This is a genomic window from Sphingobacterium detergens (assembly GCF_003610355.1).
GTDB classification, from domain to species: domain Bacteria; phylum Bacteroidota; class Bacteroidia; order Sphingobacteriales; family Sphingobacteriaceae; genus Sphingobacterium; species Sphingobacterium detergens.
This window is the reverse complement of sequence record NZ_RAPY01000006.1, coordinates 173,014-230,684: the sequence shown is the minus strand read 5'-3', so window position 1 is coordinate 230,684 and position 57,671 is coordinate 173,014. Positions and strand designations below refer to the sequence as shown.

Annotated in this window: 50 protein-coding genes and 1 other RNA gene (2 of these 51 only partly in view); 16 read left to right on the top strand and 35 right to left on the bottom strand. The window is 39.7% G+C overall.

Features of this window, described 5'->3' with window-relative positions; genetic code table 11:
- The 6 genes from DFQ12_RS23670 to tilS form a co-directional block, all read right to left on the bottom strand.
- Positions 1-428, bottom strand: partial view of a Crp/Fnr family transcriptional regulator gene (locus DFQ12_RS23670; RefSeq protein WP_120261527.1) — the 5' portion only. It extends 136 nt beyond the left edge of the window; only the first 428 of its 564 coding nucleotides appear in the window; its start codon is at positions 426-428; its stop codon lies beyond the left edge, outside the window.
- 15 nt (positions 429-443) lie between these two features.
- Positions 444-773, bottom strand: a complete 330-nt coding sequence (locus DFQ12_RS23665) for a DciA family protein (RefSeq protein ID WP_077437878.1) — start codon at positions 771-773, stop codon at positions 444-446.
- Complete coding sequence (gene recF, locus DFQ12_RS23660) at positions 766-1,869, bottom strand: DNA replication/repair protein RecF (protein ID WP_120261526.1); 1,104 nt, start codon at positions 1,867-1,869, stop codon at positions 766-768. Before recF ends, DFQ12_RS23665 begins: the two co-directional genes overlap by 8 nt.
- Before the next feature lie 34 nt (positions 1,870-1,903).
- The gene (locus DFQ12_RS23655; RefSeq protein WP_120261525.1) at positions 1,904-2,224 is read right to left on the bottom strand and encodes a DUF4834 family protein; all 321 of its coding nucleotides are present in this window, start codon (positions 2,222-2,224) and stop codon (positions 1,904-1,906) included.
- Positions 2,225-2,312: 88 nt separating this feature from the next.
- Positions 2,313-2,807 (bottom strand): hypothetical protein, encoded by a 495-nt coding sequence (locus DFQ12_RS23650; RefSeq protein WP_120261524.1) that lies wholly within the window; start codon positions 2,805-2,807, stop codon positions 2,313-2,315.
- A 35-nt stretch (positions 2,808-2,842) separates the two neighbouring features.
- Positions 2,843-4,174 carry a tRNA lysidine(34) synthetase TilS gene (tilS, locus tag DFQ12_RS23645; RefSeq protein ID WP_120261523.1) on the bottom strand — a complete coding sequence of 444 codons (1,332 nt, stop codon included), beginning with the start codon at positions 4,172-4,174 and terminating at the stop codon, positions 2,843-2,845.
- Between the two features lie 99 nt (positions 4,175-4,273).
- On the opposite strand from tilS, the gene DFQ12_RS23640 reads away from it, so the two are divergent.
- Positions 4,274-6,766 carry an OstA-like protein gene (locus tag DFQ12_RS23640; RefSeq protein WP_167457344.1) on the top strand — a complete coding sequence of 831 codons (2,493 nt, stop codon included), beginning with the start codon at positions 4,274-4,276 and terminating at the stop codon, positions 6,764-6,766.
- A gap of 100 nt (positions 6,767-6,866) precedes the next feature.
- Here DFQ12_RS23640 and DFQ12_RS23635 read toward each other — a convergent pair whose 3' ends face one another.
- The 4 genes from DFQ12_RS23635 to DFQ12_RS23620 form a co-directional block, all read right to left on the bottom strand.
- Positions 6,867-7,442 (bottom strand): non-canonical purine NTP diphosphatase, encoded by a 576-nt coding sequence (locus DFQ12_RS23635; RefSeq protein WP_120261521.1) that lies wholly within the window; start codon positions 7,440-7,442, stop codon positions 6,867-6,869.
- Positions 7,443-7,526: 84 nt separating this feature from the next.
- Entirely contained in the window at positions 7,527-8,162 is a 636-nt protein-coding gene (locus tag DFQ12_RS23630) for a hypothetical protein (RefSeq protein ID WP_120261520.1), read from the bottom strand.
- A gap of 128 nt (positions 8,163-8,290) precedes the next feature.
- Complete coding sequence (locus DFQ12_RS23625) at positions 8,291-9,271, bottom strand: deoxyhypusine synthase family protein (protein WP_120261519.1); 981 nt, start codon at positions 9,269-9,271, stop codon at positions 8,291-8,293.
- A 258-nt stretch (positions 9,272-9,529) separates the two neighbouring features.
- A complete protein-coding gene (locus DFQ12_RS23620) occupies positions 9,530-10,627 on the bottom strand; it encodes a mandelate racemase/muconate lactonizing enzyme family protein (RefSeq protein WP_120261518.1) in 1,098 nt (365 codons plus the stop codon).
- A gap of 305 nt (positions 10,628-10,932) precedes the next feature.
- Here DFQ12_RS23620 and gltB point away from each other — a divergent pair, with 305 nt between their 5' ends.
- Both gltB and DFQ12_RS23610 read left to right on the top strand, forming a co-directional pair.
- Positions 10,933-15,447, top strand: a complete 4,515-nt coding sequence (gene gltB, locus DFQ12_RS23615; RefSeq protein ID WP_120261517.1) for a glutamate synthase large subunit — start codon at positions 10,933-10,935, stop codon at positions 15,445-15,447.
- Positions 15,448-15,464: 17 nt separating this feature from the next.
- A complete protein-coding gene (locus tag DFQ12_RS23610) occupies positions 15,465-16,925 on the top strand; it encodes a glutamate synthase subunit beta (RefSeq protein WP_120261516.1) in 1,461 nt (486 codons plus the stop codon).
- A 142-nt stretch (positions 16,926-17,067) separates the two neighbouring features.
- Here the strand turns inward: DFQ12_RS23610 and DFQ12_RS23605 are convergent, their stop codons facing one another.
- Positions 17,068-18,366, bottom strand: a complete 1,299-nt coding sequence (locus DFQ12_RS23605) for an esterase-like activity of phytase family protein (RefSeq protein WP_120261515.1) — start codon at positions 18,364-18,366, stop codon at positions 17,068-17,070.
- A gap of 462 nt (positions 18,367-18,828) precedes the next feature.
- On the opposite strand from DFQ12_RS23605, the gene DFQ12_RS23600 reads away from it, so the two are divergent.
- Positions 18,829-21,876 carry a VIT domain-containing protein gene (locus DFQ12_RS23600; protein WP_120261514.1) on the top strand — a complete coding sequence of 1,016 codons (3,048 nt, stop codon included), beginning with the start codon at positions 18,829-18,831 and terminating at the stop codon, positions 21,874-21,876.
- A 141-nt stretch (positions 21,877-22,017) separates the two neighbouring features.
- Here the strand turns inward: DFQ12_RS23600 and DFQ12_RS23595 are convergent, their stop codons facing one another.
- The 3 genes from DFQ12_RS23595 to tgt form a co-directional block, all read right to left on the bottom strand.
- Positions 22,018-22,929 carry a DMT family transporter gene (locus DFQ12_RS23595; RefSeq protein WP_120261513.1) on the bottom strand — a complete coding sequence of 304 codons (912 nt, stop codon included), beginning with the start codon at positions 22,927-22,929 and terminating at the stop codon, positions 22,018-22,020.
- Between the two features lie 110 nt (positions 22,930-23,039).
- Positions 23,040-24,137 carry an LptF/LptG family permease gene (locus DFQ12_RS23590; protein ID WP_120261512.1) on the bottom strand — a complete coding sequence of 366 codons (1,098 nt, stop codon included), beginning with the start codon at positions 24,135-24,137 and terminating at the stop codon, positions 23,040-23,042.
- Between the two features lie 79 nt (positions 24,138-24,216).
- Positions 24,217-25,347, bottom strand: a complete 1,131-nt coding sequence (gene tgt, locus DFQ12_RS23585; protein WP_120261511.1) for a tRNA guanosine(34) transglycosylase Tgt — start codon at positions 25,345-25,347, stop codon at positions 24,217-24,219.
- Positions 25,348-25,570: 223 nt separating this feature from the next.
- On the opposite strand from tgt, the gene DFQ12_RS23580 reads away from it, so the two are divergent.
- Both DFQ12_RS23580 and rsmG read left to right on the top strand, forming a co-directional pair.
- A complete protein-coding gene (locus DFQ12_RS23580) occupies positions 25,571-26,734 on the top strand; it encodes a glycosyltransferase (protein ID WP_244211833.1) in 1,164 nt (387 codons plus the stop codon).
- Positions 26,735-26,756: 22 nt separating this feature from the next.
- Entirely contained in the window at positions 26,757-27,392 is a 636-nt protein-coding gene (rsmG, locus tag DFQ12_RS23575; protein ID WP_120261509.1) for a 16S rRNA (guanine(527)-N(7))-methyltransferase RsmG, read from the top strand.
- Here the strand turns inward: rsmG and DFQ12_RS23570 are convergent, their stop codons facing one another.
- Positions 27,393-27,983 (bottom strand): hypothetical protein, encoded by a 591-nt coding sequence (locus tag DFQ12_RS23570; protein ID WP_120261508.1) that lies wholly within the window; start codon positions 27,981-27,983, stop codon positions 27,393-27,395.
- A gap of 77 nt (positions 27,984-28,060) precedes the next feature.
- Positions 28,061-28,294: a hypothetical protein gene (locus DFQ12_RS23565; protein ID WP_120261507.1), complete on the bottom strand. Its 234-nt coding sequence runs from the start codon at positions 28,292-28,294 to the stop codon at positions 28,061-28,063.
- 379 nt (positions 28,295-28,673) lie between these two features.
- Here DFQ12_RS23565 and dprA point away from each other — a divergent pair, with 379 nt between their 5' ends.
- From dprA to accD, 5 genes are all read left to right on the top strand, one after another.
- Positions 28,674-29,795: a DNA-processing protein DprA gene (gene dprA, locus DFQ12_RS23560; protein WP_120261506.1), complete on the top strand. Its 1,122-nt coding sequence runs from the start codon at positions 28,674-28,676 to the stop codon at positions 29,793-29,795.
- An 85-nt stretch (positions 29,796-29,880) separates the two neighbouring features.
- The gene (locus DFQ12_RS23555) at positions 29,881-31,383 is read left to right on the top strand and encodes an MFS transporter (protein ID WP_120261505.1); all 1,503 of its coding nucleotides are present in this window, start codon (positions 29,881-29,883) and stop codon (positions 31,381-31,383) included.
- Positions 31,376-31,603, top strand: coding sequence for a DUF6814 family protein (locus DFQ12_RS23550; RefSeq protein WP_104384975.1), 228 nt, complete (start codon positions 31,376-31,378; stop codon positions 31,601-31,603). Before DFQ12_RS23555 ends, DFQ12_RS23550 begins: the two co-directional genes overlap by 8 nt.
- 150 nt (positions 31,604-31,753) lie before the next feature.
- Positions 31,754-31,851, top strand: an RNA gene (gene ffs / locus DFQ12_RS23545) — signal recognition particle sRNA small type.
- Positions 31,852-32,076: 225 nt separating this feature from the next.
- Positions 32,077-32,919, top strand: coding sequence for an acetyl-CoA carboxylase, carboxyltransferase subunit beta (accD, locus tag DFQ12_RS23540; protein ID WP_120261504.1), 843 nt, complete (start codon positions 32,077-32,079; stop codon positions 32,917-32,919).
- 91 nt (positions 32,920-33,010) lie between these two features.
- On the opposite strand, the gene DFQ12_RS23535 is transcribed toward accD, so the two are convergent.
- Positions 33,011-33,346, bottom strand: a complete 336-nt coding sequence (locus DFQ12_RS23535) for a hypothetical protein (RefSeq protein ID WP_120261503.1) — start codon at positions 33,344-33,346, stop codon at positions 33,011-33,013.
- A gap of 296 nt (positions 33,347-33,642) precedes the next feature.
- Between DFQ12_RS23535 and DFQ12_RS23530 the strand changes: the two genes are divergently transcribed.
- Positions 33,643-33,978 (top strand): MerR family transcriptional regulator, encoded by a 336-nt coding sequence (locus DFQ12_RS23530; protein ID WP_077437903.1) that lies wholly within the window; start codon positions 33,643-33,645, stop codon positions 33,976-33,978.
- 160 nt (positions 33,979-34,138) lie between these two features.
- Positions 34,139-34,498, top strand: coding sequence for a DUF488 domain-containing protein (locus DFQ12_RS23525; protein ID WP_120261502.1), 360 nt, complete (start codon positions 34,139-34,141; stop codon positions 34,496-34,498).
- Between the two features lie 98 nt (positions 34,499-34,596).
- Here the strand turns inward: DFQ12_RS23525 and DFQ12_RS23520 are convergent, their stop codons facing one another.
- A complete protein-coding gene (locus DFQ12_RS23520; RefSeq protein ID WP_120261501.1) occupies positions 34,597-35,091 on the bottom strand; it encodes a metallophosphoesterase family protein in 495 nt (164 codons plus the stop codon).
- Between the two features lie 3 nt (positions 35,092-35,094).
- Positions 35,095-35,802: a tRNA1(Val) (adenine(37)-N6)-methyltransferase gene (locus DFQ12_RS23515; protein WP_120261500.1), complete on the bottom strand. Its 708-nt coding sequence runs from the start codon at positions 35,800-35,802 to the stop codon at positions 35,095-35,097.
- Positions 35,803-35,897: 95 nt separating this feature from the next.
- Between DFQ12_RS23515 and DFQ12_RS23510 the strand changes: the two genes are divergently transcribed.
- Entirely contained in the window at positions 35,898-37,055 is a 1,158-nt protein-coding gene (locus tag DFQ12_RS23510; RefSeq protein WP_120261499.1) for a hypothetical protein, read from the top strand.
- Between the two features lie 220 nt (positions 37,056-37,275).
- Here DFQ12_RS23510 and mutS read toward each other — a convergent pair whose 3' ends face one another.
- A complete protein-coding gene (gene mutS / locus DFQ12_RS23505) occupies positions 37,276-39,882 on the bottom strand; it encodes a DNA mismatch repair protein MutS (RefSeq protein WP_120261498.1) in 2,607 nt (868 codons plus the stop codon).
- Positions 39,883-40,026: 144 nt separating this feature from the next.
- On the opposite strand from mutS, the gene DFQ12_RS23500 reads away from it, so the two are divergent.
- Together DFQ12_RS23500 and mtgA are read left to right on the top strand one after the other, a co-directional pair.
- On the top strand, positions 40,027-41,553 hold the full coding sequence (locus tag DFQ12_RS23500; protein WP_120261497.1) for a thioredoxin-like domain-containing protein: 1,527 nt from the start codon (positions 40,027-40,029) through the stop codon (positions 41,551-41,553).
- 52 nt (positions 41,554-41,605) lie between these two features.
- Complete coding sequence (mtgA, locus tag DFQ12_RS23495) at positions 41,606-42,370, top strand: monofunctional biosynthetic peptidoglycan transglycosylase (RefSeq protein WP_120261496.1); 765 nt, start codon at positions 41,606-41,608, stop codon at positions 42,368-42,370.
- Between the two features lie 170 nt (positions 42,371-42,540).
- Here mtgA and DFQ12_RS23490 read toward each other — a convergent pair whose 3' ends face one another.
- The 15 genes from DFQ12_RS23490 to DFQ12_RS23420 all read right to left on the bottom strand — a co-directional run.
- The gene (locus DFQ12_RS23490; protein ID WP_120261495.1) at positions 42,541-42,996 is read right to left on the bottom strand and encodes an ABC transporter ATPase; all 456 of its coding nucleotides are present in this window, start codon (positions 42,994-42,996) and stop codon (positions 42,541-42,543) included.
- Positions 42,997-43,021: 25 nt separating this feature from the next.
- Positions 43,022-43,567: a DUF420 domain-containing protein gene (locus tag DFQ12_RS23485; protein ID WP_120261494.1), complete on the bottom strand. Its 546-nt coding sequence runs from the start codon at positions 43,565-43,567 to the stop codon at positions 43,022-43,024.
- A gap of 8 nt (positions 43,568-43,575) precedes the next feature.
- Entirely contained in the window at positions 43,576-44,304 is a 729-nt protein-coding gene (locus DFQ12_RS23480) for an SCO family protein (protein WP_120261493.1), read from the bottom strand.
- Between the two features lie 12 nt (positions 44,305-44,316).
- The gene (locus DFQ12_RS23475; RefSeq protein ID WP_120261492.1) at positions 44,317-44,694 is read right to left on the bottom strand and encodes a cytochrome C oxidase subunit IV family protein; all 378 of its coding nucleotides are present in this window, start codon (positions 44,692-44,694) and stop codon (positions 44,317-44,319) included.
- A gap of 27 nt (positions 44,695-44,721) precedes the next feature.
- Entirely contained in the window at positions 44,722-45,456 is a 735-nt protein-coding gene (locus DFQ12_RS23470) for a cytochrome c oxidase subunit 3 (protein WP_120261491.1), read from the bottom strand.
- Positions 45,457-45,465: 9 nt separating this feature from the next.
- Positions 45,466-46,047: a cytochrome c oxidase subunit 3 gene (locus DFQ12_RS23465; RefSeq protein WP_120261490.1), complete on the bottom strand. Its 582-nt coding sequence runs from the start codon at positions 46,045-46,047 to the stop codon at positions 45,466-45,468.
- Positions 46,047-46,952: a heme o synthase gene (gene cyoE, locus DFQ12_RS23460; protein WP_120261489.1), complete on the bottom strand. Its 906-nt coding sequence runs from the start codon at positions 46,950-46,952 to the stop codon at positions 46,047-46,049. The genes DFQ12_RS23465 and cyoE overlap by 1 nt, the downstream gene beginning before the upstream one ends.
- A 73-nt stretch (positions 46,953-47,025) precedes the next feature.
- The gene (locus tag DFQ12_RS23455) at positions 47,026-48,069 is read right to left on the bottom strand and encodes a COX15/CtaA family protein (protein WP_120261488.1); all 1,044 of its coding nucleotides are present in this window, start codon (positions 48,067-48,069) and stop codon (positions 47,026-47,028) included.
- Between the two features lie 80 nt (positions 48,070-48,149).
- Positions 48,150-50,021 carry a cytochrome c oxidase subunit I gene (locus tag DFQ12_RS23450; RefSeq protein WP_208642614.1) on the bottom strand — a complete coding sequence of 624 codons (1,872 nt, stop codon included), beginning with the start codon at positions 50,019-50,021 and terminating at the stop codon, positions 48,150-48,152.
- A 28-nt stretch (positions 50,022-50,049) separates the two neighbouring features.
- Positions 50,050-51,387 carry a cytochrome c oxidase subunit II gene (locus tag DFQ12_RS23445; RefSeq protein WP_120261487.1) on the bottom strand — a complete coding sequence of 446 codons (1,338 nt, stop codon included), beginning with the start codon at positions 51,385-51,387 and terminating at the stop codon, positions 50,050-50,052.
- A 43-nt stretch (positions 51,388-51,430) separates the two neighbouring features.
- Entirely contained in the window at positions 51,431-52,666 is a 1,236-nt protein-coding gene (locus DFQ12_RS23440; RefSeq protein ID WP_120261486.1) for a quinol:cytochrome C oxidoreductase, read from the bottom strand.
- A 19-nt stretch (positions 52,667-52,685) separates the two neighbouring features.
- Positions 52,686-53,324, bottom strand: a complete 639-nt coding sequence (locus DFQ12_RS23435) for a c-type cytochrome (protein ID WP_404479136.1) — start codon at positions 53,322-53,324, stop codon at positions 52,686-52,688.
- Positions 53,308-53,844: a DUF3341 domain-containing protein gene (locus DFQ12_RS23430; protein WP_120261484.1), complete on the bottom strand. Its 537-nt coding sequence runs from the start codon at positions 53,842-53,844 to the stop codon at positions 53,308-53,310. The genes DFQ12_RS23435 and DFQ12_RS23430 overlap by 17 nt, the downstream gene beginning before the upstream one ends.
- A 6-nt stretch (positions 53,845-53,850) precedes the next feature.
- Positions 53,851-55,335 carry an NrfD/PsrC family molybdoenzyme membrane anchor subunit gene (gene nrfD, locus DFQ12_RS23425; protein WP_077437920.1) on the bottom strand — a complete coding sequence of 495 codons (1,485 nt, stop codon included), beginning with the start codon at positions 55,333-55,335 and terminating at the stop codon, positions 53,851-53,853.
- Positions 55,336-55,364: 29 nt separating this feature from the next.
- A protein-coding gene (locus DFQ12_RS23420; RefSeq protein WP_120261483.1) for a TAT-variant-translocated molybdopterin oxidoreductase crosses the window boundary here: on the bottom strand, positions 55,365-57,671 show its 3' portion. Its footprint extends 708 nt past the window's final position; the window shows 2,307 of its 3,015 coding nt (coding positions 709-3,015); the start codon falls outside the window, past its right edge; its stop codon occupies positions 55,365-55,367.

The window sequence follows — 57,671 nt, the reverse complement described above, 5'->3', positions numbered from 1 at the left end:
GTCAAACAAATAAAATCAGAAATTCGTTGCTCCATCGCTCCGAAACATTTTGCTAAAAATGCCTTTTCAAATTTATTCCATTCAATAACCTCAGATTCCATGTTTTGGTAATCTGATTTTGACAAACGGTACAAATGACAGTCACTGATGCATTGAAAATTCCATTTAGAAGGGGTATCAAAAATAAAAGAAGAGAGATCTGTAACGAAATGATTGGCTGTACCAATCCACTGTGTAAATTCTCCTTTTTTACTCCATGCGAATTGGCGAATCAGTCCGGATTCGATAACAAATAAATTGGAAGAATAGTCCCCTTCTTTGATCAGATAATCTCCTCTTTTGAGTTTAATTTGTTCGAAACTTGCGAACAATTTTTCCTGAGTGGCTTCGGGAAAAGGAAATAGGTTTTCAAACAATTGATTAAACATACTTACGTAAGCAAACTACAAGATCACGACTTCTTCGATGATGACGTGTCCTACATACTCGTTTACCCTTCCAAGGATTTGCCGACGCATTAATGCCAATTCGTTTTTAATAACAGCAGACTCCACTCGCACAAACAACTTTTTGTCTCGTACATAAAGCTGTTGCGTACGATTGGCAATTGCTTTACCAATTAATTGAGGCCATACCGAAGCGATTGAGGTCTCATCAAATTTTCGACGCAGTTTGTAAGCTTCAAGGAGACGTTCTACCCCCTGCTTAATGGTCATATCATCACTTGACCGAATAAATTCTAGGCTCTTTTTCGTTGGTTGCTTCTTATACATTCACTTGTCCTCCTTCGATACCAAATATACGAACAGGGCGGTTGATTTCGTCAAAGATTCGTTGAATTCTTTTCGAATCTGTATCCGTTAGAAAAATCTGCCCAAAACCATCCTCAGAGACCATCTGCATTAATTTATGGGTACGACGATCGTCGAGCTTATCAAAAATATCATCCAAAAGCAACAAAGGTTTGAATCCCTTTTTCTGTTGTAGATAAGAATATTGAGCAAGTTTCAAAGCAATGAGAAATGATTTCTGTTGGCCTTGCGAACCAAACTTTTTCAGTGGCATTCCACCATGAATGGTAAATATCAGATCATCCTTATGAATTCCCTGACTGGTGCGTTCCAGAATACGATCACGCTCCAGGTTTTTCTCCAGAATATTCAAGAAAGAATCTAACATCAGCGGAGATTCATACTGTAATTGGACAGATTCAGCATCCTCGGTCAGGAATTGATAATGTCGATCAAATTCAGGTTGGAACTCCGCCATAAATGATCTTCTCTTTTCAAAGATAATATTGCCTACATCCTCGAGTTGAAAGTTAAGAATTTCGATTAAGCCCAGATCCAAGACATTGGTCTGGCGAGCTTGCTTCAGCACGCTATTTCGTTGGATCAGAAACTTGTTGTAGATGATTAAAGTATCTAGGTATTTATTGTCAGTTTGTGAAATCACGTTATCCACAAACTTTCGGCGTTCCTCACTACCGTCTGTGACGATTACACTATCATTGGGAGATATCATGACCAAAGGGAAAAGCCCAATATGATCAGCCAATCGAGGATAATCTTTTTTATTTTTTTTAAACTGCTTTTTTTGGTTCTTTTTTAGGCTACAGGAAATAACATCGCTATTCGATTCCTTATCAAATTCTCCCTGCACCATAAACCAATCATTACCGGATTTGATATGTTGCGAATCAATAGGATTAAAATAGCTTTTACAAAGTGATAAGTAGTGGATCGCATCCAATAGATTGGTTTTACCAACACCATTATTCCCTGTAAAAGCATTTACTTCAGGGAGAAATTCCAATGAAGATTCCGAGTAATTCTTGAAATTTAGAACAGAAAGTTGCTTGAGCCACATAGCTACAAAGATACGCTATTTGGACCGCTAAAAATTATTTTATTTCCTCAAAATCGACAAACTCACCAGCTGTTTCTGTCCCCTTACGCTCTGGAGTTTCCTTCGGTGGAATATAGTCAACCTGAATTTTACCCTCTGGTTGGGATCTTTTATTTTCTTGCTGTCCTTGACCAGTGAATTCGTAATAGAAAGCACCACCTTGTCCCTGTCCGCTATATGCTCCCCCCTGTTCCTGCGCTTTTTTCATCAACTTTTCAGCGGCCTTGCGCATCGCAAACGGTAAAAATAATTTGAATAAGAATCTTATTACAAAGTAAACAGCGACTGTAATAAGTATAAATTTTAAAAATGCCATAGTTAATTCGTTGCTATTTTCTCAAATTTAACCAATAACTCGATAAACTGTTGTCTTTAAATTGTCAGATAAGAAATATTAACAAATTTTAAGACTTTCCTAATTTCCCTTTTGTCTCCATGATCGTGCGGTATAGCTCTTCATGCCGTTGGGTTCCTAACACATAAGTTAGTCCATCTTTATCTGTTAGATATACAGCATTTTTTCCACCAGCAAAAAACTTAATCTTCCCTTTGGTATGTAGATTATAAACAGGATTATTAAAAAAGAATGTACTATAAGGAGCCTTTTCAACCTTCGAGATGGAGGCCAGATCAATTTTTACAACACGCGTTGACCAAAGGCCACTGATCAAAATGTGGTCCTGAAATACCTCAATTCGAAACAAGACCATATACATCATCACAATAGATGTAATAATAATCCCAACTCCGACAATGAAAAACAATTGACTGGAGATCAAATGATCCAAGTTTAGATAAAATGCCGTAAAGCAGAATAGCACAAGTACCAAACGCACGCTTATCCAAACACGGTCACGTCCTAAATATTGATTTTCCGAATAGAGTACACCTTCTTTCATTTCTTTTATTAGTATTGAGCTAGTAGACTTAAGCCTTAATCACATTTACAGACTAAAGTAAGGACTTTTTTTGTATTGCTGGTAATCTTATAACGATTATCCATACGATAATTGGCTAGCCAAAGGATATCGCCATTACCATTCACTACAATGGGAATATTTTCCTTTTCGAATAAGCTGATTTTTTTATTGATGAAAAAATCGCTCAGTTTTTTCCGACCTTCCATGCCTAAAGGATAAAAACTATCCCCGATCTTCCACGAACGAATCGTTAGGGGAAAGACAAGCAGATCGTAATCAAGTTTTGCGATCTCTTTATTGTTGGTGATGGTAAGTTCAGTAGATACACCCGCATGGAAACAATACTGCTTCCACTCCACGGTTGATGTTTCCGAGGTAATTATTGCTTCGTCCGAAGATATAAATTCCTTTTCTCTGATAAAAAGTTCATTCCTATCCAAAAGCATATTATAACAATCCGATTGAAAAATACGACCTGATTCCTTGGCCCAAGCCTGCTGCAAATCACTTAACACTGCTTTTGAAAAATTAAAACCAGAAAACAGTTCGTATAATAAAGGCAAATTATTCAAATATTCTTCCAGGTCCTCCTTACGCACAATCCAACCATCGCCCATTGTCTGAAAAAGTTTATTACGTATGGGTTCGACAAATTGTTGTAACAAAACATATGATTCCTTAAAGTGTGTAATATTCTGTTCAAAAATCTGTTCAAAATCAGGTTGTAGTTTTTTGAAATGAGGAATAATATCTATTCGTATCTTATTACGAGCATACTTGGTCGAAAAGTTAGATTGATCATCCCGATAAGCAATGGCATATTCCTGAACGTAATATTCAATTTCACTTGCTTTAAGAAATAAAAGTGGCCGAATGATACGATCTCTTAAGGGTAAAATTCCCTGAAGACCCTGTAGTCCAGTTCCACGTGAAAGATTTAACAGTACAGTTTCAATGTGATCATTGAGGTGTTGGGCCACAGCAATCCGGTCAAACTGAAGTTCCTCCCGAAGCTGCTCAAACCAGGTATAACGGAGTTCACGTGCAGCCATCTGGATAGAAATTTGATTTTCCTTGGCATAGGTCTTGGTATCAAATTGATTGACAAATATTGGAATTCCATTATCAGAAGCAAACTTTCTAACCAAGGCCTCATCCAATTCAGAATCCTCCCCACGCAACTGAAAGTTACAGTGTGCAATAGCGATTCTAAAGCCCGCTTTTGCGAATAAATGTGCCATCAACATCGAATCTTTCCCACCACTTACTGTAAGCAATATTTTGTCATGAGGCATCATTAAATGCTCCTTTTCAATATATCCCTTTAATCTTTCCAGCACATTCATATAACAAAGTTACGGTATATTTTGTCCGAATGACAAATTCACATCTTAAAATTTGTGAAATCCAATAAAGTAGCAATTAAAATCCATATTTTTGCCCTTGTGAGACAATACATTTTTACCCTTATTGTATTAATTTTAACTGCCTTGACGGTCCAAGCGCAGAAACAGGACGAATTAAAGTTACTTTCTTCGTCGCATATTATTACTGGAAAAAACGGTAACGTTGTTTTCTACCGTCCGGTTTATGAGCATGTTGGTTCGACGCTATCCTCTGACAGTGGGTATTTACATAATGATAAATTGGGTCGTCAATTCTTTGAAGCCTATGGAAATGTAATCATCACCCAGCCTGATGGCACACAGATATTTTCCAATAAACTGCATTATGAAGCGGCCATGCAGTTAGCCACATTGACCGGAGCTGTCCGTATGGTCAGTACCAGTGGATCAATATTGACCACCGACCATCTGGTGTATAACATGCGTAGTAAAATTGGAAACTATTATAGCGGTGGACGTATTCTCTCCGGAAGTGACACTATCACCAGTCAACGCGCGACTTATTTCGAAAATACTGGTGAATCCTATTTTAATCAAAAAGTTGTTGTCCGATCAACCAATGTTAAAGTCTATACAGACTCAATGAAATACAATGGCAACACCCGCATAACGGATTTCTACGGCCCTACGAATATGAAAGGAAACAAGGGCGAAAATCTATATACTGAAAAAGGCCGTTATCATATGGCTACTGGTCAGGCTTATTTTTCAAAAAACAACCTATATACAGAAGGCACTAAATTCCTTAAGGGGGACAGCCTTTTCTATGACAGACAAGTTGGCATCGGCAAAGCCGTGAAAAACGTTGTCTTTGTAGATACCCTGGATAAATTCTATGCTTATGGTGGATATGGACTCTATAATGGAAAAAACGAATCCATCACCATGACCGATAAACCTCTGGTTGTTTCGGTGGTGAAGAAAGATTCCACCAAAAAGGATTCGGTCTCATCCTTCTCTCCTGTGCAACAAAAGTCCGAAAAAGAGCTGAAAAAAGAAGCTAAGGAATTAAAAAAAGCTGAAAAAGAAGAGCAGAAGGGCAAGGAAAAAAACAATAAAGCTGAAATTGTTGCCAATAAGGATTCTAAAAAAAGCTTAACGGAAAACAAAAATGTCATTGGCAAGGATGAAAATTTAAAGGAAAACGCCGAAATGGACTCTGTCTTTATGACCGCTGACACCCTATTCTCTCAAATGATCTTCCGTCGAGATTATATTGCCCGAGATTTTAAATTAAACCGTGAAGGGGGAGCCATCGAAGAAGACAACGAGGTCGATTATGGCGATAAAGATTCCATTTCTGCGGATGTTGACTCAACCAATACACTACAACAAGCAGCAGATAGTCTTAAGAAAGGCATAGATAGTTTGCACAAAAAGGAAATCAAGAAACCAGTCCTTGACAAGGTGGGCAAGAAATTACCAGATACGGTTACAACCAATAGGCAGAATATTCCCAAAAAACAACCGGTAATAGTGGGGGATCAAAATCGCATCGAAATTGAGAAAAACCTGAAAGCCGATAGTGTCTTGCGTAAAAAAGCAATCATTCCTAAAGGTGGGGAATCAGATAAGATTATGGGCGCTGCACTAAAAAATGCACAAGAAGGAAAAAGAGATTCCCTATCCCAGGATACGACTAAAACAAGGATTCTAAAAGCCTATTATAATGCGCGACTATTTAAATCCGACTTACAAGCCGTTGCCGATTCGATGTATTATGGCATGCAAGATTCGATGTTTAGGTTAATGGGAAAACCGATGATGTGGGCTGAAAATTCGCAGATATCGGGCGATACGATATTCCTGCAGGTGAAAAATCAGAAGCTGGATAACTCCCTATTGGTTGGAAATGCGTTTATGGTCAACGCAACAAGTGATTCATTAAAGTTCAATCAGATTAAAGGACGAAAAATCACCAGTTTCTTTACCAATAACCGTATGGAGCGCCTCTTTGTTGATGGGAATGCTGAAAATATCTTTTATAACATCGATGAGAAAACCAATGTAACAACAGAACTCGTTCATGACCGAAGCAGCCGTTTCAAAATTCTGATGGAGAACAATAAACTTCAGGAATATGTTTCTATCCGAAAAGTTGATGGAAAAGTCTATCCGATTGCTGAAGTTACAGCGGACAAAGAATTTTTACCAAACTTTACATGGCGTCCTGAGGACCGTCCTAAATCCAAAGATGATCTATTAAATAGGAAACGTGATCTTTCCAAGTCCTCTTTTACAGCTCCAACAGAAAAGGAAACCGAGGACAATGGAAAAATGAAATCCAAACCAAAAGAGGACAAAGGAAACCCTCAAAAAAAGACCAGGGAGACCGAATCAGGGGCAGATGTTATTACAGACAAGACAAATGGTAATGCTAAAACAGCCAAGCCTGCAACAACAGCTAAATCTCCAGTAAAAAAGGACATTGCTCCCACGGCCGATAAAAAAACTGTTAAACAGGATTCAACGAATCTAAAATCACCAGCACAAGATAGTACTCAAATGTCCAAAAAGAAAGAAGTAAAATAGTCCGTATACAGGATAAAAGCAAGCGGGGCAAAATATCAATTTTGCCCCGCTTGCTTTTATCGTCAACAATAAAGTTAATCGACCAAACCTTATCTCAGTATTATTTAGTTTTCAAATAAGTGGCAAGCTTGCCTACAGCAATCGCACGATGGCTGATCGCATTTTTTTCATCTGCGCTCATCTCAGCAAAAGTTGTATCGTACCCATTTGGAATAAAAATCGGATCATAACCAAAGCCTTCTATTCCTCTGCGTTCTTTAATGATCTGTCCTTCGATACTTCCCTCGAAAAAATGTTGCTGTTCGTTCAGATAGAGGGAAATGACAGTTTTAAATCGAGCGGTTCGGTTGGGGTTGTCTCCAAGTCTTTCCAAGACGAGATCAATATTCTTTTCCATATCCCTTGAGCCCGAGTAACGTGCCGAATAAACTCCTGGTTCACCATTTAATGCGTCTATTTCGAGACCTGAGTCATCACCAAAACAATAAAATCCATATTTGTTTACCAAATAATCCGTTTTTTGCTGTGCATTTTCCTCAAATGTAACTCCAGTTTCTGGGATATCATCCTGACAATCGATATCGTTCAAACTTTTAATAACAAAAGTGTCTCCCACTATTGCTTGGACCTCTTCCAATTTATGGGCATTATTTGTTGCAAACACAAGTTCTAGCATCTTCTTCAAATTTATATTGCCAAAAGTAGAAATTCTTATTTAAAAGATGGTAATCATTATGAGGGGACAAATCGTTTTTAAAAGTTAAGAAACAATAAATGTTTTAAACTCGTTCCAGAACAGTTTCTTTTTATTAACATCGGCAAACATTTCTTCAAAGCTGAAGGTATTGAAAACCGTTGCTATGCGCCCCTTCATATAGGAATTATGTTCGATCAGAGGAAGTTTCAACGATGCAGGCTCCACACCTAACAGAATAATCTTCGTCGGTTGAAAAAATTGCATAATCTGTTTAAAATCGTTCGGATTATGCGTATTGGCCAAGTTAACCACCGCAACAGTTTCCTTAGTTAATTTTAGGGCGCCAATCGTTTTTTCAAATGCTTCGAGTGCTGCTGGAGAGAAATAAGGATATTGTGCATAGCGCAGGATAAAAAGTATTCCCTGATCTTTGCTACCCTGATAAATAAATTCTCCACCTAATACCTCAAGGGCATTATTTCCTTCTTCATTACCGAGATAACCTGACCCCATGATTTCGTCTGTGACAGACAGCTTAACAAGGTGATCAGTAGCAGGAATTCCAACAGCGACATATTCTGTATCCTTTGCTTTAGACACAGCTTCCTGCTCTGATTGAAAATCAAAGCCATTGGCAAAAATAGTCTCATCCATCAAGGCTTGTAGGGCGACAGGATTATCTGTTGTTAAATTGCTCATTGTTCGAAAAGGAAATAGTAGAAAGTAAAGATAAACAAGAAAAGAGTAAAAGAAAAAGGGAGTAAAGAATAAAGAAATTGCCAGAGACAAATTCTTCGTTCCTCACTCCCTTTCGTATATCGAAAAGATTAATGTCCTAAGATATAAGAGAAAATCAAAGGTGCTACGATTGTAGCATCAGATTCTACAACAAATTTAGGCGTATCGATATCCAATTTACCCCAAGTGATTTTTTCGTTTGGAACTGCTCCAGAGTATGAACCATAAGAAGTAGTCGAATCAGAAATTTGACAGAAATAGGCCCAGAAAGGTACTTCTTCCCACTCCAAATCTTGATACATCATCGGCACTACACAGATTGGGAAATCACCGGAAATACCACCTGCAATCTGGAAGAAACCTACGCCTTTTCCAGCGGAATTGTTACGGTACCATTCTGTCAAATAAATCATGTACTCAATACCTGATTTAACCGTGCTCGCTTTCAATTTACCTTTGATCACATTTGATGCGAAGATATTACCTGTAGTTGAATCTTCCCATCCCGGACATACAATCGGCAAGTTTTTCTCAGCAGCAGCAACAATCCATGAGTCTTTTGGATCAATTTCATAATATTGTTCCAATACACCAGAATTAACTACTTGATATAAGAATTCATGTGGCAAGTAACGCTCACCTTTCGCTTCTGCGGCATGCCATACATCTTCAAGATGCTTCTGCAAGCGACGGAAAGCCTCTTCTTCTGGAATACAAGTATCTGTTACACGGTTATAGTGATTATCCAATAATTCTCTTTCTTGTTCCGCTGTCAAATCTCTATAATTTGGGATTCTTTTGTAATGTGAGTGAGCAACTAAGTTCATCACATCCTCTTCCAAATTAGCCCCAGTACAAGAAATAAAGTGTACTTTATCTTGACGGATCATTTCTGCCAAAGAAACACCCAATTCAGCAGTAGACATTGCACCTCCAAGAGAGATCAACATTTTTCCACCATCCAAAAGATGTTCCTCGTAACCTTTTGCAGCATCTACTAATGCCGCTGCGTTAAAGTGACGGTAATTATGCTCAATAAATTGAGAAATAGGTCCTTTTTGAGTACTCATAATATTTTCTAACTTTTATAAAATAATAAGTACGGCAAAGGTACTGAATATTATCTATTTCAGGTTCCCTCTCCCACCAAAACAGCTATTAACTACTTATTTTTTAACAAATGTAAAAAAACAGACAATTTCTACTTCTTCAGTAATCTTGAAAAGAAGAAATATGCAGCCACTAAAAAAATAACAATAACAATAAGGACGGCAACCTCTTGGCCACCCACTCCCCAGTTCATACTATTCATACCTTCTGTATAAAAGTTAAATCACCCATTTCTCACAGCGATCCAAAAATGCTTGGTCTATATCCGCACCGATACCCGCCTCATCCGAAATATGGATTTTGTATCCGTCATATTGTATGCCCCCAACCACAGGATCCTCCAGATGGCCAACCATGCAGGTATCTAAATCAAAAAACTTGACATTAGGAGCCGCATAGGCGAAATGGACTTTTGCGGCCAATGCTAAGCGAGACTCCAGCATCCCACCAATCATACAGTTAATACCATACTCCGATGCAACTTTATTGATTCTCAAAGCTTCTTGAATCCCACCTGATTTCGAAAACTTGATATTGATGTAATCACAAGCATCTGCTTTACAAAGTCGTTCCGCATCATGATGCGAATAAACCGACTCATCAGCCATAATCGGGACGATCGTCTCTGTGCGCAATTGCGGCAACAATTCATCATTCCAAGTCCGCATTGGCTGCTCACAAAATTGAATTTTAAACGGTTCTAACCCCTGTAAGGCTTCTACCGCGTCTTCATAAGACCAACCTTGGTTTGCATCTATCCGAATAGGCATCTCAAATCCTACCGCTTTACGTATTTCACGAATACGAGCCACATCTGTTTTCGGATCCTTGCCCAATTTTACTTTCAACATTACAGCTCCCCCCTCCTGCAGACGCTTAGCTTTTATTGCCATCTCCTCTGGAGAGGCTATACCCAGTGTCATATCCGTTGTTATCTCGCGTTTAGCTCCACGCAAAAACTGATACAGTGGAATACCCGCATGTTTGGCTGCTAAGTCATGCAATGCAATATCAAAAGCAGATTTGATGGTTCGATTTCCTGCGATATACAAATCTAGCTCAGCCAATCGTTCATCGATGTCCAGCGGGTCCTTTCCTTTCCAGATCTTGGCAAAATCACGTGCCAAAACCAGACAGGTATCCTGTGTTTCTCCCACAATCATCGGAAAGGCAGAGCATTCACCGACGCCGTAAATAGTCGTATCGGTATGTATGCGTATAAAGGTATTTTGCGCATAATCCATGGTTCCAGTTGCGATAACAAATGGTTCCATGGGAATACTTAGTCTGTAGATCTCAATTTCAGTTATTTTCATCTTAGTGTCTATAAATTAAGGCATGTTGACGCAGCACAAACAGCCTGCAATACTTTGCCTAATTTATACATATTATTGCAATCATACGATGCTTTTTCAATACCTACCTAAAATTTATCGCCAAGTGATGCATTATTAAGAAATGAAAGATGAGGTTTACATCCTAAAACAATAAATATGATATCAGTAATAAAACAGATAAAAAGAAATGATAAAATCAAAACAAGTGCATTTTTATTAGAATATTTATAATTTTATTCATTTTTATTCCTATATTAGCAATGTATAATATTTGAAAAGGAAAGATGATTCAACAAAGACCGAAAACGGAGGGCCTTTACGACCCTAATTTTGAGCATGACGCCTGTGGAGTAGGCTTTGTCGCCCATATCAAAGGGAATAAATCACACGCACAAGTAAAAGACGCATTGACCATGTTGGAGAACATGGAGCATCGTGGTGCTTGTGGTTGTGATCCCGAAAGTGGAGACGGAGCTGGTATCATGATTCAACTGCCACACGAATTTTTATGGGAAGAATGTATCAGCTTAGGAATACAGTTAGAGGAACCAGGGTATTATGGAACAGGAATGGTATTTCTTCCGAAAGAAGAAGGCATGAACAAAATATGTCGGGACTTAATTGAGGAAGCGGCAGTCGAAAGGGGTATGAAATTCCTTGGCTATCGTCCAGTACCAGTCAATCGTGAAGGTATTGGACCAACAGCACTCAGTGCCGAACCTGAAATCGTCCAGTTTTTTGTTAGTAGACCGGACGGAGTTTCAAACACTGAAGAATTTGAACGCAAACTTTTTGTGCTACGTCGCCTGATCATTCAAAAAGTTAAACAACAACAAGAATACCCTCTCCCACTTTACTTTGCATCGCTTTCTTGCAAAACTATCATTTACAAAGGTCAATTAACAACATACCAAGTCGGCACCTATTACCTGGATTTACGCGATCCCCGTGTGGTATCTGCATTTGGATTGGTACACTCACGCTTCTCGACCAACACTTTCCCTTCTTGGTCACTAGCACAACCATTCCGTATGTTGGCTCATAATGGTGAAATCAATACCCTAACAGGTAACCTCAATTGGTTTTACGCTGGAATGCGTGCCCTTTCGTCACCTTATTTCACTGAAGACGAGATGGAAATTCTGCTTCCTATCGTTGATCGAGGTCAGTCGGATTCAGCCTGTCTTGACAATGTTGCCGAACTCCTTTTACACAGTGGCCGTAGCCTGACACACGTCATGTTGATGTTAGTACCCGAAGCATGGGATGGCAATACCCAAATGGATCCGTTGAAACGTGCATTCTACGAGTACCATGCAACCTTAATGGAACCCTGGGATGGACCTGCAGCACTATGTTTTACAGATGGTAAACATATCGGAGCAACACTAGACCGCAACGGTTTACGCCCATTACGTTATGCAGTAACCTCGGATGACCGTGTTGTCGTTGCTTCCGAAGCCGGCGCACTTCCAATCGAAGAATCGACCATTATTAAAAAAGGCCGTCAACAGGCTGGCAAGATATTTCTCGTCGACATGGAGCAAGGTCGCATCTTGACAGACGATGAAGTAAAAGATCAATTGATCAACCAACAACCTTATAGTGATTGGTTGGACAACTATAAAATCAAGTTAGAAGAACTGGAAGAACCTCGTGTCACCTATACCTATCTTTCCAAAGAATCCGTTTTCAAATATCAAAAGACATTTGGTTTCTCACGAGAAGACCTCGAAACAATCCTGACGCCAATGGCATTAACAGGATACGAACCAACAGGGTCAATGGGTTCTGATGTTCCTCTGGCTATTCTCTCTGATCAACCACAACATATCTCAAGTTACTTTAAACAGTTTTTCGCGCAGGTAACTAACCCTCCAATCGATCCGATCCGAGAACGTTTGGTGATGAGCTTGGCAACTTTTATTGGTAATGCTGGAAATATCCTAATCGAGGACAAAAAATTCTGTCACTGCGTGACCCTCCCTCATCCTATCCTCACATCCAAAGAACTTGAAAAATTGCGTTCCATTGATACCGGATTATTTCAGGCAAAAACCATCCAATCCTATTTCCGTTCAGACGGAAAGGCAGGTTCGCTGGAAGCAGGTCTAGAGCGTCTATGCAGATATGCTGATGATGCAGTACGTGATGGTTTTCAGGTATTGATACTTTCGGATCGTGCCATAGATTCCAAACACGCGGCTATCCCTTCTTTGCTTGCTGTATCGGCAGTTCACCACCACCTGATCAAAACCGGTAACCGTGGTGCTGTCGGTCTAGTTGTCGAAGCTGGCGATGCTTGGGAAGTACACCACTTTGCCTGCCTATTGGCATTCGGTGCTACAGCAATCAACCCATATATGGCATTGGCAAGTATTCGTACTATGAAGGAACAAAACACCTTAGATACCGAACTTACTTGGCCTGAGCTATCCAAAAACTACGTAAAAGCAGTTAACAATGGCTTGCTAAAAATTTTCTCCAAAATGGGGATTTCAACATTACAATCTTATCACGGAGCACAGATCTTTGAAGTACTTGGTATCGACAAATCTGTTGTTGATAAATTCTTCTGCGGCGCTGTATCTCGTATCGGTGGTATGACACTGGATGATCTAGCTAAAGAGGCCTTATCTAAACACTGGCGTGGATTTGAAAAAAGCCGTACACCACAAAATCTTTTGCCAGAAGGTGGTATCTATCAATGGAAACGTCGTGGCGAAGGTCACTTATGGAATCCTGATACCATTCACTTATTGCAGCAAGCATGTCGGACCGGAGACTATGCTACCTATAAAAAGTACGCGACCAAGATCAACGAACAGAAAGAACATATGTTTACTCTTCGTGGGCTATTGGATTTTGCTAAACATCGTAATTCCATTCCATTGGAGCAAGTTGAGCCAGCAAGTGAAATCTTAAAACGTTTTGCGACCGGCGCGATGTCCTTTGGGTCTATCTCCCATGAAGCACATAGTACACTTGCCATTGCGATGAACCGCATCGGTGCAAAATCAAACACAGGTGAAGGTGGAGAAGATGAATTGCGTTATCAACCACTTCCGAATGGTGATTCCATGCGTTCGGCAATTAAGCAAGTCGCTTCTGCACGTTTTGGGGTAACATCCAATTACTTGACACAAGCGGACGAACTACAGATCAAAATGGCACAGGGTGCTAAACCGGGTGAAGGTGGTCAATTACCGGGTCCTAAGGTAGATGCCTGGATTGCGAAAACCAGACACTCTACGCCTGGCGTTGGTCTGATTTCTCCACCACCACATCATGATATCTACTCCATCGAAGATTTGGCACAGTTGATCTTCGATTTGAAGAATGCCAACCGCCAAGCGCGGATCAACGTAAAACTGGTCTCTAAAGCCGGGGTAGGAACGATTGCCGCCGGTGTTGCTAAAGCGCATGCTGACGTTATCCTCATCGCTGGTTTTGATGGAGGAACAGGTGCATCTCCGATCAGTTCGATCAAACATGCCGGATTACCTTGGGAACTTGGTCTTGCCGAAGCACATCAAACTCTTGTGAAAAACAAATTGCGTAGCCGTGTCGTTTTACAGGCCGATGGACAGGTAAAAACTGGTCGAGATATCGTTATTGCAACATTATTAGGTGCCGAAGAATGGGGTGTATCCACAGCTGCACTGGTCGCTGGTGGCTGTATTATGATGCGCAAATGTCACTTAAATACATGTCCAGTAGGTGTCGCTACACAAGATCCCGAATTACGCAAACTTTTCTCTGGGAAACCCGAAGATATCGTCAACCTATTCACCTTCCTTGCCGAAGAAGTACGTGAGACCATGGCGTACCTTGGTTTCCGCACCATCAACGAGATGGTAGGTCGCGCCCAGTTCCTGAAAAAACGTGAAAATATCGACCATTGGAAAGCTAAGAAGATCGACTTTACCGATATCCTTCATGTTGAACGCAATGAACCGGGACAATCATTATACAATACCGAAGAACAAGATCACGGCATGGCCATGATTTTAGATTGGGGATTATTGAAACAATCCAAATTAGCGTTAGATAGCAAGACACCGGTCTTTGGAACTTTCAAAGTGAAAAATACCGACCGTACCATCGGAACAATGCTATCCAATGAGATCTCCAAATTATATGGATCTGAAGGATTACCTGATAACACCATCAACTTCAAATTTGAGGGATCCGCAGGTCAGAGCTTTGGTGCATTTTCAACAAAAGGTCTTTCCTTTGAATTGCAGGGAGAAGCCAATGACTACGTTGGTAAGGGCTTATCAGGTGCACAATTGGCTATTTATCCAGTAACAGAAAGTGCCCTTGTACCTGAAGATAACATCATCATTGGTAATGTGGCATTATTCGGGGCTACATCAGGACACCTATTCGTCAATGGACAAGCAGGTGAGCGTTTTGCCGTCCGTAACTCAGGGGCTACTGCTGTCGTCGAAGGTGTAGGTGATCACGGTTGTGAATATATGACCGGTGGTCGAGCACTGATCCTTGGTGCAACAGGACGCAATTTTGCGGCTGGGATGAGCGGTGGTATCGCTTGGATTTACGATATCAACGATGACTTCCGCGAAAACTGCAACCTGGAGATGGTTGATTTGGATCCATTGGAAAGTGAAGATGAAACAGCGATCATAGCGTTATTGAAACGCCATGTATTGTTGACCAATAGCCGTAGAGCAGATTTCATCTTACAGAATTGGGCCCGGGAGAAAAATAAATTCATAAAAGTATTCCCGAGGGAATACAAAAATGTCATTCGTCAAAAATTAGTTGAAGCATAAAATAGGAAGCACAGATCATGGGAAAAATTACAGGTTTTAAAGAATTTGAGCGCGTGCTTCCAACAAAAGAAGCTGTTGAAGGCCGTGTACAGCACTTCAAAGAATTTAATAAAGGATATTCTGAGAATGAGCTAAATAAGCAGGCTGCACGTTGTATGGATTGCGGTATTCCGTTTTGTCATTCAGGCTGCCCACTGGGCAATGTTATTCCTGAATTCAATGATGCAGTATATGACGGAAAATGGGAAGAGGCATACCAGATCCTGACCTCAACCAATAACTTTCCAGAATTTACAGGTAGAATATGTCCAGCACCCTGCGAATCTGCGTGTGTATTAGGCATCCATAGCACTCCGATCACAATCGAAGAAATTGAAAAGCATATCATTGAGATTGCATTCAAAAAGGGCTATGTTAAAGCCCATAAAAGCTATTTAAAAACAGGCAAGCGTATTGCTGTTGTCGGTTCCGGTCCCGCTGGACTTGCTGCTGCTGCACAACTGAATAAAGCCGGTCATGATGTCATTGTTTTTGAACGTGACGATCAGGTTGGTGGTTTGCTCCGCTATGGTATTCCAGATTTCAAACTGGAGAAGTCTGTGATTGACCGCCGGATCAATTTAATGAAAGAGTCAGGAATTGAATTTAAAGTAAATACAGAGGTCGGAAAAGACATAAGCTTCTACGAATTGAAAGCTTATGATGCTGTAGTATTGGCTACTGGATCTACTGTACCTTGGCATATGCAACTACCCGGTCATGAAGCCAAAGGAATACACTTTGCCATGGATTTCTTGAAACAGCAGAACCAAGAAGTTAGTGGTATAGATATTGATCAGGAGCGTATTCTGGCAACAAACAAACATGTGGTCGTTATTGGCGACGGTGATACAGGTTCGGATTGCATCGGTACCTCCAATCGCCACCGGGCTAAGAGTATTACCCAAATTGCCCGTAAACCAACACCTGCGAAAGAACGTTTAAAAAATAATCCTTGGCCGATGGACAAAGTAACATTTGGCACTTCCTCTTCGCAAGAAGAAGGCTGTGAACGACTTTGGGCAACGGAAACACAAGAGTTTGTTCATGACGAAAATGGTCATATCACAGCGGTCAAAATCAAAGAGGTTCAATACGAAGTCGACGAATTTGGACGCCGTACAAGATTGGGTGAATCCGAAATTCGGGAAATCCCCGCAGATCTCGTTTTATTGGCTATTGGCTACAAACATACAGAGCAAAGACTATTGGAACAACTCGGTGTGCGCGTTGACGAAAAAGGAAATATTCTAGCCAATGATAAAGATTATCAAACCTCTGTGGAAAATATCTTCACCGCAGGTGACTGTCGCAAGGGGCAATCATTGGTGGTCTGGGCGATTTCTGAAGGCCGGGAGTGCGCAAGGAAAGTAGATGAATACCTTATGGGTTATTCCGAACTTGAAAGCAAAGATTTCCTAGCAGCACAAAATGCTTAGCTATTGCAAATCTAATGTATCCTTCTGCACAATGGGAATGTAAACCAATAGGCGACAGTCGATGCTTTAGATTTTCCAACCAAACACAAAAAAGCCTGTTGATATATCAGCAGGCTTTTTTCGATACAACTAAAATAAATAATTACTTTAATGGAGTCTTTAATTTAATAAAGTAGATGCTATTCTTATCAACGGTATTTATCGCTGGTAACATCTTCGATTTATAAGTCCCCTCTCCCGTAACCCCAAAATCATCATCGTTACAAACTGCGATAAGTGATGAATTGATAACGGCCAAACCCTCTGCTTTGTCGTGCGGATATAATTCCTTGATATCGGTCATTAAATCAGCAACTAGAGTTTTTGTGACAGGTTTAATGTTATATTTAGCCAAGGTAGCAGCATCTTTTAGTTCTTCGACCGTCTTTGTGCCATTCCCAGGGAACAAACCATTAACACCATTATTAGGATCAGAAATATCTGTTGCTCCCGCAAGATCTATTTGATAGATTTTTTTGAACACTTTGCCCCGTGTTGCCTCAGTTGCATATTCACCATCACGCTCCAATACAATAAAGGTAGAGTTAGACACTGCAGCAATCTCACTTACCGCCTGCAAATCGGTGCGTTCCATCATATAAGCGTATTGTTTGGTGTTTCCTGTTGCGATATCCATGGTTACAATACGGATAACTAAAGAATTTTTCACCGCATCTTTTGAAGGATTATAGAGTGGAAATTGCATAATACCGACCAATGTCTTGCCATCTGGCGTAATCGTTAGACCTTCCATTCCACGATTTGGGCGTCGCTTAGCAAATACCAATGGTAATTTCTTTCCTGTTGTCCAAGGATTGATCCGCTCAATCTCCTTTCCAGAAGCATCAAAGTGAACAATATGTGGACCATACTCATCACTTACCCACCAAGAACCGTCAGCACCTCTTGCCAATCCCTCTGAATCGATCCCGTCTTCACTTTTTCCCAAATCTTTTCCATTCGTATCCAAAGCTTTCTCTCCCGAACCACCTTTACCCTCAGGGTTCGGTAAGCCGTTCAGTTTTACGCCATTTTTATTCTTTAATTCAATTGCTGATTCAAAAACCAGTACATTATCCTTTAATCGAAATTTACCGATCTGCGGTGTAAACATAGGATTGGCAAAAACTTTGCTATCTTTTTCTGTACCATCAATATTTGGCCCACGATCCGTCAAAAGATAAAATACTGTTTTATCATTCGGATCCTGAACCATAGAAGATCCATATCCACCATTATATACCTTTACCTCACCAACTGTACCCAATACTTTTGGATCTGTGGCTACGGCCTTATCCGGATAAATTAAATTGACAATTGGATCAATAATCTTTGACACATCGTCCTTACTACAGGAAGCACACAAAAGAGCAATCCCCAGTGCACTGTATAATTTTCTCATAATTTGTTCTATTATCCCGCAAACATAAACCTCACATATTAGGCAATCATTAACAAATGTTTAAATAACTTACATCCACTGACCAAATCATAATAGTAAATAAAAATAGGTTGCCGTTATGGAATTTGCTTTTTCACTGCATCAAAGAAAAAATAGGCAGAGGAATTAGGTGAAAAACAGTATTGACCATTGTCAAACACCAGCCCCTAATTCTGATGGAAACAAGCAGATAAACAATGATTCAAATGAAACCATCATGATTTATTCAAACCGAGCAAAGCTAGCTCATGAATGCCGCTTAGAACAGACACTCGATGATTAAATCTGATAGCTTCATCACAATTAAAACCGCCGAAGGCAGCATGAATGCCTTAAAGAGAAAATCGAATAATGAATAAACAAACCGAGTGAAACGAGCTCATTTATACTGATGAGACCAACACTTATAAATAATTTATACGGATGAAAAAGACCATATTAGCCCTCCTCACCCTTTTGGTATTTTCCAATGTGGATACAAAGTCTCAAATAAAAGCCAGCCGTGAGGTACCCAGCTTAAAAATAAAAAATGAGCAACGCGTAGATGCAGTAAAACTCGTCGACCTAAAAGTGGCTGTCAGTATTTTTGGAAATATTGCCAAAACATCAATGACCATGACTTTCGAAAACACGACAAATCGGGACCTCGAAGGGGAACTTACTTTCCCGATGCCTGAAGGTGTTTCCGTTAGCGGTTATGCCTTGGATATCAATGGAAAGCTACGCCAGGCGGTACCAGTGGACAAAAATAAAGGCACCGAAGTTTTTGAAAGTATAGAAACACGACGAGTAGACCCCGGATTGCTTGAAAAAGTAGAAGGAAACAATTTCCGAAGCCGAATCTATCCCCTACCCTCAAAAGGACGACGTACGATCCAGATTAGTTATTCTGAAAACCTAACACCAGAATCCGATCAGGCATTATATTATTATCTTCCTTTGAACTATAATTCCATTATTGAAAACGTCGAGCTGAGCATCAACGTATACCAAGGCAATAAAAAACCAAGCTTTACTGAGCAGCCTGATGGTTCCTTGGCATTTTCTGAACAAAACCATAACTACACTGCTACATTACAAAAGCAACAGTTTAAATCCTCAAAAAATCTCGCGATTAAACTCCCTTTAAACGAAAACGCCGTCTCAGGATTAAAACAATTCAACCAGAATGGCAGTTTTTACTTTCTAGCCAATGCAAAATTGGAAATACCTAAACAAACGCAAAAAAAATGGGGCAACAACATAGCCATTATTTGGGATCGTTCATTAAGTTCAAAAAATAGAGACCTGGAAAAAGAGTTCAGTCTCTTGGATCAGTTTTTCAATGAAAATCAGAATATATCAGTGGATCTAGGTTATTTAGATATTCGTTTCAGCAAAGCAAGGACATTTCAGATCAGTCAGGGAAACTGGGAAGAGTTGAGAAATCAACTGAAACAAACAGTTTACGATGGTGGAACCGATTATAGCCAAGTAAAGAGCGGAGTACTGCATGGCGCAAATTATCTCTTTTTCAGTGACGGGCTTTCTACATTTGGCCAGGGCAAAATTGTGCTTGATCAGCCTACTTATTGTATCACCTCTTCAACCAGCTCAGACTATGCTAATCTCAAACAAATTGCCCAGACTCATTATGGGAAAATGGTCAATTTGACAAATACAACGATCACTCAAGCCTATAACGCGTTAAATTCAATCGACCTGCTCTTTTTGGGAGTAAAAGAACAATATGCTTTTACGGAAATCTATCCGGAGAAAGGCTCACCTGTTCAATCCTATTTTTCTGTCTCGGGGCTTGGCAAAGACAGTGGGGCAAAAGAAATCACACTTTTAGTCGGTGACGGAACACAGATAATTAAAGAGATCAAAGTTCCATTAAAACCCGACAATGGAGAGATCGATCTGCAACAGATCTGGGCACAAAAGAAAATAAATGCGCTGGACATTCAATACGACGACCATCGGGATGAAATCGAAGCAATCGGAAAACAATTTGGCATTGTGACACGGAACACCAGTTTAATTGTTTTGGAAAATGTGGAAGATTATATACGTTATGCAATCACGCCACCAGCTGAGTTGCTTCCCGAATTCAATCGACTCATAAAAGAAGAGCGCATAGAAAAGGAAGAACGCGTAGCGGATTTATTGACACAGGCCCAGAATATCACCGAGCAACTTCAATCTTGGTGGAATACCGACTTTCAGCAAAAAACGAAATATCCACAACGGGATCGGTCAGGTCGGTCTACTGATACAGCTATTGTCCAAGACGCTCCCACTGTAAATATCGCTGTTACCCCAATGCCATCCCGTCCCTCTGCAAGTCCAGTGGCCACACCGCCGGCCGTGGAATACAGATCAGCAGAAAGGGCTAGTGACGAGCGCGTGTATGCGGCAGCCAATTCAAGAGTTGCCAACGCAACAGCCAGCGAAGTGGTACTAGAGGATATCTCATCCAAGGACGCACTTAAAGAATCCGTTACTGTAAATGCTGTTCAAGCACTAGAAGGACGCGTTGCTGGAGTACAACCCACCAGTACCCTCGGCAGCACAACCGGCAAAATAAGTATTCCCGAAATTAAGGAAGACAATGCTTACCTAAAGGAGCTCAATCAATCCAAAGATCCTTACAAAAGCTATCTTCAGCTACGGGATCAGTATATGGGAACACCTACCTTCTATTTCGATGTTGCCAACTTCTTTTTCAAAAAGGGAGATAGGCAAAAGGCTTTACTTATCCTAAGTGCGTTGGCAGACCTGCAAATTGAAAATGCAGATCTTTACAAGACCATTTCCTACAAGCTCCGGGAATGGGGAGATGTTGACAATGCATTATATATAACCACTAAAGTACTAAAATGGCGTCCAATGGATCCGCAAAGTCATCGTGATTATGCCCTGGCATTACAAGATAAAGGTCAGTACAAAGAAGCCCTAGAACAACTTTATGGCATTTTGACACAAAGTTATTCACCCGAGGCCGCCAATCGGGACGATGGCATTGAAGAAATCCTTGTGATGGAGATCAACAACCTTATCAAACTCCAGAAAAGTGCAACAGCTAAAGCTGCTGTGGAAAAGAAACTTGTCGCTGACCTACCTGTTGACATACGGGTAGTCCTCAATTGGAATTCCCAAAATACCGATATTGATCTCTGGGTCACAGATCCAAATGGAGAAAAATGCTTTTACAGCAACCCCGCAACAGCAATTGGAGGTCGATTAAGCAATGACTTTACGGGAGGTTACGGTCCAGAACAATTCTTATTAAAAAAAGCATTGAAAGGGAAATATAAAATAGAAGCTGATTTCTATAACGATAGCTCCTTGACTCTGGCTGGCCCTGCGGCTGTCTTAGCTGAAATCTTCACCTATTATAGTTCAGGAAGACAGGAACGTAAACTCACCACAATCTACCTTGACCGTGACAAAGAAAGAAATATATTAGTGGGCGAATTTGTGTTTTAGTTCACCCGAAAGAAAGGATTACTGAGAGATTCAAAAAGAGCAAACCCTCTCCGAATTGAATAGTTGAAATAGAACTGCAAGAGAGTACGAGCAGAGTGAAAGAAAAAAGGTGTCCAGCTTTGCTGGACACCTCAGTAATCTTTAGTGCAATTTGCGGATGATAAGCTCTTTTTGTCTTTTCTCCAGTTTAGTCTTCACATAAGGATAGGTAAACACAGCACCAAGAACGATACAAGCTCCTAGATAAAATCCACCACTCATCGTTTCCTTCTGGCCAAAGATCAACATGGCTAAAAGTATACCATATACAGGCTCCAGATTAGTGGTTAATGCAACAGTAAAAGCGGATAATTCCTTCATGACTGCGACCCCCATCACATAGGCAACCGCTGTACAAACTACGCCTAATAATAATAAATAAATCAGATCCTGCTGTCCCAACTTCATCTCAGCGTTAAAATCTCCTGTAAACAACATAAGTATACTGATCCAAAAACATGCTCCTAGCATTTCATAAAATGTGATCAGCGTTGGACTGGATTTCTTGACCATTCTTGCATTGGCAATAGAAAATATACTTGCACAGAAAGCGCAACCAAGGCCAGCCAATAGACCAACCAGATAATGTGTCTCAAACGAAAATATGGTATAAATCCCTACAATAATCACCAAACCGACGACAATATCCAATAATGCGATACGTTTTTTGTTCACAATAGGCTCCAATATGGCCGTAAACAATGTCACCGAAGATAATGTGACCAGCGTTACCGAGACGGTAGATACCTTAATGGAATAGAAAAACAAAACCCAGTGTAAACCGACAACCGCCCCCACCATAAAAAACTGAATAAACTGCTTTCTAGAAACCAATATCGATTGTTTAGTCACCAGAAAATAGACCAACAAGGAAATAGATGCTATCGCCACGCGATACCAAACCAGGTGAATAGCAGAAACAGAAATGAGGCTACCCAAGATCCCTGTAAACCCCCAGATAAGGATTGTTAAATGCAGAATTAGAATATTCCGATTTAGTTGAATTTTAGACATATTCAATAGAATATAAATTATTTTGTAATGGCAATGAAAACGATTAGGAGCAGCACTTATTTTTTCCCTTTGTTATAAACTGCTTAAGCTAATAATGATATGAATAGGAATTATTTTGGAGCTTTTATCGTCAGATAAATTGCCACCAACAAGAAAGTCACATTAGGGATCAATACCGCAACCAATGGCGGTAATCCTCCTTTCAGCGAAAACATGGTCGCAAATTGAATAAAAACAATATATGTAAAACTTAAGCCGATTCCGATACCCAAACTTAAACCAATCCCCCCTCTAACCTTTTTGGAAGAAAGGGCCACACCCATTAAGGTTAAAACAAAAGCGGAGAATGGATAAACATAACGTTTATATTTCTCCAGCAGCAGATCATTCATCACCCCAGTCCCCCTTGTTTCCTCTTTATGAATACGAATATTGAGTTCACGGGTATCCATTGCAGTAAACATATTATCCCGTAATTCAAAATCCGATGGTTTCATGTCCAAAGTCGTATCTTTGACCGTTCCTTTGTCCATTCGCTCATGTAGTCCGTTAATAACACGATTGGTGTATCCCTCAATTTTCCATTTTGTCGCTACGGAATCCCATGTGATACGGTCAGCCATCATCTTTTCCTTCAATGTATCCCCTTTGAAAATCTCCAATACAAAACCATAACCAGTCTTGGTTGTATTATCAAAATTATCAATATACACATAGCTGTTTTTATCCAGTTGCATATGCGTTGAGACACGAGAATTATCTTTCAATGGCTTCACATAGATGTTCTCAAAATCCACCTTCATTTTATTGGTATGCGGAATAATAAAAATATTGAACACCAAAGAAACGATAAAGATCAATGTTGCAGCTATCATATAAGGTCGTAGCAAACGGTTGAAACTGTATCCCGCACTTAATATCGGAACAATCTCCGTCTGATCCGCCATTTTTGAGGTAAAAAAGATAACCGCGATAAAATTGATCAGTGGGCAGAGAAAATTAAGATAGAATGGAATAAATCCAGCGTAATACTCAAAGATAATCTTATCTAAAGGTGCCTTATATTTCAGAAAGTCATCCAATCTTTCAGACACATCGAAAACAACCATAACCACGGTGAATATGGCCATCGTGAACACAAATGTTGTCAGGTACTTTTTGATGATGTAACGATCGATTAACGAAAGCATATTTTTAGATTTGAGCATTAAGATAAGAGATTTGAAACTCTACTTCTGTAAGCCTATGACGTACATACTTTATCTATATTTTTTTTATGTGACTCTATTACAAACGTTGATCCAAAATTTTCACCATTTTATTTTTCCAGTCATAGAATGTACCATCTATGATTTTCTCACGGGCTTGATTGACCAACCAAAGATAAAAATGTAAATTGTGTAATGAAGCGATTTGCGCTCCCAAAATTTCCTGTGATTTTATCAGATGTCTTAAATAAGCCTTTGAATAGAATTGATCTGTATGTAAATCACTTTCAGCTTCAATAGGCGAAAAATCATCCTTCCATTTTTCATTTTTGATGTTGATGATACCATTTTGTGTAAACAACATACCATTACGCGCATTACGCGTTGGCATTACACAGTCAAACATATCAACCCCCAGAGCGATATTTTCCAGGATATTTACAGGAGTACCCACCCCCATTAAATAACGTGGTTTTTCTTGCGGTAAAATATCACAAACCACTTCGGTCATCGCGTACATTTCCTCTGCCGGCTCACCCACGGATAATCCACCAATTGCATTTCCATCCCGATTAAAGGATGCTATTGTTTCTGCGGATTTTATCCTTAAATCTTTATAAACTGATCCCTGCACAATAGGAAATAATGTCTGATCATATCCATAAAGGGGATCAGTGCTATCAAAACGATCTACACAGCGTTTCAACCAGCGATGGGTCATATCCAAAGAACGACGTGCATAACCATAATCACATGGATAAGGTGTACATTCATCAAATGCCATAATGATATCCGCACCAATAATACGCTGCGTATCCATCACATTTTCTGGAGTAAAAAGATGTTTTGAACCATCAATGTGCGAACGGAAAGTAACTCCCTCTTCCTTAATCTTACGCACCTCTGTCAATGAGTATACTTGATAACCGCCAGAATCCGTCAAGATCGGACGATCCCAACCATTAAACTTATGTAACCCTCCGGCCTTATTCAGTACATCCAATCCTGGGCGCAGATAAAGATGATAGGTATTACCTAAAATAATCTGTGCTTCAATATCATTTTTCAACTCATGCTGATGAATGGCTTTCACCGTACCAGCGGTGCCAACAGGCATAAAAATTGGAGTTTGAATGGGACCGTGTGCAGTTTCGACAACACCCGCACGTGCTTTTGATAGTGTATCTTGTGCTTGTAGCGTAAATTTCATTAATATTTTCCTCTGTGACTAATTATATTCCAGTAGACAGATTTCTGCGCATGTTCTTTCATAACGCCAGTAAGACTGTTTTTCGTAACGGAAATAAGGTTCCGCGTACGGATATGTTTACGCCCGTCTTTTCCTAAAATATGTTGCAAAAATACTATAAAAAGATTTGCAAACAGGATGTTTCAGGAATAAATTATCATTTTCCTTTATAAAAAGATTATGAATGCGCTTATCTTTGTGGGCTATGCTTGACCTACATGTATTTTTGGCCAATCTTCCATATATCATATTTGGGATATTAGGTCTTTTCCTATTGGCACAATTATATTACATCTTATTTGTTTACAGCAAATTGAGCAGGTATCAAATTGAACTGCATCAAACAGAAACCGATCTTCCTCCATTATCCGTCATTATCTGCGCGCACAATGAGCAGGACAATCTCAGGGAATTTTTGCCCAGTATCCTAAATCAAGATTATCCCAATTTCGAGGTCAATGTCGTAAATGATTTTTCTACGGACGAAACGCCTTGGGTGCTTCAGGAATTTGATGAGCAATATGCTCATTTAAAGATTGTCGATATCAAAGAGCATATCCGGTTGAAACATGGTAAAAAATTCGCTGTGAGCATGGGGATCAAAGCTTCGAAATATGAGACTTTGGTATTTACCGATGCGGATTGCGCACCTCAATCTGATCAATGGTTGAAAGAAATTGCTTCTGCCTTTAGACCCGAGACCGAAATCGTACTGGGCTATTCCCCCTATTTTAAGAAAAGAGGTCTACTCAATCTCTTAATCCGGTTCGAAACAAGCCATACTGCTATGAGTTACCTCTCCTATGCACTCAAAGGAGATGCTTATATGGGCGTTGGTCGAAACATGGCCTACAAAAAAGATCTCTTCTTTCGAAATAAAGGATTTGCAGCACACATGCATATTAAATCTGGTGATGACGATCTTTTTGTCAATCAAAATGCAACAGCAATAAATGTCAATATCGCCCTTGCACCAGCTGCTATTGTTTACTCAGCTCCCAAAACGACCTGGAAAAGTTATTATAAACAAAAAGCGAGACATTCTGGGGCATCCACCATCTATAAAAAACGCCATCAACGCATGTTGGGAACGCAACTAGTTTCTGCGGTATTATTTTACCTGACCCTGATTGCTGCTACTATTGCATTTCCTACTTTTTGGTACGTTCCCCTTACAGCTTACTTGCTGAGACTATTCGCCCAATGGGCCGTTTTTACATCTATTTACAAGAAACTTGAAGTGAAAGAGCTGATTTGGTGGCTTCCTTTGGTAGACTTCATCTACTATTTCTATATTTGCATCAATGGTTTGTTCAGCCGAAAAAAGAAAAAAATAAGCTGGAAATAATTCACCTTTAAAACATCACATTTTGAATCCTACAGTCGATATCATCTACGCCTACTTTCCGAAATTAACGGATATACAGAAAGAACAGTTTGCAAAACTTGCAGACCTCTACACTTTATGGAATAGCCAGATCAATGTAATTTCACGTAAGGACATCGATAGTCTATACCTTCATCATGTATTACATTCATTGGGTATTGCCAAATTTGTGCAAGAGTTAGCCCCAGGAACACAGGTTTTAGATGTCGGAACCGGTGGTGGTTTCCCGGGTATTCCCATGGCGATCCTGTTTCCAGAAGTTAAGTTTCATTTAGTGGATTCGATCGGAAAAAAAATCAAAGTAGTTCGTGAGGTCGCAGCAGCATTAGGACTTAAAAATGTAGAAGCCGATCATATTCGTGCTGAACAATTAGACGACAAATACGACTTCGTTATTTCACGGGCTGTAACCAGACTCGGAGATTTTACACCTTGGATCCGAAACAAATTTGCAAAAAAAGACAAAAACGGAATTCCAAACGGGATCCTCTACCTCAAAGGTGGTGACCTAAGTGAAGAAATCAAAGAATCAAAATTAAAAGCCGAATTGCACCCACTATCGAGTTACTTTAAGGAAGACTTCTTCGATACAAAATATTTGGTATATGTACCTATGTAGTTAAAGTTTTGCATTACCCATAGGAAACTGAAGTCGCCTATGGATAATGTCTACAGAATCTAGATAATATGTTAAGCACTTATGTATATAAGCGATCTTCTCATACCGATCATGCTCACGAAACCACTTTATAGTGGGTTCATAATATATCCTAAATTTGCGCAACGAATCTCCGGACAACTTACTGTATTCCTTCGTCAGCGGATGCCATTCTTCCCGAATCAGATCCTGTTGGTATTCCTTTTCAAACTGTCGCTGAAGCTTTCTCGCATTCCGCCCTTTTCGACTTAACTTATTATAAAGCTTATTAATACTCAGCCCTACCCCACCTTTCTTGGGCAAGTTAACCATCTCCTTGCTATCCCCTAAGGCGTAAATGGATTTGTAAGTCTCTTTTTTTTCGTTAAGCTTGTCCTCTGCCAGGCTATTTTTACGTTTAACCTGGATTGTATCTAATCGGAGTGTATCCTTTCCATTTTTCTTTTTTACGGTATCCTGCAAAATGAATTCTACAGGCTGAGCAAAAACCGGCCGATCAGAAGCCAAATAAACACAAAAAGCGATTAAAAATAGGAAACCAATACGTGCCATATCTATAATTGATTACCCGAAGATAATCAACAGGAAATAAGGCCGAAATGACTTTAACGATCTTTAACTTATGCGACTTATTGCCCCAGTTCTTTTTTGATCTCCTCACCGATCAGGTTAACCTCTTCGTCCATGCCGAACATTGGCAACTCAGTTTCAGGATTCAGTTTCAACCAAGTGGTATCTGTATCCTTAATAATTTTTACATATTCCGTTCCATCTTTAAAGACAACATAGGTATCTTCCTCTTCCGGAAAAACAGAATAAATCACTTCACCTAACTCGATATCAAAAGGTTCTTTCATTTCCATGCTAAAAATATTGTTAATCAAGCAAAGCTACCAAATCCGGCACATTCTTTCCAAACAGGACCTCAATTTCTTCCTCATAAAAGAAAGTTCACAGATTATTATTATCCCAACAGCAATAAGACAAATGGACATTCCAGCTCAAAAAATCATTAGCCAGCGGCAATAATATGAAAGGTGCGGTACAGAAACTATGCACGACCTGCCAGCTCATTTGTAGCACCAAACCCAAGGTATATTATGGTCCAGCCTATTTCTGTTGTGCTTTCATCCAATTAAAGATTATACATGTTGTTAAAAACAACCTTCAACACGAATTGCTTATTCTAATGAAAAGTCATGCAAGATTTATAATTTTTCACTATATTTAAAGTACCCAATTATGAAACTAATCTATCCCATAGCTTTGACTAAGATCAAGGGCATTGGCCCTAGAACAGCCCGTAGTATCATAGCCCATAGTGATAGCTTAGCGGATTTCTTTTCCTATTCAAAAAAAGATCTGATGCAAATCCCCGGAGTACGGGAATCAATTGCAGACGCAATACGCAACAAAACATACCTGGAAGCCTGTGAAAAAGAACTCGCTTTTATTGATAAACATCGCATCAAAGCCTTATGGATCGAAGATAAGGACTATCCCGATCGACTCAAACAATGTGATGATGCTCCCCTCATGTTATATTACAAGGGACATGCCGCACTCAACTCAACAAAAGTGATCAGTATCGTTGGGACGAGACATGCAACACATTATGGGCAACAGCTATGCGAAGACTTTATGCAGGGCTTAAATGAAAATAAAGATCTTCTGATTGTCAGCGGTCTCGCATATGGCATTGATGCATTAGCACATCGCAACGCCCTAAAGAATAACATACCAACGGTTGCAGTGCTCGGACATGGATTGGATCGGATATACCCCGCATCGCACCGTGAGCTAGCATCAAAGATGCTCGAACATGGCGGCTTATTAACCGAATTTACATCTGAAACCATACCTGAACGGGTTAATTTCCCCATGCGTAATCGGATTATCGCTGGAATGGCTGATGTTACAATTGTTGTAGAAGCAGCAATCAAAGGTGGAGCTTTGATCACAGCCGAAATAGCAAATAGCTATAATAGAGATGTATGTGCCTTTCCGGGATCCATTTACGAAAAGAGCAGTGAAGGAACCAACTATCTGATCAAAACAAATCGCGCACATATGATCAGGCATGTTCAGGATCTCGAATATCTGATGAATTGGGAAATCAGTAAAAAAAATGAAGCCAACCAACAATTAACACTTCCCTTTAAGTTGGATAAGGATCAAGAGCGCCTTTTTAACCTCATTCATGCAACAGGTCAACTGGAGCTTAATCAGATGATCGACCAGCTTCAATGGCCGCAGAGTAAATTGGCGCTGGTCCTATTGGAATTGGAAATGCAGTCACTGATCCATTCGTTGCCCGGAAAAGTCTATAAATCGCTTGGACAACCTGTCGTAGCAACCAAATAAATTATTTGGAGGTTACCACTACAAAATTTTAAATAATACAATTATATTTCTACAGAAAGCAAACATAACACTAAACCAATTATTAATGAACGACAACAGTACAAAGAGCATCTGGAAAGTCATCGGAGCCTCTTCCATGGGGACACTTATTGAATGGTATGATTTTTTTATTTTCGGAAGCCTCTCCATCGTAATATCAACCAAGTTTTTCCCCTCCGACAATCCGACAGCAGCTTTTCTGTCTACATTGGCCACCTTTGCCGCTGGATTTGTCGTACGCCCTTTCGGTGCCTTGTTTTTTGGTCGATTAGGCGATATTATAGGACGCAAATACACCTTTATGGTGACACTGATGCTCATGGGTGGTGCAACATTTTTGATCGGCTGTATCCCAAGCTATGCAAGCATCGGTTTTTGGGCACCTTTAATTGTCCTGATCCTGCGTCTTTTACAAGGACTAGCTTTGGGGGGTGAATATGGTGGTGCAGCCACCTATGTTGCAGAACATGCGCCAGTGGGACAACGCGGTTATTGGACATCTTGGATACAGACAACAGCTACATTTGGCCTATTTATATCCCTCGTGGTGATTCTTTTAACCAAAAGTTTTCTGAGTGAAACACAGTTTGACAGTTGGGGCTGGCGCGTCCCTTTTCTGCTCTCATTAGTTATGGTCTACGTATCATATCTCATCCGTAAGAAGATGAAGGAATCACCCGAATTTAGCAAAGCCAAAGCTGAAGGGAAGACAAGTACAAATCCATTAAAAGAGAGCTTCGGAAATCGCTATAACCTCAAGTTTGTGTTATTAGCCCTATTTGGTGCAGCGATGGGACAAGGTGTCGTTTGGTACACCGGTCAATTCTATTCCATGAGTTTCATGAAAACAGTCATGCATCTCCAGTCCGATCAGGCTGATACCATTTTAGGTATTGCACTGCTGCTAGGCACTCCTTTCTTTGTCGTCTTTGGATGGCTTAGTGACAAAGTCGGCCGTAAATGGATCATGTTGGGCGGCATGCTCCTTGCCGTGCTGACCTACCGTCCAATCTACGAATCCATGTACCAGCTATCGAATGTTCAACAGAAAACAAAATTAAACGAAACAACAACACCTGGCACCGAACAAAATTCAGCCATTGTGACCGTAACCAAAAGTCAATATGACGATGGAACAGAAATGACCAGTTCAAAAATACTGCATCAGACAGGAGAGCTTAAAGGAAAAGAAACGATTAAAACAACCACCCATTTGGCCGGTAAAAATTATATCCTACTCGTTGCCCTTATATTTATTCAGGTGATCTATATTACCATGGTATATGGACCTATAGCAGCATTTTTGGTCGAACTATTTCCCGTAAAAATCAGATATACCTCCATGTCCTTGCCCTACCATGTCGGTAATGGTATATTCGGGGGGCTCCTACCCGCAGTTTCCACTTACCTCACCACAAATGCTGAAGCTTCCAATACCCCACAATTCTATTTAGCGGGATTAGGATATCCCATCATTATAGCCGCCGTCTGCTTTATCATTGGCAGTCTATATATCAACAACAAATCAACACCTCCAAACCATGAATAATCTAAAAAAGCTTCTTGGTATTGTATGGATCCTTTTGGCCATATACACCGCATACTTTTCCATTTTTGAACTGGCATTACCCAAGATTTCAACAGGGCACCAAGAGGATCTGGTCTTTGGTATTATTATACTCTGTATCTTAACGCCGATCATTTCCCTCGGTTTGGGTCTGTTTGGATACTATTCTTTGTTGGGCGAGTATGACAGAAAGAAGATGTAGCGCGTTAAAAAATACTTTATGGCCATCTTAATGGATTATTTATGCCGGCAAGATGGCCCCCCGAACAATTTATTCTAATGAGAATCAGCACCCTAGAATAAAAAGGCATTTTTTCTTTCCTAAAACTATTTTTTTTTCTACTTTTGTGGCGGGTAAGTCTTCTACGACCAGCTCCCATTGACTCCCCCAGGTTGGGAACAAAGCAAGGGTATTTGGTTGAGCGGTGCGATAGGAGTAGCTTACCCTTTTTTTGTGCCTAAATTTTTGGTTCAATCCTCCTTCTTAACCTGACTTCAGCCCCTTTTTTAACAAAACAATTTGCGTTCTAAACTGGTCTATTATTATACATCGGAATATTAACAAGTAAGCTTTTTTGACAAATCTATTGATTTACTGCCATTTACATTCAACACAATTATAATTGTATATAAAAGCATTTTTATCTAAGTTTGTAATCGAATAAGAACTATCGTATGAGTTGGTTTAAAAGAGAAAAAGCTGGTATTAGCACAGCTACCGCTAATAAAAAAGAAGCACCAGATGGCATGTGGAACAAGTGTCCCACTTGTAAAAAGCCGTTGTTGCATCTTGAACAAGTAGAAAACGACTATGTTTGTCAATATTGTGACCATCATTTAAGAATTGGCTCCAAAGAATATTTTTCAATTTTATTTGACAATAACGAATTTACTGAACTATTCCCTAATCTAAATTCTGGTGATCCACTGGAATTCTTCGATTCAAAACCATACCCTGAACGCTTAAAAGAAAGTCAAGCAAAAACAGGTCTGAAAGATGCAATACGCTCAGGTCACGGAAAAATGAATGGCAAAGACATCGTGATCGCTTGTATGGACTTTAGCTTCATTGGTGGATCAATGGGATCTGTTGTAGGAGAAAAAATTGCACGTTCGATTGATTACTGTATTGAACATAAAATTCCATTTATGTTGATTTCAAAATCAGGTGGTGCGCGTATGATGGAAGCTGCATTCTCTTTGATGCAAATGGCAAAAACTTCAGCTAAATTAGCTTTGTTGGCGCAGGCAGGACTTCCTTATGTTTGTCTATTGACGGATCCAACAACAGGTGGTGTTACTGCATCCTATGCGATGCTAGGCGATGTCAACATTGCTGAACCGGGCGCATTGATCGGATTTGCGGGCCCTCGTGTTATTAAAGAAACAATCAAAAAAGATCTTCCAAAAGGATTCCAAACATCCGAGTTTGTCCTTGAACATGGATTTTTGGACTTTATTGTTGACCGTAGACAATTAAAAGACAAAGTAGCTACTTATCTCAAATTGGTCGGATAAAACGGACAAAAGGAAAGCTAAATATAAAAAAGCTCTTAAAATATATTTTAAGAGCTTTTTTATGCTCTAATTATTTCCGGATCCACAATATTTATAAGTGATGCCAAAATGCCCAGATCTTCCTTTTTGACAAGTAATCGGGATCATCTTCGTGACGATAAGCTTCTCGCTCGAAAGAAATATGGAGATAGGCCTGATCAAAATCGCGCAAGCGAGCAAAACGGATCGCAAATTCACACAAATACCAAAGGTAGAAAAACACAACTCCCAATTCCAATGCCTGGCGCAGATGGATGCGCTCATGACGGATTAAAACCCTATTATCTTTAAAAAAGCCGTATTTTAGAAATATAATAGGAAAGATAGTAATCGCATTAGCTTTACCAAAAGAGAATAAATTTGTCCAAAACTTGCTAACTATAATCATACGATCGATCAAAATAGGTTTCAAACCTATCCAAACTTAACTAATTTAGCCTTCATTTACAATGCAAACCATCGTGTACAAATAGCAACATCATAGACTCAAGGTTTACAGCCCCTGCGATAAGGCATACAAGAGATGTTCATCACTTTAAAAAATCTGTTCGGAATCAGACAACAATTCGTTATTAACGACTCATTTTCATAGCTCTATTTCCTCCTGAACTAAAATAAGAGGTCGCAAAATTTCTTTTTGAACTGGAATTTTTATTAAGTTTGCTATAGATTAATTGCGAAGATATGCCGTACAAAGAGCGTGAAATAAATAAATTGTATTATACAATGGGAGAAGTGACAGAGATGTTTGATGTAAATGCATCCCAGATACGTTTTTATGAGCGTGAATTTGATATTCTTCAACCCAAGAAAAATAAAAAGGGCAATCGTCTCTTTACGCAGGAGGATATCGCAAACCTCAAAATCATCTTCAATTTAGTAAAAGAAAAAGGATATACCCTACAAGGTGCAAGAGACTATCTCCGTGACAATAAATCCGAGGCAAAAGAAAATCAACGCGTAGTGGACTCTTTAGAGCGGCTAAAAAGCTTTCTTCTGGAAGTACGTGATTCCTTATAAGCAATCAAAGATACGCTGCCCTACGACTGACTACTGTATCCCGAAGATTGATTACTATCAAGAAAGAACACGAAATAAAACGACTTCTGCTTTTCACTTAAAATCATATATTTATAGTATTGTAATCCATTGTGTAATATAATCTATAAAAAGCAAGCCCATGAAGATCGTTATAAAAAGGATTTACGATCTACCGTCACCCGATGATGGTTATCGTATGCTTATTGACAGGCTTTGGCCACGTGGAATGACCAAAGAAAAAGCCAGTTTGTCTGAATGGAATAAAGACCTATCCCCTTCCTCAGAGCTCCGCATCTGGTTTCACCAAAACCCAGATCTATGGCATGATTTTGCAAAAAAATATAGAGAAGAGCTCGATCAGCAGGACTTTGGAAAAAAATGGCTGGAAGCACATAGGCAACAAACCGTCACCACATTGCTGTATGCAGCTAACAACAAAATACACACACATGCCACAGTTTTGCAGCAATATCTACAGGACCTTCAATTGACGATGTAATCGATATGCTTACGGATTGCTGCATTGGGCTAACGGCAGCAATTTTTCTGGCAAATAAAATCTGATCTATAGAAGTCTTTAAATAGATCTTTTATTGGCTATCTCTCATTGAGTTCAATAACTTCCAGGTTTTCGATCTTATCTTTATTGATCTCAAAGCGCATGAGTGTCCTTACTTTATGCCAACCATGTTTTCCTGCAGCTCCGGGATTGAGATGAAGACAACTGATTTTCGGGTCAAACACAACTTTGAGAATATGGGAGTGTCCTGTGATAAACAACTTAGGTGGATTTGCTATTAACTCCGCCTTTATCCGTGCTGCATATTTGCCAGGGTAACCACCAATATGGGTCATAAAAACCTCTACCTCCTCACAGGTAAACCGCAAATCTTCGGGAAAACGTAACCGCAGATCTCTTCCATCTATATTTCCATATACCCCACGCAAAGGCTTAAAAGCTTCCAATTGATCTGCTACATTAGCATCGCCAAAATCCCCTGCATGCCAAATTTCATCACAATCAGCAAAGTACTTGAATACAGATTCATCTAAATAAGAATGTGTATCCGAAAGAAGTCCAATTTTTGTCATAGTTTAGAAAGCTAAAAAATAAGGCGCCAAGGCATTCTTGTATGATTCCGAGTAAACACCCTTAGATTGATAAATCACAAATTCAGCTTGATCAATCGCTGTTATTTGCAGACGCCCAAAGGTCACAATCTTCCGAATAACAGGATCCCCATCGAATGATCTTATCTGAATTTCAGCAGTACAATGCAATCCATGATCAATCGCCAGTGCGGTTAGGGTTTCTGCAAGTTGCGTAGGGAGAATCAAAACGAGTTTACCCCCGGAAGTTAAATGCAACGACGCGAAGTGCAGCAGTTCACGGAAAAAGTCTAGATCACTGTGCCGGGCCAATTTCTTCCGCGCATCTGGGTTATGCAACGAATCTGTGTAAAAAGGAGGATTCGATACAATCAGATCGTAGTGCTCGCCTGTTCGCAATTGTTGAAATGACTTAGCATGCAATACAAGACGGCTCCCAAAAATCGAATTACTGAAGTTTCTGCTCGCCATCTCTGCGGCCAACGCATCTATTTCTACAGCCTCTATGTGGCTATCTATCAAGCGCTGAGCCAACATGAGGGCAATCACGCCAGTACCGGTACCCACATCCAACACACGCTTTGCACCCTTTGTATCAACCAATGATGCCAGCAATACCCCATCCGTATTGATCTTCATCGCACAATTGGATTGATCAACTTCAAATTGTTTAAATCGAAATATTGACGCCATGAGCCAAAGATAAAACTTTTGGAATGTTTGCTGCAAAATAACGGCGGCATCATACAATTAATTTGTTAATTTAGTCTCTGATAAATCCATAAGCCATGATGATCCGTCAGTTCATTTTTGCAGTATTCCTATTAATCTGTTTCCCTGCGACACAAAAGGTATGGGCACAAGAAACATGTGAAAAACACACCGCAGAAATCCTCCCCTTCCTAACAAATTCACTGAACAGTAACGAATTCGACAAAATCGAACCATTATTAAATACACTACAAGCCAGTTGTGGTGTAACAGAATTTGGCCAACGTTTGCGGATTCTTCTGCTTATTATCGAAAAAAAGAATAGTTCCGCTGAAATTGAACGTTATATCAACAATCAATTGGATAAGACATTTGTTCAACGCTTAGATGCAGCCGACCAGGATGACTTTATGGCTCAGTATGAACAAAATAAAGAAAAATACAATTTCTACCCCTTGCGACATCCCTTGGATAATTTAATCAAGATCAGAGCCAAGGCACTTTTATCATCAGACAATTATAAGCTCAATAATGATGAAATAGATATTCTTCACCTATTTGCTGACACGGACACTCCGGAAAATGGGCAAGTAGATCAAGATTATTCCCAAAATGCTGAAAGACCTGTTAGCCCTCCTAAAACCTATGGGAACAGAAGTAAATCCAAATTAGGTTATGTCCCTTTGGTCGGTGTAATGAGTCCCTTAAGTGGTTCGAATAAGATCTTTGGCAGCAATGTCACCTTCGGGTTTATGTTCATGAGTTCATTGGAACGTAAATTTATCTTCGAGGGCGGTTTCAAAGTACGGATCAATTCAAATGATAGAAATATCGACTATAATTATGAAGGGTCCAATGTTACAGTCAATTCTTCCGCAACGGGATTTATAGGTGGTGCTGTTGGATACAAAATTTTTGATAATGAAAAATGTATTCTGATTCCCAAGGGGATATTAGGAATAGATATTACAGATACTGGTATTACCGAAAGTATTTATTCAGACGGATATTATGACCCAGACGGTTACTATTATGAAGGAGGCTACAACGATCGCATGGTAACCATTAACAATGTACACTTGGGATTAGGTTTTGCTTCTCTTTTTCAGATGAAGAATAAGAAATATGTCGGTATTGAACTTGGTTATCACTATGCACCTTATGACGCAAGCAGCAAGGTCCTGACACCGATACAATCAAACTATGGAAGTGTAGAAGTCTTTTTCAGATTTTAGTCTAAAATAAAACGATCGTACTGTCACGAGACCAATAGCAATGAAAATGTACTGAAAGTTCTTTCTGATCAGTAAACCGGGCATAGCGAGTTCATTGATACCTTAATGAAAAATACGAATCAATAAAAAAAAGACAATTCGAAAAAAAATACCATTCATTTAGCGACAACAATGGTTCATGCTAAATGAATGGTATTTACTCAAGCGGCTATATCACTCCTTAATTTTTTAACAAACGCTGGATTTCATCCAGTTTCATCAATGCTTCCACAGGGGTCAGCGAGTTAACATCCAAGTTATTCAACATATCCCGGATTTTATTTAAAACAGGGTCATCGATAGAGAACATCTGCAACTGATAAGCCTGTTTCTGAATCTTACGCATACTATCTTTGATCTGCTCACCGCCAGTACGTTCCTGTTCCAATCGTTTTAAAATCTGATTAGCACGGTTCAACAACTTTGGCGGCATCCCCGCCAGCTTGGCAACATGGATACCAAAACTATGCTCGGATCCCCCTGGTACCAGTTTACGCAAAAAGATCACTTTATTATTGACCTCCTTTACGGTTACATTATAATTTTTGATACGGTCAAGCGAAGTTGACAGCTCATTCAATTCATGGTAGTGTGTTGCAAAGAGGGTCTTCGCTTTAGCGGCAGGATGATTATGCAAATATTCCGCTATCGCCCAAGCGATTGAAATTCCATCATAAGTACTTGTTCCACGTCCAATTTCGTCCAAAAGGATCAAACTCCGATCAGAAAGATTGTTCATGATACTGGCTGTTTCGTTCATCTCCACCATAAATGTAGATTCACCGGAAGAAAGGTTATCTGAGGCCCCAACACGGGTGAATATCTTATCCACCAAGCCTATTTTAGCTTCCTTGGCTGGTACAAAACAACCGATCTGCGCCATCAACACGATCAAGCCAGTCTGACGGAGCAGGGCCGATTTACCGGCCATATTGGGACCAGTAATAATAATAATCTGCTGCGCTTTCGGATCAAGATAAGTATCGTTAGTAATATAGTCCTCCCCTATGGGTAGATTTTTTTCGATAACAGGATGACGTCCGCCCTTGATATCCAAAATCTTGCTATCGCTAATTACCGGTTTAACGTAGTAGTTTTTCTCGGCGACGATGGCAAAGTTGAGTAAAACATCCAACTTCGCAATAAGTTGTGCATTTAGCTGAACCGGTTTGATATATTCCGCAATGGCAACCAATAGTTCGGCATACAATCTATTTTCCAATGCCTGGATCTTTTCCTCCGCACCAAGAATCTGCTCCTCATATTCTTTGAGTTCCTCTGTGATATATCGTTCGGCATTCACCAAAGTCTGCTTACGTATCCATGTTGTTGGAACCTTGTCTTTATGCGTATTGGTTACTTCAAGATAATAACCAAAGACATTGTTAAATGCTATTTTTAAAGATGGAATACCCGTCAATTCAGCTTCCCTCTTTTGGATTTCCAGCAAATAATCTTTACCACCAAAAGAAATCTTTCGAAGACGATCCAGTTCAGCATCAACTCCCGCAGCGATTACGCTACCTTTATTGATTGCTACAGGAGGTTCTGCCTGCAATTGCTGCTCAATCCGTTCACGAATCGCCACGCAGGCGTCCAATTGATCAGATATCAGGGCCAAAGACTGCGCGTCCTTACGGTCAGTCAATTCCTTGAGCTTTTCAATAGCGTGCAAAGCGCGTTTCAATTGGACGATCTCTCTGGGATTGGCTTTTTGGAGTCCAATTTTTGATATCAACCGTTCCAGGTCACCAACTTGCTTGATCTGGCCGATCAGGTCGTCCCGCAGTTCACGGTTGTTAAAAAAGAAATCCACGACATCCAAACGTTCCTGGATACCCTTTTTATCTTTCAATGGCATGACGATCCAGCGCTTGAGTAGCCGAGCCCCCATTGGACTGGCTGTATGATCGAGGACATCTGATAGCGTAACAGCATTTTCATTCATGGAACCGATCAGTTCCAGATTACGGATCGTAAATCGATCGAGCCACATAAACCGGTCCTCTTCGATCCGCGAAAGCGTAGAGATATGTTGTAGATTGCGATGCTCCGTCTCATTAAGGTAATGTAGCGCAACCCCAGCAGCAACGATGCCAGCTGACATCCGGTCCACACCAAAGCCTTTCAGCGAAGCCACTTCAAAGTGCTTTAACAATGCTTCGGCAGCATAATCTCCGGTATAAGGCCACTCATCCAAAAAATAAGTGTAATAATGTGCCCCGAATTGCTCGATAAAATCCTTGCTCTGTTTCTTCGGCAAAATAATTTCAGTAGGTTTGAAGCCCTGAAGTAATTTATCAATATAAGATGTACTTCCCTGAGCAACCAGAAATTCACCCGTCGAAATATCCAAAAAAGCAATTCCGATCTTATCCTTATCCGTAAAAATAGAAGCGAGATAATTATTCGATTTCTGTTGAACAATATTATCATTGTAAGAGACACCCGGAGTAACCAATTCGGTGACACCGCGTTTAACGATTGTCTTGGTCGTTTTGGGATCCTCCAGCTGATCACAGATTGCTACCCGTTGACCTGCACGCACCAATTTAGGGAGATAAGTCTCCAGAGAATGATGCGGAAACCCCGCTAAAGCTGTTTCTGATTCCGAACCATTCCCTCGCTTGGTCAAAACGATACCCAAAATCTGAGCCGCCTTGATTGCATCCTCACCAAATGTCTCGTAAAAATCGCCAACACGGAACAACAATAACGCCCCAGGATACTTGATCTTGATCGCATTATACTGCTGCATTAACGGAGTTACTTTCTTTTCTTTTGCCAACTTCTAAAATCAAATTTGTGAAGCGTAAAAATAGGATAATATCGTCGCTTTGACAAATTACTATATCGAACAAATTTTAACATTAATTAAGAGGACTCGATTTTTTTAAATTAATATATTTGACTTACATATAAACCACTTATTATGAAAGTCTATATTATTGCTTTATTGCTTCCACTATGGCTGCCATGTATGCTTTATGCACAAAAGAATTTCGAGCCACTTTCTCTAACGGATAAATCCTATGACCAATTGAATAAGAAGCAACCGGCGAAAGTGACCGGTAAAATCTTAAATGCAAGTCAGGAAGATCTATCCAAAATCCAAATCCAGTACAGTATCGTCAATTTGATAGGACCTCATCAAAGTAAAGCAACGATACCATTGAGCGCTGATGGCACTTTCGAATTTAGACAAACGCATAACCTTCCCTATCAGCAGGTCTGGTTTAGCTTGGGTGACTACGTCTATACCTGTCTTTACCTTCAAGACGGTTTAGAACTTATCTTTGATTTAGAAAAGCTGAAGAAGAAAAACGTTTACATGATCGGTGATGGCATTTCCTTCGCTGGAAAAGATGCTGAAGTAAATCGACAGATGAATGAATATACCTTATTTGATAAAAAACATAATCCCGATTTTTATAAACCCCTACAAAAGCTTGAAGCAAAGGACCCGCGCTTTCAGCAAAAATTAGACTCATTATTTACGATTCAAAGAAATACAAATACCGCCTTTTATAAAGCGTATAATACAACCTTTAAGCCGTTAATTGATGCAGCGACCGATGCAGAGTATACGTATAAGCTGTTGAGTTACTATTTAAGCAATAGAATTAAAAAAGAAACTATTGAGGAAATACTAGTTCCGATATATTCTGTGTCAAATGAAACCGGCAACTATCTTCACATGTTAAATACCTATTCCAGAGTTTTGCTCTATCCAGACAACAAAAGTCGTGGAGATTTTGTAAAAGTATCCGAATATATTTCCAAAATTTTCCCAGAAAACTATGCGGATATCGTCAACCTAAGATTCAAGGATGGAGATATTCAATCACAAAATGCTATCTATAGTATCATCCTACCAAAATTAAAGAGCACATGGGCCAAAGAAAACCTTCGTATTGAAATAAAAAATTTAACAGCCAAACAGGCAAAAATGAAAGATATAATAGACTCCGCTCCTACTGAATCGAAGCAGACCTCTTTTGGCACCTTAATAAAGGAGCTCCCCTTTGATGCTACATTATTAGTGAACAACACGAAAAGTGGTGCCGAACTGATTCAAACCATAAAAGCAAAATATCCAAATAAACTAGTTTTATTAGATATATGGGCGACATGGTGTGGGCCCTGTCTTGACCAGATGCCCTATGGCAAAAAGCTACATAACCAAGCAAAAGAAGCAAAACTTCCTGTAGAATTTATTTATCTATGTACCGACGCATCCTCTGATCAACAAAAATGGGTCAACAAAGTAGCAGAACTAGAACAGCCGGGTACACATCTGTTTGTCGGAAATACTGTGATTAGTGAACTATTCACTTTATTTAATCGTTCCGGATTTCCAACATATGTTGTTATAAAACCAAATGGCGAAATAGATACAAAAGCTATATCTTGGATGAATGGTGTGACTTTGGAAAAATTAAAAGAAATGATGAGGTAATGCATGGAAGTATAACTTTTTGATGTTATGTTTGCACAAATTTTGTAATGATATGGCCATCAAAAGATCTGGTAAGCAAAATACAGCCAGCAAACAAAAAAATACCTTTAAGAAAGTTTCCTTCAATCCGTTGAAATCTATCAAATCGCCCATTCTCCGCATCATAAGCAGAGTTGTTCTTTATTTTATCGGTATTAGTCTTTTTTGGGTAATTAGCTTAAGGTTCATTAATCCCCCCATTACTTGGTTAATGATTCAACGTGGTTTTGAACTTAAGGAACAGGGAAAAGGGTTTAAATTGGAAAAAAATTGGTTGAGTTACGACGAACTTTCGGACAATTTAAAACTAGCGGCCATTGCAGGAGAAGATGCTCATTTTATGACCCACTGGGGTTTTGACCTCAAAGGTATCCAAAATGCCATCAAGAAAAATGCACAAGGCAAAAAACTGCGTGGCGGAAGTACAATCAGTCAACAGGTCGCCAAGAACGTCTTTCTATGGCCAGGACGCTCCTGGTTAAGAAAAGGTTTCGAGACTTATTTTACTGTTTTAATTGAAACATTTTGGAGTAAAAAACGTATTCTTGAAGTCTATCTTAATGTCATTGAAATGGGACAAGGAGTTTATGGAGCAGATGCAGCTGCAGCATATTACTTTAGCAAAACAGGAAGTAATCTTTCCAAAAAACAGGCCGCACTGATTATTGCGATCTTGCCAAATCCCCGCGAATGGGATGCCCGTAATCCTTCTTCTTATGTCAACAGAAGAGCAAATGCAATCGCAAAATATATGCATCATTATACCATTCCGGAATAGTAACAACCCCTATTGGATCCTAGCGTTAAATATGGAGATTTCAGTGATTTGGCGCAGCAGAAGATAAAATGCAGATCACTTCATTTATCTTATGATTCATCGCTATCTCCTAACAACATAAAAAAAACGCCATTGATGAAATGGCGTTTTTTTTATGTTGTTATTTTCTGCTATGCAAATAATCTTTTGTGCCAGCTCTCCTTAAAAGGAACCACCCAAGCATTATCCAATTGGTGCTCGTAAGTAATGGTATTATCAAACACAAGCGTGTTATCATCTATCTCACCTGCAGCCAATAACCTTTCAAAACCCGAACGGTTGACTACTGCGACACCGTTAGTCGATTTATATGCAAATTGCATACGATCGAAGAGTTGAACCCCGTACTTTTCTTCTATACCTTTCAAAAAACGAACAGAACTATCTACAGAACAACCTGAAGCGGCAGCAACATCCTCGTCAACCTTTAGGATAATAAAAAGATGATCACGAAGCTCAGCTGAAGCAGACAAAGGTTTTCCATGAACCTTCCACTGTTCAGCAAAAGCGGCCAGTTCCACCGAAATTTGCTCGCCTTCTTCAACCGAAAGTATACGGTCAGCCTGATAAATCCAAATACGTTTCATAAGTACACTCCTTTCCTTTGTTAAATTAACCTATATAATAGGGTGAAATCATCAAATAAACAATGACACCTGTCACGGCAACATAGAGCCACATGGGGTAAGTGATCCGTGCCAACTTTTTATGTCGCGCATAAGATCCCGAAATACCTCTTACAAAAGTAAAAAGAACAAACGGTATGATTATAATAGATAAGAGAATATGTGTGATCAGTATAAAGAAATAGATTGGTCTCAAAATTCCCTCACCCCCATATTTTGTTTCAATAGACGTCATGTGATAAGCCACGTACATCGCCAAAAAAGCCAAGGAACAGGCAATACAACATTTGATCAAACGTTCATGCAGCGCTTTGTTACCTTTCTTTATTGCAGCTACTGCCCAAAACAACAAAATTGCAGTAACACCATTGATCGTCGCATAAATAGGCGGTAAAAAAGTCAATGGCTTCACATCATAACCTAATTTTTGTAGATTGACAGTAAATAATACAGCCACGACAACTGGTATAACAACAGAAAGCACCCAAATCCACTTACTGTATTTTTTTTCTTTGATAAGACTCTCTTCCATGTTTCTAACTATCTCTTTTGTTCTATCGTAGCGGGATGATTTCGGATCTCCTCCACCAACAATAATTTAATTTCATCTTCCAATCGATCAATATCCGTCTTGACATTGATATCATAGATACCTCTAATCCGTCCCTTTGTGTCAAGCAAAAGATAGTTGGATCCGATGATAAAAGGTTTTGCTTTGTCGTTACTTACGATTGCATCCTGCAATAAACTCTCTTTGGCAAATTTAAAGATATCAACAGCAGGATCTGTCACAAAAAACCAAGATTTAGTCCAGGGTTTGTAAACTTTAGCATATTTCGCAAGTACTTCTGGTGTATCGTATGTGGTATCGACTGTTATGGAATACAGCTTTACCTTTTTGTTATGAATAAAACGGTTGGCAATCTGATCCAATCTTTTAATCATCGTTCTCGACAGCGATGCATCCCGCGAATACATCAGGTGAACGACTGAAAGTGTCGTATCATTATCCAATAACTGTACAGGCTTACGATCGTAATTAACAAAATTGACCGAAGGCACAGTATGATAAATCGTATCAGGGATATCCCGTCCCCATTTACGGTGTGTTGTTCCAGGAACTTCCTTCTTACCAAAAATAGGGAGGGAAACGTAATTATTGGAACCACTTTTATTTAGTATAAAATATAAAAATCCTGGCAATAAAAGAATTACTGCCAGGATCAATATAGTTTTAATACCTTTCTTTTGTCCAGTATTATTATCCATTATTCACTTTATCTATTTATTTGGAAACAATTGATGCTCCTGAAAAGCACCCGCCAAGAAACCTCCCTCAACTAACATCAGGACGATAAAATAAATAATAAAAATAAAGACTATTGCTACGGTAACGATGAAACTCGATTTTTCGAATTTCAAGTGCATAAAGAATGCAACGATATAATATGCTTTAACCAAAGTTAAAACGATATAAATAGTATTTACCAACGCACCTTTGGCTAAAATTTGCCAGTGGTGAACAAAACCTAATGCAATTAAGAACTCTAGACAAGTAAGCGCCAAAAGTACGCCAAATACTCTCCAGATGGCCTTCTTATCCATCCCACCTTCGTGAGCATGCTCTCCGTGAGCGATATTATCTTGATATTGTGACATAGCGATCTAAAATTATTAATTCAGTGATTAGATTAAGTAGAAGAATGTAAATACGAATACCCACACCAAATCCACAAAGTGCCAATATAAACCTACTTTTTCAATCATTAAGTAAGAACCACGATTTTCGAATGTATTATTTAACGTCATGAAAAGAATGATGATGTTTAAAATAATACCAACTGTAACGTGGAAACCGTGGAAACCTGTAATCGTAAAGAACAAGTTTGCAAATTGCAACGCCGAAGTATAGGAAATATCGTGTGTAAAGTAAGGTAATAAGGCCGTCTTAATTGCATCACCTTCTAAACCAGTCGCCGGGTTTTTACCAAACCAGAATCCCATGTGGTGTAAGTGAGTCCACTCGATAGCCTGACAGCCTACGAAACAGATACCACCCAAAATCGTCCAAAGCATCCATTTAACGACTTCATTCTTTTGATTACGGTGACCAGCTTCAACAGCCAAAACCATTGTTACCGACGACATAATCAAAATAAACGTCATCAAACCAACGAATACCAAAGGTTGACCATGGTCAGCAATACCCGGGATAGATTGGAAAATCTTATCAGGATCAGGCCATGTTGGGTGAGAAAAGCGTTGCGCGCCGTAATAAACCAAAAATGCAGAAAATGTGAAGGCATCCCCTACCAAGAAAAACCACATCATGATTTTTCCATACTCTAAGTTCCAAGGTGATTTTCCACCATTCCATGGACCAGTTTTTACCTTATCCAATTGCGATACTGTTGTACTCATTGTTTACTATTATTGATTCAAAAGTAAGAAAACATATATATAAATCCATAAAAGATCGAGAAAATGCCAAAAAATACTGGCAAGATCCATGCGGAAAAGATTGCCGTCCTTAGGAAGTTTGTTAACCCCTATAATCGCGCCAATCAAAACGATCAAACCCGCAATAATATGTGCCAAGTGCATCCAAATAAAAACGTAAATAAACGACTGAGATGCATTGTTATTCACAAAATAAACACCTCTTTCGATTAATACGTTCCAAGCATGTACCTGTAACGCAAAAAACACGATGCCCAAAACAAAAGTGACTATCAAAAATGCCTTTTGTTTGGAAGAATCACCATTTTTAGCCGCTTTATGTGCTAAAAACATCGTAAGACTACTTACTGCAATCACAATCGTACTATACAATAGTGCATTTGGTAATAAAGTCTTGATCCCTTTGTCCACGCCACTCGCTGTATATACAATGAAACCACTGGATAACGCAGCAAACATCATGAACATGCCCAACATACCCAACCAAAGGTTGAATTTCTGAGCTTTTCTCTGTACTAACTTCTCGTCAGTCTGTGCTTGTATATCTAACATTATTTCAAAGGAATAAAGTTAAGCAATAATACGAGTTGTGTAACAGGCAAATAAATGAACGATGTAAACATAACTTTCTTTGCTGAAGGAATATCACAATTCTTAAAAAGCAAATAGCCATAATAACCAAACATCAATCCACCAATGACCGACACTATCGTAAACCAAATTCCACCAAAGCCAAAATAATAAGGTATAAATCCAGCAGGAATCATTAACAATCCGGTAATGAATACCATAAAGGCCGATATCTTATCACGTTTTGTAGTTGGTAACAACCTAAAACCAGCCAATTTATAGTCATCATCCACAACCCAAGCGATTGCCCAGAAATGCGGAAATTGCCATAAAAACTGAATCGCGAACAAAACGAAGGGAATAATAATAATTGCGGCTTCGTTGTGTCCACTGTAATAGGCCAGATCATCCTGTGAAAAGGCAGCATAATAACCAATTAATGGTGGAAATGCGCCCGGGAATGCACCTACAAACACGGCTATTGGTGATTTTCTTTTTAAAGGTGTATAGATGAATGCATAAAGTAAGATACAAAAAACCGACAGTAGGCCAGCGACAAAATTTAGGCGAACCAATACCAAGGTACCCAAGATGCCCATAAAGACACTCATTACCAAAGCTTGACCTGTTGTCATCCGACCAGAAGGTAGCGGTCTATCCTCTGTACGTTTCATCAACTTATCTAGATCTTTTTCGATGATTTCATTAAAACCATTGGCAGAACCTGTTACCAGAAAACCACCCACAGTCAACAACAACCAATTGACCCAGAAAATTTCACCCTGTTGTTTTGATCCTATCAGAAAAGCAATTGACGCGGAGAATACCACCGTCAACGTAAGTCTTAACTTAACTAGCTTTTTAAAATCTGAAATAAATTCTTTCATAATTAAAAGAGACCTCCTACTACCAGTGTATTCAAACACATAGTTTTTAACATAAACATCTCGAATTTCAAAATTAATGCCTTTGCTTATTTAACAGCAACAACAGATAAAATTGAGCACCAAATAAAAGTGTCCCAACAACCAGATGCGTTGTCTGCGCAAATGCAGGTATTGCAAATCGAGCTAAGATAATTCCTGATAGCATTTGGATACCCACGAGGATCAACGCGATTAAAGCAAATTTAAACTGCTTAGATCCCGTATTGAAACTTGTGCGGACCAAAAAGAATAATACAATAACTAAAATCAAAGAACAATATGCCAACCATCGATGTACTTCGAATTGTTGGCCAATAGCTGTTATAAAATCGGCGCGGGCAATGTTGGAGCCAGTCAATAGATCAACTTCCTCCCGAACTCCCGTTCCGACGATCACCTGCGTTAACATCAACAAAATGGAGATCAACGCAAGACCTTTTAATACGCTTAAAGAACGATTAACCAATATGGTCTTGTCACGTAGTGTAACCGCTTTAAAGTATGTATATATACTGATACAAACAATTACAAGCGCCAAGAGCATATGTACGGTGATGATCCAGGGCATCAAATTGGTTGATACCACGATCGAACCTAACCAGGCCTGAATGACCACAACAAAAAGATTAACCACTGACCAAACAACGATCGAACTTTTTGATTTTATATACGTGAAGGAATAAATTGCGGTAAACAATAAACAGAATCCAGAAATAACTCCCACCAAACGATTGATATACTCCGTCCAAGTCTTCGCAACATTAAATTCCTCATGTTGCAAAATACTTTTGTCGGTACGAAGCTTGTAAGCCATTTCCTTATCACCAAAAAATTCGACAATCTTGGCGAAACGTTCATTCTTCTTTGCTCTCCCTTCAATATAATGTTGTTCGTATCCTTGGGGTAATTGGGAAATATCTGTGGGTGGAATAATGCGGTTAAAACATTTAGGCCAATCTGGACATCCCATGCCTGAACCTGTACTCCGCACAACACCCCCAGCAATAATGACCATAAACAGTACGATAATCGTAATAAAATTGGTCTTTATAAATCGCTTTTCAGCAGCTGGAAACATAATACTACCCCTACCTCTTAAAATACAAACTTGTATAAAATAGAGTAGGTACAAGCCCTACTCTATTCTACTAAATCTTATTAGTCTTTTCTACCATTTTGAGCATTCCATTCTGCTTGGATACGCTCAGCTTCCTCATCTCCTTCAAAATCATGAGGCAAATTCGAGCTCATCGTTTCAGAGAAAGGAACATCTTGAGGAATGAAATCCTCACCATGACCTGGCTTACTGTAATCGTAAGGCCAACGGTGCACTGTTGGAATTTCTCCTGGCCAGTTACCATGAATATGTTCTACCGGAGTAGTCCATTCCAAGGTATTCGATTGCCAAGGGTTTTGTGGTGCTTTCTTACCGAAGAAGATCGAGTAAAAGAAGTTCCATAAAAATGCAACCTGTCCCAAAGCAGCAACGATAGCAGCCCAAGTAACCAATTGATTCACAGAAACCCATTTTGCCATGAAAGCAAACTCAGTAAATGCATAATAACGACGTGGCACACCATCAATACCCATAAAGTGCATTGGGAAGAATACCATGTAAGCACCGATGAAAGTCAACCAAAAGTGTAAATAACCTAATTTCGTGTTCATCATACGACCAAACATTTTAGGATACCAGTGGTAAACACCACAAAGCATACCGAAGATGGACGCAGATCCCATTACCAAGTGGAAGTGGGCTACAACGAAATACGTATCGTGCAAGTTGATGTCCAATGCCGCGTTACCCAAGAACAATCCTGTCAAACCACCGGAGATAAAGAAAGATACCAAACCGATAGCAAACATCATTGCAGGTGTAAAACGGATATTACCTTTCCATAACGTTGCTAGGTAGTTAAATGCCTTAACAGCAGATGGAACAGCAATAATCAAGGTTGTGATCATAAATACACCACCTAAGAACGGATTCATCCCCGTCACAAACATATGGTGCCCCCATACGATAAATGACAACACTGTAATACCGATCAAAGAGTAAACCATGGCATGGTAACCGAAAATTGGTTTACGTGAGTTTGTAGCAATAACCTCAGAAGTCAAACCTAATGCAGGCATAACGACGATATATACCTCAGGGTGACCCAGGAACCAGAATAAGTGCTGGAACAAAATTGGAGAACCACCTTCGTTAGGTAAAATCTGTCCTTGTACAACCAAGTCAGACAAATAGAATGACGTACCAGCGGCACGGTCAAAAATCAAAAGAACCACCGCGGATACCAATACCGGGAATGACAACATACCCACAATCGCAGTTAAGAAAAACGCCCAGATTGTCAAAGGCATTTTCCATAGATCCATACCTTTTGTACGCATGTTCAAAATCGTACTTACGTAGTTGATACCACCGATCAACTGAGAAGCAACGAAAAGAACCATACTGACCAACCATAAAGTCATACCCGTTGCAGATCCGGAGATTGCAGTCGGTACAGCCGATAATGGTGGATAGATTGTCCAACCAGCAGAAGCAGGTCCGCTCTCTACAAAGAAAGAAGCGATCATGATTACTGATGCAATGAAGAACAACCAGTAAGATAACATATTCATAAAAGGCGACGCCATATCGCGCGCACCGATTTGATATGGAATTAATAAGTTACTGAATGTACCCGATAGACCCGCTGTCAACACGAAGAATACCATAATAGTACCATGGATGGTCACCAAGGAAAGGAAAAAATCCGCCTTAATACGGCCACCTTCAGCCCATTTGCCCAAGAATACCTCTAATATAGGGAAATCTTTATCCGGCCATGCTAATTGGATACGGAATAATACTGATAAAAGCATCGCAAAAACTGCCATGATGATACCAGTGATCAAGAATTGCTTGGCAATCATCTTGTGGTCACCAGAAAAGATATACTTTCTGATGAATGATTCCTCGTGATGATGTCCGTGCGAATCGTGATGTTCAGCGCTATGCGATATTACTGTACTTGACATATTCGATTTTATATTCAAAAATTCTTAATTAGTTCAAAGATGCTGTAACTTGTACGCTATCCTTTTTTACGTTAGCCGTTTTACCACTGAATTCTTTTTGTAGGTCTTCAGTAAAATATTTGTTTTGTTTAGCTAACCACTCTTTGTATTGTGCCTCAGTTACAACAACAACTTTCTTTTGCATATTGTAGTGACCCATACCACAGATCTTGTTACATAACATCACAAAATCATAGTTGTAGTCTCCCAAACGATCACGCATTTCTTCTGTTGTTACAGTAGGTGTGAATTGGAAATAGTTGGTCATTCCCGGTACCGCATTGATCTGAACACGGAAATCTGGGATAAAGAAAGAGTGAATAATATCTTTTGAAACGATATGGAAACGAACTGGTTTATTTACAGGTAACCAGATTTCAGAACCTTGAATATCATCCCATGAATTTTTATCATTAAAGTCAATACCGTAAGAATTCGTCGGTGTCGTCATTTTGTAATTACGCTTACCAATGATACCATCCGTACCAGGGTAACGTACTTGCCATTGAAACTGCTCACCTAAAACCTCAATTTGCAATGCGGATTTTTGAAGATCCTCAGGAACATTTGTAATTGATCTCCAAGTAAAGAAACCGAACAATACCAATACGGTCAAAACTACAGCAGGAACGATTGTCCAAATCTTCTCAATAGTATTGTTATGCGGATAATAATAGGCTTTGCTTTTGGCACGCATACGGTATATGTATGGGAACGTCAACAACAAGATATGTGTAATAACCAATACAAATGTTGTAATTGCGGTTGTAATGATAAACATGTTATCAATACGTAAACCATGTTCAGTTACCGCAGAACGCCAATATGCAGCGCCCCAATGGACGTATGACCAGTAAACACCGTAAAGAAAAACAACCAAGAAGATAAACAACAATGTCGATTGGAATGTGTTATTCGCAAATGGATTGTATCTACCGTTCATTTTCCGTGTCAATTCGTAGATCGAAAGTACCTTGCCGACAACAGCAACTATTGTACAGATGACCAAGAATAATAACACATAGTATGTGAAGTTTTTATAAACCTGAGGGTCTATTTGCTTCACTTCTTCAACAGCAGGAGCAGCAGCGCCAGCTTCTGTCGTAGAGCTAGCAGATGCAACAGCAGCAGTACCTGCTGCCGCTGTTGTATCTTTTGCAACCGAATCCGTTGCTGCAGGGGCAGCTACCGCTGTAGTCGCCACTTTAGCAGAGTCAGATGCTACTGTATCTTGTTGACTTGCAAGAATAGGATTTGCAAAAAGCAGCCCTAGTGCAAGCACAAAACCCGAGATGGATTTGAATCTATTATTTAATTTAAAGCTCATTTCTTTTATAACGTTTTTACGTAACCTTCCTTTAAAAGTGAAACTATATTTGGTGATGCAAACTCTCATCCAAGAAAGGATGATTTTTAGGCACCAAGGCTTGTTTACTCAATTTGTTCATCACTAAGAATACAAACAAACCTAAGAAACCAAGTGCAGTTCCGATTTCAATGATACCAAATCCTCTATGTTCAGCAACAGTACCAGGCATGATCATGATATAATAATCTAGCCAGTGACCTGCCAACAATAGAATCGCTACGAACAACATAACATTTTGTTTACGTTTAGCATCGCGATCCACTAATAGTAACAATGGTGCCACAAAGTTAATGATAATACTCAACCAAAACCAAGGTTTGTATTCAGGTTCCCAACGTTTGTAGAAATAAACTGTTTCTTCAGGAATGTTTGAATACCAAATCAACATGAATTGTGCAAACCAAACATAAGTCCAGAAGATTGAGAAACCGAACATCAATTTACCCAAATCGTGTAAATGATTTTCGTTTACCCAGTTCATATAACCAGCTTTCTTCAATACAACAACGATGATCGTGATACAACAGATACCACTTACCCACATTGCTGCAAAGTTGTACCAACCAAACATGGTAGAAAACCAGTGTGCCTCTAAGGACATGATGGTATCGAAAGACCAGATTGGTGTAGTAAAACCGAAGATAACCAAGAAGATTGCAGACAATTTGAATGATTTCTTGTAAGAAGCCAAACCGCCTTCTAAATCCTCTTTATAAGAAAGTTTCGCAAAAATAACTGCAAAAATGCTATATAGTCCCATAAATACAACTTGACGGATCAAGAAGAAAGGAACATTTAAATAAGCAGATTTACCTGCGATAATAGGGTCGTAATTTGCATTATTAGGGTCAGTAAGACCATCTGCATGCCAGTGGTGATACAAGTTATGTGTAGTCAAACCTAAGCCTACAATAACCAATAAAATCAATGATGCAATTGGTAAAACACCCGCCATAGCTTGAGGTATACGTACCAGACCTGCAGACCATGCAGACTGTGTTACATATTGCAAAGCAACAAAGAATGTTCCTGCTGCACACACACATGTAAAGTAATAACCCATCAATAACAAGTTGGCGTATGTACGCTCTACAGTAACGTGATCGCCCGAGAGCAACCCCATAGCTACAGCAGCTACGCCTAGTACAACAGCGATAATACTGAACATTTTAGCTTTGCCAGCAAACTCGTATCGCTCGTTGAAATTATAATCGTGATGATGACTGTGAGTTCCCATTTATATATCTGATGTTAGATTATTTCTTTTGTAATTCGTGAACATACATAACAACTTTCCATCTCTCTTCTGGAGACAATTGAGATGCATGCGATCCCATGGAGTTATGTCCATAATAAATCGTATGGTAAATCTTACCATCTGTCAAGTCAGCCATGAAACCACCTCTTGAAGAGTTCGCTTTATCCGTTCTGTGATAAGACGGTGGCGGCGGAAAGTTCTCTAATTGACGAGTACCTCTAGAATCAGTTACACTACGATCTTTCGTAAGAGGTCCATCCCCTTTACCTTCTACCCCGTGACATACTGAACAGTATGTAGTGAATAAAGCCTTACCTTTTTCAAGGTTTTCAGCATTAACAAGCAAAGGATTTTTCACCTCAGCACCAGCGCGTACATAATCCTCTAATGTATTGGCATACTCAAAACGAGTGAAACCAATTGGATCTGTACCTTTAGGAGGTGCCTGTGCTGTCTTTCCATCAGCAAAATTCGCATTGGGTTGATCCGGATTGAAAGCAAGCGGATCGTACATGTTACGGGAAAATTCCAAACCTGTACTACGAGTCGTTTTGTCACCACAAGAAGAAACAAGTGCTGTCAATGCTACAGCTGCGCATACAGTTCCAAGTAAATTCTTCTTATTCATAGCTAACATATTTTCTATCATTGTACTTAACTTCAACAGCACCTGCTTCTTTCAATAAGCTATCGATCAAAGCGTGGTCTGCATTTTCTTTGGCATCTACTGCAAGGATGAAACGGTCATCTGTTGCTCTTAGGTCCATCACGCGAGGCGTACGTCCCGGGAACAAGTGGTTACGGAAGAAAAATGTAGCAACCATTCCCAAAGCACACAATAAGATCGTAACCTCAAATGTTACTGGAACAAAGTTTGGCATTGCAAATGATGGTTTACCACCGACATTCATCGGCCAATCGTATACCATAGTATAATACAACAAACTAAAACCTAATGTCGTTCCTAATGCTCCAAAGCAAAATGCTGCGATAGGCAAGCGAGAAGGTCTTACACCTAACTTCGCTTCGATGCCGTGGATAGGCATCGGAGTAAAGCAGTCATAAATACTTATATTGTTTGCTTGCAATTTGTCGATCCCATGCATCATGTCATCCGGATCCGCAAAACTACCTAATATATATTTTGTATTGCTCATTGCTGATTATTTTCTAACTGATAATTCTTTAATCTCTTCTTCTGTCACTGAATCATATTTTTCCAATGATTCTTGGAAGTACTCAACTTGCTCTGCAGGGAATGCACCTTCTTGAGCCAATTTAGTTTTGTGTTGTAATGACGATGATTTCAACAACAATTTAACTTCGGCAATTGCGATACCTGGCAAGAAACGTAAGAACAACAAGAATAAAGTAAAGAATAATCCAATTGAACCTACAAAGATACCTACGTCTGTCCAAGTTGGGTAGAACATTGCCCAAGATGAAGGCAAGTAATCACGGTGCAATGAAGTCACGATAATTACGAAACGCTCAAACCACATACCGATATTTACCACAATAGATAGAATCCATGAGATCGGAATACTTGTACGGATTTTTTTGAACCAGAATAACTGTGGAGAAATTACGTTACAAGTCATCATTGACCAATACGCCCAAGCGTATGGACCCAACATACGGTTCTCGAAAGCATACATTTCGTATTCTGAACGAGAGTACATTGCAATAAACAACTCTGTTAAGTAAGCCACACCCACGATAGAACCAGTCGTCATGATAATGATATTCATTGACTCAATGTGGAACATTGTGATGTAGTTCTCAAAGTTCATTACTTTACGTAAGATCAACAATAAGGTCTGTACCATCGCAAAGCCTGAGAAGATCGCACCTGCCACGAAATATGGAGGGAAGATCGTCGTGTGCCATCCAGGGATAACCGAAGTTGCAAAGTCCATGGATACGATTGTGTGTACAGAAAGTACTAGCGGAGTTGAAATACCTGCCAAGATCAAGGACACGATTTCAAAACGTTGCCAAGTCTTCACAGAACCATTCCAACCGAATGATAATACAGAATAGATCTTTTGTTTTAATCCAGTAGCACGGTCACGGATAGTCGCGATATCCGGCAACAAACCACAGTACCAGAATACCAAGGATACTGTAAAGTATGTTGAGATCGCGAATGCATCCCATACCAATGGAGAGTTGAAGTTTACCCAAAGTGATCCAAATTGATTTGGAAGAGGGAAAATCCAATATGCCAACCAAGGACGACCCATGTGAGCTACAACGTATGTAGCCGCACAGATTACCGCAAAGATCGTCATCGCCTCTGCGGAACGGTTGATTGAGTTACGCCAGTTCTGGCGGAAAATTAATAATACAGCTGAAATCAACGTACCAGCGTGACCGATACCAACCCACCATACGAAGTCGGTGATATCCCAAGCCCAGCCTACTGTTTTATTCAGACCCCAAGCGCCGATACCTGTCCAAAAGGTATAACTAACGCTAACTACCCATAATAAAGCACCCAATACAGCAACGGTAAAACCAATCCACCATGCTTTATTTGGTTTATTTTCAACCGGTAGTAAGATATCATCCGTAATTTTTGCATACGTGATGTCTTTACCGGTCATTAATGGTTCTCTTAATATTGATTCGTTATGCGATGACATAGTATTTTTATTTCAAATATTGTACAAGATTACGCCTCAAAAGTGTTTCTAACTTTTGTCATATAACCGATACCCGGTTGAACATTGATTTCCTCAAGTACGTAATAAACACGCTCATTGCGTAATGCTTTGGAAACTTCTGATTCTGGATCATTCGCATCACCAAAAATAATTGCATTTGCCGAACATGCTTGTTGACAAGCCATTTGGATATCGCCATCTTTAACTTTGCGATTTTCAATCTTAGCTTTCAATTTACCTCCTTGGATACGTTGGATACACATCGAACATTTTTCCATTACCCCACGTGAACGAGTTACTACATCTGGATTCAATACCAATTGTGTGAACTCATTGTTCAAGTAGTTATCAAAACGTGAATCATTCCAGTATGCAAACCAGTTGAAACGACGTACTTTGAACGGACAGTTGTTCGCACAGTAACGTGTACCGAAACAACGGTTGTAAGCCATATGGTTCAGACCTTCTGAAGAGTGTACTGTAGCCAATACCGGACATACAGTTTCACAAGGTGCGTGACCACAGTGCTGACACAACATGGGTTGGTGAACAACAGTGATATCTTCGAAATCCAATTCAGCTGAAGCTTTCGCAATCTCTTTCTCTTTTGTCAGATCTTGATCTTTGCCTTCGATTGTATAGTAACGGTCGATACGTAACCAGTGCATCTCACGACGACGACGAACCTCATCACGACCTACAACAGGGATGTTATTCTCTACGTTACAAGCAACGATACAAGCACCACAACCTGTACATGCGTTCAAGTCGATCGCCATCACCCATTTGTGACCCGGTTGCTCATATTTGTTCCACAAATCGTACGTTTTGTGATTATCTGTAAAGCGTCCTGCCTCAGAGTTAGGATCTTTCAAATATTTCGCAAACGTAGTCTCACGAATCACGTTACGACCTTCGATTGTGTGGTGTGTTTGTGTTTGTGCCAATTGGTAAGTTCCAGAAGCTTTCGCTACTGTTGCTTTTGCAACACCTTGAACAGTACCGTTGATGATAGAAGCAAATGGGAATGCGTTTTTACCAACTTCATTACCTGCTTTACCAACTTTAGTACGACCGTAACCTACAGCAACTGAAACAGTTCCTTGAGCTTGACCTGGTTGTTGTACAACTGGCAATTCCAATTCGACACCATTTGCTTTTACAGTCACTTTACCATCTTCACCTAAGCCTAGTTTTTCAGCATCTTTTGGATTTAGGGCAGCATAGTTGTCCCAAGTTACTTTAGATACTGGATCAGGTAATTCCTGTAAGTAAGCGTTGTTTGCATAACGACCATCGCGAAGAGCAGAAGGCTCGTAAAGTTTCAATTCAAACTCACCAGTGATTGCTTTGCTAGAAGCTTCGATTGCAGTAGCGGCAGCGGCAGCATTTCCTGTAAATGCAGGAGCAGTTGCAGCTTTAGCACCTTTATATTCAAAACCAGTTTGCAATACAGCATCCCAGTTTTTTGTAGAACCAGCTAAGATTTGTGTAGACCACAAGTTCTTAACAAAGTTGTACATATCTGTTGTGTTTCCTGCCCAAGTCAACAAGCTTTGTTCAGCTTGACGCGTTTGGAAAACAGGATTGATTGTAGGTTGAACGATAGAGTACAAACCTTCTTTCGGGTTAGCATCACCCCAAGACTCCAAGAAAGTACTTGCAGGAGCAATCGCTGTCAATTCCGACGCAGTCTCATCAGCACGTTGTGCGAATGATAATGTGAAAGGAATCTGTTTCAAAGCTGCTTTTACATCATCCGCTTTGAAGTAGTCATATACAGGGTTGCTGTTCAAGAAGAACGCTACACCCACTTGACCGCCTTTAGCAGCAGCTAAGAAAGCTTGGAAAGAAGAATCCGAACCTTGGTATTGTTTAGAATAGTTATCTAAATCAATGATTGTACCGTAAGCGCCCAATGCAACGTTGATTGCATTGACCAATACCTGAACATTCACATCATTTGAACCGGCAACAACCAGGGCAGCGCCTTTGCTGTTCACCAATTCTTTTGCTGCAAGAGCTACACCTTTTTGTGCTTTTTTGTTTGCAGTCGCACCAGCCAATGTTTGACCAGTGATTGCATTATATAAAGCGACCAAGGTAGCACCTTCTTCTGAAGGTTTGATAGCAATACGTGCATCAGCATTTGTACCAGTCATCGAAAGACCAGACTCAAATTGCACGTGACGTGACATTTTTCCATTTTTCAATGATTTATAGTCACGGTTTTTAGCGTATTGTTGTGTATGCTCCTCACCTGCTAACCAAGTTCCTAAGAAATCAGCAGCAACTGAAACGATTACATTTGCTTT

Coding starts and splice junctions, on each gene's coding strand:
- DFQ12_RS23475 (WP_120261492.1), bottom strand. CDS start 44,694: ATGTCACAATATCAAGATAATATCGCTCACGGAGAGCATGCTCACGAA.
- DFQ12_RS23570 (WP_120261508.1), bottom strand. CDS start 27,983: ATGGCACGTATTGGTTTCCTATTTTTAATCGCTTTTTGTGTTTATTTG.
- DFQ12_RS23630 (WP_120261520.1), bottom strand. CDS start 8,162: ATGAGCAATTTAACAACAGATAATCCTGTCGCCCTACAAGCCTTGATG.
- DFQ12_RS23590 (WP_120261512.1), bottom strand. CDS start 24,137: ATGCTCAAATCTAAAAATATGCTTTCGTTAATCGATCGTTACATCATC.
- DFQ12_RS23525 (WP_120261502.1), top strand. CDS start 34,139: ATGAAGATCGTTATAAAAAGGATTTACGATCTACCGTCACCCGATGAT.
- tilS (WP_120261523.1), bottom strand. CDS start 4,174: ATGAATGTGCTGGAAAGATTAAAGGGATATATTGAAAAGGAGCATTTA.
- DFQ12_RS23520 (WP_120261501.1), bottom strand. CDS start 35,091: ATGACAAAAATTGGACTTCTTTCGGATACACATTCTTATTTAGATGAA.
- DFQ12_RS23600 (WP_120261514.1), top strand. CDS start 18,829: ATGAAAAAGACCATATTAGCCCTCCTCACCCTTTTGGTATTTTCCAAT.
- DFQ12_RS23450 (WP_208642614.1), bottom strand. CDS start 50,021: ATGTCAAGTACAGTAATATCGCATAGCGCTGAACATCACGATTCGCAC.
- gltB (WP_120261517.1), top strand. CDS start 10,933: ATGATTCAACAAAGACCGAAAACGGAGGGCCTTTACGACCCTAATTTT.
- DFQ12_RS23655 (WP_120261525.1), bottom strand. CDS start 2,224: ATGGCATTTTTAAAATTTATACTTATTACAGTCGCTGTTTACTTTGTA.
- tgt (WP_120261511.1), bottom strand. CDS start 25,347: ATGAAATTTACGCTACAAGCACAAGATACACTATCAAAAGCACGTGCG.
- DFQ12_RS23500 (WP_120261497.1), top strand. CDS start 40,027: ATGAAAGTCTATATTATTGCTTTATTGCTTCCACTATGGCTGCCATGT.
- DFQ12_RS23580 (WP_244211833.1), top strand. CDS start 25,571: ATGCGCTTATCTTTGTGGGCTATGCTTGACCTACATGTATTTTTGGCC.
- recF (WP_120261526.1), bottom strand. CDS start 1,869: ATGTGGCTCAAGCAACTTTCTGTTCTAAATTTCAAGAATTACTCGGAA.
- DFQ12_RS23605 (WP_120261515.1), bottom strand. CDS start 18,366: ATGAGAAAATTATACAGTGCACTGGGGATTGCTCTTTTGTGTGCTTCC.
- DFQ12_RS23635 (WP_120261521.1), bottom strand. CDS start 7,442: ATGCTAGAACTTGTGTTTGCAACAAATAATGCCCATAAATTGGAAGAG.
- dprA (WP_120261506.1), top strand. CDS start 28,674: ATGAAACTAATCTATCCCATAGCTTTGACTAAGATCAAGGGCATTGGC.
- cyoE (WP_120261489.1), bottom strand. CDS start 46,952: ATGAAAGAATTTATTTCAGATTTTAAAAAGCTAGTTAAGTTAAGACTT.
- DFQ12_RS23455 (WP_120261488.1), bottom strand. CDS start 48,069: ATGTTTCCAGCTGCTGAAAAGCGATTTATAAAGACCAATTTTATTACG.
- DFQ12_RS23550 (WP_104384975.1), top strand. CDS start 31,376: ATGAATAATCTAAAAAAGCTTCTTGGTATTGTATGGATCCTTTTGGCC.
- DFQ12_RS23515 (WP_120261500.1), bottom strand. CDS start 35,802: ATGGCGTCAATATTTCGATTTAAACAATTTGAAGTTGATCAATCCAAT.
- DFQ12_RS23625 (WP_120261519.1), bottom strand. CDS start 9,271: ATGAGTACTCAAAAAGGACCTATTTCTCAATTTATTGAGCATAATTAC.
- DFQ12_RS23665 (WP_077437878.1), bottom strand. CDS start 773: ATGTATAAGAAGCAACCAACGAAAAAGAGCCTAGAATTTATTCGGTCA.
- DFQ12_RS23650 (WP_120261524.1), bottom strand. CDS start 2,807: ATGAAAGAAGGTGTACTCTATTCGGAAAATCAATATTTAGGACGTGAC.
- DFQ12_RS23510 (WP_120261499.1), top strand. CDS start 35,898: ATGATGATCCGTCAGTTCATTTTTGCAGTATTCCTATTAATCTGTTTC.
- accD (WP_120261504.1), top strand. CDS start 32,077: ATGAGTTGGTTTAAAAGAGAAAAAGCTGGTATTAGCACAGCTACCGCT.
- DFQ12_RS23485 (WP_120261494.1), bottom strand. CDS start 43,567: ATGGAAGAGAGTCTTATCAAAGAAAAAAAATACAGTAAGTGGATTTGG.
- DFQ12_RS23555 (WP_120261505.1), top strand. CDS start 29,881: ATGAACGACAACAGTACAAAGAGCATCTGGAAAGTCATCGGAGCCTCT.
- DFQ12_RS23480 (WP_120261493.1), bottom strand. CDS start 44,304: ATGGATAATAATACTGGACAAAAGAAAGGTATTAAAACTATATTGATC.
- DFQ12_RS23435 (WP_404479136.1), bottom strand. CDS start 53,324: ATGTTAGCTATGAATAAGAAGAATTTACTTGGAACTGTATGCGCAGCT.
- DFQ12_RS23465 (WP_120261490.1), bottom strand. CDS start 46,047: ATGTTAGATATACAAGCACAGACTGACGAGAAGTTAGTACAGAGAAAA.
- DFQ12_RS23535 (WP_120261503.1), bottom strand. CDS start 33,346: ATGATTATAGTTAGCAAGTTTTGGACAAATTTATTCTCTTTTGGTAAA.
- mtgA (WP_120261496.1), top strand. CDS start 41,606: ATGGCCATCAAAAGATCTGGTAAGCAAAATACAGCCAGCAAACAAAAA.
- DFQ12_RS23620 (WP_120261518.1), bottom strand. CDS start 10,627: ATGAAAATAACTGAAATTGAGATCTACAGACTAAGTATTCCCATGGAA.
- DFQ12_RS23595 (WP_120261513.1), bottom strand. CDS start 22,929: ATGTCTAAAATTCAACTAAATCGGAATATTCTAATTCTGCATTTAACA.
- DFQ12_RS23565 (WP_120261507.1), bottom strand. CDS start 28,294: ATGGAAATGAAAGAACCTTTTGATATCGAGTTAGGTGAAGTGATTTAT.
- DFQ12_RS23445 (WP_120261487.1), bottom strand. CDS start 51,387: ATGAGCTTTAAATTAAATAATAGATTCAAATCCATCTCGGGTTTTGTG.
- DFQ12_RS23530 (WP_077437903.1), top strand. CDS start 33,643: ATGCCGTACAAAGAGCGTGAAATAAATAAATTGTATTATACAATGGGA.
- nrfD (WP_077437920.1), bottom strand. CDS start 55,335: ATGTCATCGCATAACGAATCAATATTAAGAGAACCATTAATGACCGGT.
- DFQ12_RS23430 (WP_120261484.1), bottom strand. CDS start 53,844: ATGAGCAATACAAAATATATATTAGGTAGTTTTGCGGATCCGGATGAC.
- DFQ12_RS23610 (WP_120261516.1), top strand. CDS start 15,465: ATGGGAAAAATTACAGGTTTTAAAGAATTTGAGCGCGTGCTTCCAACA.
- DFQ12_RS23470 (WP_120261491.1), bottom strand. CDS start 45,456: ATGAGTACAACAGTATCGCAATTGGATAAGGTAAAAACTGGTCCATGG.
- DFQ12_RS23490 (WP_120261495.1), bottom strand. CDS start 42,996: ATGAAACGTATTTGGATTTATCAGGCTGACCGTATACTTTCGGTTGAA.
- DFQ12_RS23440 (WP_120261486.1), bottom strand. CDS start 52,666: ATGGGAACTCACAGTCATCATCACGATTATAATTTCAACGAGCGATAC.